Annotated in this window: 49 protein-coding genes, 1 tRNA gene, 3 pseudogenes and 1 riboswitch (2 of these 54 only partly in view); of the genes and pseudogenes, 35 read left to right on the forward strand and 18 right to left on the reverse strand. The window is 71.5% G+C overall.

The features are described from left to right. Nucleotides 1-638, reverse strand: partial view of a hypothetical protein gene (locus C2865_RS34845; RefSeq protein ID WP_157964022.1) — the start only. The gene continues 736 nt to the left of window position 1, outside the view; only the first 638 of its 1,374 coding nucleotides appear in the window; it begins with the start codon at nt 636-638; its stop codon lies off the left edge, out of view. A 223-nt stretch (nt 639-861) separates the two neighbouring features. On the opposite strand from C2865_RS34845, the gene C2865_RS34850 reads away from it, so the two are divergent. The 6 genes from C2865_RS34850 to C2865_RS41655 all read left to right on the forward strand — a co-directional run bounded on the left by C2865_RS34850 (nt 862) and on the right by C2865_RS41655 (nt 8,146). After that, complete coding sequence (locus tag C2865_RS34850) at nt 862-2,109, forward strand: glycosyltransferase family 2 protein (protein ID WP_106402914.1); 1,248 nt, start codon at nt 862-864, stop codon at nt 2,107-2,109. Between the two features lie 120 nt (nt 2,110-2,229). Beyond that, nucleotides 2,230-3,735, forward strand: coding sequence for a hypothetical protein (locus C2865_RS34855; protein WP_157964023.1), 1,506 nt, complete (start codon nt 2,230-2,232; stop codon nt 3,733-3,735). 25 nt (nt 3,736-3,760) lie between these two features. Beyond that, nucleotides 3,761-4,297, forward strand: a complete 537-nt coding sequence (locus tag C2865_RS34860) for a dihydrofolate reductase family protein (protein ID WP_106402916.1) — start codon at nt 3,761-3,763, stop codon at nt 4,295-4,297. A 288-nt stretch (nt 4,298-4,585) separates the two neighbouring features. Next, nucleotides 4,586-6,367: a methionine--tRNA ligase gene (metG, locus tag C2865_RS34865; protein ID WP_106402917.1), complete on the forward strand. Its 1,782-nt coding sequence runs from the start codon at nt 4,586-4,588 to the stop codon at nt 6,365-6,367. A 127-nt stretch (nt 6,368-6,494) separates the two neighbouring features. Then, entirely contained in the window at nt 6,495-7,286 is a 792-nt protein-coding gene (locus tag C2865_RS34870; protein ID WP_232835985.1) for a TatD family hydrolase, read from the forward strand. 101 nt (nt 7,287-7,387) lie between these two features. After that, complete coding sequence (locus C2865_RS41655; RefSeq protein ID WP_269802770.1) at nt 7,388-8,146, forward strand: transglycosylase family protein; 759 nt, start codon at nt 7,388-7,390, stop codon at nt 8,144-8,146. Nucleotides 8,147-8,258: 112 nt separating this feature from the next. On the opposite strand, the gene C2865_RS34880 is transcribed toward C2865_RS41655, so the two are convergent. After that, nucleotides 8,259-9,539, reverse strand: coding sequence for a hypothetical protein (locus tag C2865_RS34880; protein WP_106402918.1), 1,281 nt, complete (start codon nt 9,537-9,539; stop codon nt 8,259-8,261). Then, on the reverse strand, nt 9,536-10,024 hold the full coding sequence (locus C2865_RS34885; protein ID WP_198653819.1) for a SigE family RNA polymerase sigma factor: 489 nt from the start codon (nt 10,022-10,024) through the stop codon (nt 9,536-9,538). The genes C2865_RS34880 and C2865_RS34885 overlap by 4 nt, the downstream gene beginning before the upstream one ends. Nucleotides 10,025-10,248: 224 nt before the next feature. Here C2865_RS34885 and rsmA point away from each other — a divergent pair, with 224 nt between their 5' ends. The 5 genes and pseudogenes from rsmA to C2865_RS41935 form a co-directional block, all read left to right on the forward strand. After that, nucleotides 10,249-11,121, forward strand: coding sequence for a 16S rRNA (adenine(1518)-N(6)/adenine(1519)-N(6))-dimethyltransferase RsmA (rsmA, locus tag C2865_RS34890; protein ID WP_106402920.1), 873 nt, complete (start codon nt 10,249-10,251; stop codon nt 11,119-11,121). Between the two features lie 8 nt (nt 11,122-11,129). Next, a complete protein-coding gene (locus C2865_RS34895) occupies nt 11,130-12,029 on the forward strand; it encodes a 4-(cytidine 5'-diphospho)-2-C-methyl-D-erythritol kinase (protein ID WP_106402921.1) in 900 nt (299 codons plus the stop codon). Between the two features lie 150 nt (nt 12,030-12,179). Beyond that, nucleotides 12,180-12,773: pseudogene (locus tag C2865_RS41925) on the forward strand (ATP-binding cassette domain-containing protein); the annotation flags it as partial. A gap of 240 nt (nt 12,774-13,013) precedes the next feature. Then, a pseudogene (locus C2865_RS41930) lies at nt 13,014-13,325 on the forward strand (ATP-binding cassette domain-containing protein); the annotation flags it as partial. A gap of 342 nt (nt 13,326-13,667) precedes the next feature. Continuing rightward, nucleotides 13,668-13,862: pseudogene (locus tag C2865_RS41935) on the forward strand (ABC transporter C-terminal domain-containing protein); the annotation flags it as partial. Nucleotides 13,863-13,866: 4 nt separating this feature from the next. Here the strand turns inward: C2865_RS41935 and C2865_RS34905 are convergent. Beyond that, nucleotides 13,867-14,358 carry a MarR family winged helix-turn-helix transcriptional regulator gene (locus C2865_RS34905; RefSeq protein ID WP_106402923.1) on the reverse strand — a complete coding sequence of 164 codons (492 nt, stop codon included), beginning with the start codon at nt 14,356-14,358 and terminating at the stop codon, nt 13,867-13,869. Nucleotides 14,359-14,766: 408 nt separating this feature from the next. Here C2865_RS34905 and C2865_RS34910 point away from each other — a divergent pair, with 408 nt between their 5' ends. The 3 genes from C2865_RS34910 to C2865_RS34920 are packed head-to-tail and all read left to right on the forward strand — an operon-like array spanning nt 14,767 to nt 17,131. Further along, complete coding sequence (locus C2865_RS34910) at nt 14,767-15,711, forward strand: acyl-CoA desaturase (protein WP_106402924.1); 945 nt, start codon at nt 14,767-14,769, stop codon at nt 15,709-15,711. Nucleotides 15,712-15,722: 11 nt separating this feature from the next. Then, nucleotides 15,723-16,475: a TetR/AcrR family transcriptional regulator gene (locus C2865_RS34915; RefSeq protein ID WP_232835971.1), complete on the forward strand. Its 753-nt coding sequence runs from the start codon at nt 15,723-15,725 to the stop codon at nt 16,473-16,475. Nucleotides 16,476-16,498: 23 nt separating this feature from the next. Continuing rightward, a complete protein-coding gene (locus tag C2865_RS34920; RefSeq protein WP_232835972.1) occupies nt 16,499-17,131 on the forward strand; it encodes a TetR/AcrR family transcriptional regulator in 633 nt (210 codons plus the stop codon). Here C2865_RS34920 and thiC read toward each other — a convergent pair. Continuing rightward, complete coding sequence (thiC, locus tag C2865_RS34925; RefSeq protein ID WP_106402927.1) at nt 17,128-18,858, reverse strand: phosphomethylpyrimidine synthase ThiC; 1,731 nt, start codon at nt 18,856-18,858, stop codon at nt 17,128-17,130. The genes C2865_RS34920 and thiC overlap by 4 nt on opposite strands. After that, nucleotides 18,851-18,964, reverse strand: a riboswitch (TPP riboswitch). Its footprint overlaps the gene before it by 8 nt. A 124-nt stretch (nt 18,965-19,088) precedes the next feature. Here thiC and C2865_RS34930 point away from each other — a divergent pair. The 8 genes from C2865_RS34930 (at nt 19,089) to C2865_RS34965 (ending at nt 26,195) form a co-directional block, all read left to right on the forward strand. Next, nucleotides 19,089-19,160: transfer RNA gene (locus C2865_RS34930), tRNA-Gln, on the forward strand. 58 nt (nt 19,161-19,218) lie between these two features. Next, a complete protein-coding gene (glmU, locus tag C2865_RS34935) occupies nt 19,219-20,718 on the forward strand; it encodes a bifunctional UDP-N-acetylglucosamine diphosphorylase/glucosamine-1-phosphate N-acetyltransferase GlmU (RefSeq protein ID WP_106402928.1) in 1,500 nt (499 codons plus the stop codon). Continuing rightward, complete coding sequence (locus tag C2865_RS34940; protein ID WP_106402929.1) at nt 20,715-21,692, forward strand: ribose-phosphate diphosphokinase; 978 nt, start codon at nt 20,715-20,717, stop codon at nt 21,690-21,692. Before glmU ends, C2865_RS34940 begins: the two co-directional genes overlap by 4 nt. Nucleotides 21,693-21,917: 225 nt before the next feature. Next, on the forward strand, nt 21,918-22,517 hold the full coding sequence (locus C2865_RS34945; RefSeq protein ID WP_106402930.1) for a 50S ribosomal protein L25/general stress protein Ctc: 600 nt from the start codon (nt 21,918-21,920) through the stop codon (nt 22,515-22,517). A gap of 100 nt (nt 22,518-22,617) precedes the next feature. Continuing rightward, the gene (gene pth, locus C2865_RS34950) at nt 22,618-23,193 is read left to right on the forward strand and encodes an aminoacyl-tRNA hydrolase (RefSeq protein WP_106402931.1); all 576 of its coding nucleotides are present in this window, start codon (nt 22,618-22,620) and stop codon (nt 23,191-23,193) included. A gap of 43 nt (nt 23,194-23,236) precedes the next feature. Then, on the forward strand, nt 23,237-23,992 hold the full coding sequence (locus C2865_RS34955; RefSeq protein WP_106402932.1) for a 3'(2'),5'-bisphosphate nucleotidase CysQ: 756 nt from the start codon (nt 23,237-23,239) through the stop codon (nt 23,990-23,992). 8 nt (nt 23,993-24,000) lie between these two features. Further along, nucleotides 24,001-24,915 carry a sulfate adenylyltransferase subunit CysD gene (gene cysD / locus C2865_RS34960; protein ID WP_106402933.1) on the forward strand — a complete coding sequence of 305 codons (915 nt, stop codon included), beginning with the start codon at nt 24,001-24,003 and terminating at the stop codon, nt 24,913-24,915. Nucleotides 24,916-24,929: 14 nt separating this feature from the next. Further along, nucleotides 24,930-26,195 carry a sulfate adenylyltransferase subunit 1 gene (locus tag C2865_RS34965; RefSeq protein WP_106402934.1) on the forward strand — a complete coding sequence of 422 codons (1,266 nt, stop codon included), beginning with the start codon at nt 24,930-24,932 and terminating at the stop codon, nt 26,193-26,195. 84 nt (nt 26,196-26,279) lie between these two features. Here C2865_RS34965 and C2865_RS34970 read toward each other — a convergent pair whose 3' ends face one another. The 3 genes from C2865_RS34970 to C2865_RS34980 all read right to left on the reverse strand — a co-directional run bounded on the left by C2865_RS34970 (nt 26,280) and on the right by C2865_RS34980 (nt 29,544). Beyond that, nucleotides 26,280-27,227, reverse strand: a complete 948-nt coding sequence (locus C2865_RS34970) for a sulfite exporter TauE/SafE family protein (protein WP_106402935.1) — start codon at nt 27,225-27,227, stop codon at nt 26,280-26,282. A 66-nt stretch (nt 27,228-27,293) separates the two neighbouring features. Then, a complete protein-coding gene (gene cysC, locus C2865_RS34975) occupies nt 27,294-28,766 on the reverse strand; it encodes an adenylyl-sulfate kinase (protein ID WP_106402936.1) in 1,473 nt (490 codons plus the stop codon). Between the two features lie 70 nt (nt 28,767-28,836). After that, nucleotides 28,837-29,544 carry a class I SAM-dependent methyltransferase gene (locus tag C2865_RS34980; protein ID WP_106402937.1) on the reverse strand — a complete coding sequence of 236 codons (708 nt, stop codon included), beginning with the start codon at nt 29,542-29,544 and terminating at the stop codon, nt 28,837-28,839. A 181-nt stretch (nt 29,545-29,725) separates the two neighbouring features. Between C2865_RS34980 and mfd the strand changes: the two genes are divergently transcribed. The 4 genes from mfd to C2865_RS35000 all read left to right on the forward strand — a co-directional run bounded on the left by mfd (nt 29,726) and on the right by C2865_RS35000 (nt 37,322). Next, nucleotides 29,726-33,208, forward strand: a complete 3,483-nt coding sequence (mfd, locus tag C2865_RS34985) for a transcription-repair coupling factor (protein WP_106402938.1) — start codon at nt 29,726-29,728, stop codon at nt 33,206-33,208. Nucleotides 33,209-33,327: 119 nt separating this feature from the next. Next, on the forward strand, nt 33,328-33,930 hold the full coding sequence (locus C2865_RS34990) for a SurA N-terminal domain-containing protein (RefSeq protein WP_106402939.1): 603 nt from the start codon (nt 33,328-33,330) through the stop codon (nt 33,928-33,930). Continuing rightward, nucleotides 33,927-34,832, forward strand: coding sequence for a MazG family protein (locus C2865_RS34995; RefSeq protein WP_106402940.1), 906 nt, complete (start codon nt 33,927-33,929; stop codon nt 34,830-34,832). The genes C2865_RS34990 and C2865_RS34995 overlap by 4 nt, the downstream gene beginning before the upstream one ends. Nucleotides 34,833-34,925: 93 nt before the next feature. Beyond that, nucleotides 34,926-37,322 carry a transglycosylase domain-containing protein gene (locus C2865_RS35000; RefSeq protein WP_106402941.1) on the forward strand — a complete coding sequence of 799 codons (2,397 nt, stop codon included), beginning with the start codon at nt 34,926-34,928 and terminating at the stop codon, nt 37,320-37,322. A 9-nt stretch (nt 37,323-37,331) separates the two neighbouring features. On the opposite strand, the gene C2865_RS35005 is transcribed toward C2865_RS35000, so the two are convergent. The 4 genes from C2865_RS35005 to C2865_RS35020 form a co-directional block, all read right to left on the reverse strand. After that, entirely contained in the window at nt 37,332-37,760 is a 429-nt protein-coding gene (locus C2865_RS35005; protein ID WP_106402942.1) for an Rrf2 family transcriptional regulator, read from the reverse strand. Nucleotides 37,761-37,841: 81 nt separating this feature from the next. Then, nucleotides 37,842-38,717, reverse strand: a complete 876-nt coding sequence (locus C2865_RS35010; RefSeq protein ID WP_106402943.1) for an ABC transporter permease — start codon at nt 38,715-38,717, stop codon at nt 37,842-37,844. Continuing rightward, entirely contained in the window at nt 38,707-39,516 is an 810-nt protein-coding gene (locus C2865_RS35015; protein ID WP_106402944.1) for an ABC transporter ATP-binding protein, read from the reverse strand. The genes C2865_RS35010 and C2865_RS35015 overlap by 11 nt, the downstream gene beginning before the upstream one ends. Next, the gene (locus C2865_RS35020) at nt 39,513-40,568 is read right to left on the reverse strand and encodes an ABC transporter substrate-binding protein (protein WP_106402945.1); all 1,056 of its coding nucleotides are present in this window, start codon (nt 40,566-40,568) and stop codon (nt 39,513-39,515) included. Before C2865_RS35020 ends, C2865_RS35015 begins: the two co-directional genes overlap by 4 nt. Nucleotides 40,569-40,769: 201 nt before the next feature. Between C2865_RS35020 and eno the strand changes: the two genes are divergently transcribed. From eno to C2865_RS35055, 7 genes are all read left to right on the forward strand, one after another. Next, nucleotides 40,770-42,053: a phosphopyruvate hydratase gene (gene eno / locus C2865_RS35025; protein ID WP_106403066.1), complete on the forward strand. Its 1,284-nt coding sequence runs from the start codon at nt 40,770-40,772 to the stop codon at nt 42,051-42,053. Between the two features lie 88 nt (nt 42,054-42,141). Then, entirely contained in the window at nt 42,142-42,471 is a 330-nt protein-coding gene (locus tag C2865_RS35030; RefSeq protein WP_106402946.1) for an FtsB family cell division protein, read from the forward strand. A gap of 187 nt (nt 42,472-42,658) precedes the next feature. After that, on the forward strand, nt 42,659-43,165 hold the full coding sequence (locus C2865_RS35035) for a DUF501 domain-containing protein (protein ID WP_106402947.1): 507 nt from the start codon (nt 42,659-42,661) through the stop codon (nt 43,163-43,165). Between the two features lie 34 nt (nt 43,166-43,199). Continuing rightward, nucleotides 43,200-44,117, forward strand: coding sequence for a Ppx/GppA phosphatase family protein (locus C2865_RS35040; protein ID WP_106402948.1), 918 nt, complete (start codon nt 43,200-43,202; stop codon nt 44,115-44,117). Beyond that, the gene (locus C2865_RS35045) at nt 44,102-44,977 is read left to right on the forward strand and encodes a uracil-DNA glycosylase (RefSeq protein ID WP_106402949.1); all 876 of its coding nucleotides are present in this window, start codon (nt 44,102-44,104) and stop codon (nt 44,975-44,977) included. The genes C2865_RS35040 and C2865_RS35045 overlap by 16 nt, the downstream gene beginning before the upstream one ends. Nucleotides 44,978-45,290: 313 nt before the next feature. Beyond that, complete coding sequence (locus C2865_RS35050) at nt 45,291-46,385, forward strand: SAM-dependent methyltransferase (protein ID WP_106402950.1); 1,095 nt, start codon at nt 45,291-45,293, stop codon at nt 46,383-46,385. An 82-nt stretch (nt 46,386-46,467) separates the two neighbouring features. Next, nucleotides 46,468-47,250, forward strand: coding sequence for a Bax inhibitor-1/YccA family protein (locus tag C2865_RS35055; RefSeq protein ID WP_106403067.1), 783 nt, complete (start codon nt 46,468-46,470; stop codon nt 47,248-47,250). Nucleotides 47,251-47,435: 185 nt separating this feature from the next. On the opposite strand, the gene C2865_RS35060 is transcribed toward C2865_RS35055, so the two are convergent. The 3 genes from C2865_RS35060 to C2865_RS35070 form a co-directional block, all read right to left on the reverse strand. Then, nucleotides 47,436-48,653, reverse strand: coding sequence for an acetyl-CoA C-acetyltransferase (locus C2865_RS35060; RefSeq protein ID WP_106402951.1), 1,218 nt, complete (start codon nt 48,651-48,653; stop codon nt 47,436-47,438). Between the two features lie 122 nt (nt 48,654-48,775). Continuing rightward, nucleotides 48,776-50,110 (reverse strand): outer membrane protein assembly factor BamB family protein, encoded by a 1,335-nt coding sequence (locus C2865_RS35065; protein WP_106402952.1) that lies wholly within the window; start codon nt 50,108-50,110, stop codon nt 48,776-48,778. A gap of 35 nt (nt 50,111-50,145) precedes the next feature. Beyond that, nucleotides 50,146-51,144 carry an SGNH/GDSL hydrolase family protein gene (locus tag C2865_RS35070; RefSeq protein WP_106402953.1) on the reverse strand — a complete coding sequence of 333 codons (999 nt, stop codon included), beginning with the start codon at nt 51,142-51,144 and terminating at the stop codon, nt 50,146-50,148. 148 nt (nt 51,145-51,292) lie between these two features. Here C2865_RS35070 and C2865_RS35075 point away from each other — a divergent pair, with 148 nt between their 5' ends. Continuing rightward, on the forward strand, nt 51,293-52,663 hold the full coding sequence (locus C2865_RS35075; RefSeq protein ID WP_106402954.1) for a cystathionine beta-synthase: 1,371 nt from the start codon (nt 51,293-51,295) through the stop codon (nt 52,661-52,663). Nucleotides 52,664-52,732: 69 nt separating this feature from the next. Here the strand turns inward: C2865_RS35075 and C2865_RS35080 are convergent, their stop codons facing one another. After that, nucleotides 52,733-54,868: an MMPL family transporter gene (locus tag C2865_RS35080; RefSeq protein WP_106402955.1), complete on the reverse strand. Its 2,136-nt coding sequence runs from the start codon at nt 54,866-54,868 to the stop codon at nt 52,733-52,735. Nucleotides 54,869-55,027: 159 nt separating this feature from the next. On the opposite strand from C2865_RS35080, the gene C2865_RS35085 reads away from it, so the two are divergent. Beyond that, on the forward strand, nt 55,028-56,173 hold the full coding sequence (locus C2865_RS35085) for a cystathionine gamma-synthase (RefSeq protein ID WP_106402956.1): 1,146 nt from the start codon (nt 55,028-55,030) through the stop codon (nt 56,171-56,173). A gap of 46 nt (nt 56,174-56,219) precedes the next feature. On the opposite strand, the gene C2865_RS35090 is transcribed toward C2865_RS35085, so the two are convergent. Together C2865_RS35090 and C2865_RS35095 are read right to left on the reverse strand one after the other, a co-directional pair. After that, nucleotides 56,220-57,152, reverse strand: coding sequence for an ROK family protein (locus C2865_RS35090; RefSeq protein WP_106402957.1), 933 nt, complete (start codon nt 57,150-57,152; stop codon nt 56,220-56,222). After that, nucleotides 57,149-57,232, reverse strand: partial view of an FIST signal transduction protein gene (locus tag C2865_RS35095; protein WP_106402958.1) — the final stretch only. It continues 1,080 nt past the right edge of the window; 84 of the gene's 1,164 nt are visible here — the last part of the coding sequence; its start codon lies off the right edge, out of view — the gene reads right to left on this strand; its stop codon occupies nt 57,149-57,151. Before C2865_RS35095 ends, C2865_RS35090 begins: the two co-directional genes overlap by 4 nt.

Genomic DNA, 57,232 nt, shown 5'->3' on the forward strand with positions numbered 1-57,232 from the left:
CCCCAGAGGAACACGCCGTCCGTCGCGGTGATCCCGTAGCGGCCGTTCTCGGAGTGGAACCAGCCCGCGTAGGCGGCCAGCGGAAGCAGGCCCGCCACGGCGGCCATCGCCACGGCCCGCCACTTTCGCCGCAGGAGCAGCCAGGCCAGGACGAGCAGCAGCACCGGCAGCCCGATCGTCCTGGTCACCGTGGCCGCCGCCAGCAGGGCCCCGGCGGCCACGGGCAGGGCGGGATGCCGGCCGGGCCACAGCAACGCCGTCAGCGCGGCGACGACCAGGAAGAGGAAGAGCGTGTCGGAGAGGACCAGGCTCTCCAGCTGGATGATCCCCCCGTCCAGCAGGACGGGGGAGGCGGCGAGGGCGGCCCATCCCGGTGGCAGGCCGCGCCGGGTGAGCAGCAGGTAGACCAGGAGGCCGGTGGCCAGGCCCAGCAGGTGCTGGGCGGCCACGACCGCCCCGAAGTCGTGGAAGGGGCGCAGCAGCCACAGGAAGAACCCGTAGCCGGCGGGCCGGATCGGGTGGGGGAACGGGTCCAGGGCGATCTGGACGTAGTCGTAGCCGTCGTTGAACCAGAGGGCGGGCCGGTAGCCCGCCATGGCGACGACCCGCAGGACCGCGCCGGCTGTGAGAACCGCCACGAAGACGCGGTGCCGCCGCAGGACGGAAGGGGGCAGGCCGGCACCGGGCAGGGGGGCAGGGGCCTTGTCCCCGGCCCTCGGAGGGCTCCGTCGTATCCTGGTCACCTGATCCAGATCTCGTCCGCGGCCCGGTTGCGGCTTTGCAACGGCGCCGATGTGCGGTCAGAATGCCCGGCACCATACCTTCACCAGGCCCAGTCGAAATCCTAAGGAGCCCTTTCCCATGGAACTGTCCGTGGTGATGCCTTGTCTGAACGAGGCGGAGACCGTGGAGACCTGTGTCCGTAAGGCTGTGGGTTTCCTGGAGGAGTACGGGATCGACGGCGAGGTCATCGTCGCCGACAACGGCTCCACCGACGGGTCGCAGGCGCTGGCCGAGGCGGCCGGCGCCAGGGTCGTGCCGGTGGCGCTCAAAGGCTACGGCAACGCGCTGATGGGCGGCATCCGGGCGGCCAAGGGCACCTACGTGATCATGGGAGACGCCGACGACTCCTACGACTTCACCTCGCTCATGCCGTTCGTCGAGGAGCTGCGGACCGGCGCCGACCTGGTGATGGGCAACCGCTTCGCGGGCGGGATCGACCCCGGCGCGATGCCGCCGCTCCACCGCTACCTGGGCAACCCCGTCCTGTCGTTCGTGGGGCGGTTGTTCTTCGGCTCCAAGATCGGCGACTTCCACTGCGGGCTGCGCGGCTTCCGCCGCGACACCGCGCTGGCGCTGGGCCTGCAGTCCTCGGGCATGGAGTTCGCCTCCGAGCTGGTGGTCAAGATGACCCTGGCCGGGGCGCGGATCTCCGAGGTGCCGACCACCCTGAAGAAGGACGGCCGGTCCCGCCCGCCGCACCTCAACACCTGGCGGGACGGCTGGCGCCACCTGCGGTTCCTGCTGCTCTACAGCCCGCGCTGGCTGTTCCTCATCCCCGGCCTGGTCTTCATGACGGTGGGCCTGGTCTCCGGGGTGGCGCTGGCGATCAAGCCGATCGACATCCGGGGCGTGGTCTTCGACGTCGACACCCTGGTGGGCGCCTCGGCGGCGGTGGTGATCGGCTTCCAGGCGGTGGTGTTCTCCCTGCTCACCAAGGCCTACGGCGTGGCCGAGGGCTTCCTGCCGGCCGACCGCAGGGCCAACTGGCTGCTGAACTCCTGGAGCTTCGAGAAGGGCCTGGTCGTCGGCGGCGTGCTGGCGGTGGCGGGCCTGGCCGGGGTGGGGGTGTCGGTGGTGCACTGGCACGGCGCCCAGTTCGGCGAGCTCAACGCCCGCGAGACCCTGCGCATGGTCGTGCCGTCGGCCACCGCGCTGATGATGAGCTGCCAGATGATCCTGGGCACGGCGTTCCTGTCGATCCTGGGCATCCGCCGCTCCAGCCACCCGGGCACCGAGGACGGCGCGCACGAGACGCTCACCGTGGCCGACGCCGTGCGCAAGCCGGGCCGTCCCGCGCCCGAGCCGGTCGCGGCGGTGGAGGACTGAGCCGCCGGAATCGCCGCGTTGCGATAGCGCAACGACCGTGCCGTTCCGTTCGATGGTGAACGTCCGATAAGGGAGATTGGGCGCCCAAAGCTACTCTGAGGTGAACCGGGGGGTGAGATCGTGATGGAACGACTGAGGCGGCTGCCCGTGCCGCCGGTGCCGAGCCGCGCGGCCCTCCTCGCGTTCGCCGGGCGCCACCGGGTGCTCCTCGTCCTCCTGGCCCTGGCCGTCGTGCTGCGGATCGTCACGATCCTGGGCTACCGCTGGGCCATCTGGTTCCCCGACTCCTACCCGTACGTGGACGTGGCGCTGAACCCGCGGCCCGACCCCGTGCGGACCTTCGGCTACCCGCTGCTCCTGATCCTCCTGCGGCCCCTGCACAGCGTGGCCGCCGTGGTGACCGTCCAGCACCTGATGGGCCTGGCCGTCGCGTGCGTCCTGTACGCCCTGCTGCGCCGGCCCCACCTGTTCGCCAGGGGGCGTGCCCTGCCCGGCTGGGCCGCGGCGGCGGCCGTCGCCCCGGTGCTGTTCGACGGCAACCAGATCGAGCTGGAGCACCTGCTGCTGTCGGACACCTACTTCCTGCTGCTGGTGACCGTCGCGGCGGCCCTCGTCCTGTGGGACCCCCGGCCGTCCGTCCGGCAGGTGGCCGTCGCCGGGCTCCTGCTCAGCCTGGCCGCCATCACCCGGACCATCGGCATGCCGCTGCTGATCATCATGCTGGTCTTCGTGGTGATCCGGCGGGCCGGCTGGAAGGCGGTCGCCGGCGGGCTGGCCGCGGGAGTCATCCCGATCGCCGCCTACTGCGGCTGGTACGCCTCGGTGAACGGCCAGTTCGCGCTCAGCGGCACCGACGGCGTCTTCCTCTACAGCCGCACCATGACGTTCGCCGACTGCGACAGGTTCGGCGACAAGCTGCCCGTCGACGCCTACGCCCTGTGCGACAGCACCCCGCCCGACCAGCGTCCCGCCTCCCACTTCTACGTGTGGGAGGAGAGCCAGATCTTCCGCTACCCCGGCGGGATCTTCGCGCCCTACAAGAGCGACCTGGCCCGCACCTTCGCCAAGGAGGCGATCGCCGCGCAGCCCGGCGACTACTTCCAGGCGTTCCTCAGCGACTTCGGCCGGACGTTCCGCTGGGACCGCCCCGTCTACCCCGACCCCAAGACCTACAGCTACTACGTCTTCCCCGAGACCACGCAGGAGTACTGGCCCGGCAAGGCCGAGACGGTCGCCCCCTACGACGACCAGAGCACGGCCACCCGGGTCGTGGAGCCGTACGCGGGCTTCATGCGCGGCTACCAGAAGGCCGTCTACCTGCCGGGGACGCTCCTGGGCGTCCTGCTGCTGGCGGGCCTCGGCGGCGTCCTGGCCCGCTGGCGCAACTGGGGCGGGGTGGCGCTGCTGCCGTTCGGCTACGCCACGGCGCTGCTGGTGGTCCCGCCCGCCACCGTGCTGTTCGACTACCGGTACGTCCTGCCCGCCGTCCCGTTCGCGGCCGTCGCCGCGGCCGTGGCCCTGCGGGACCTGGACACCTGGCGCCGCTTCCGCAAGGCCCCGCCGGGCGCCGGATCCCAGACCCCCTCCCAGGAAGCCGAGGAGACGCGCGTCGCCGTCGTGTCATGACCGCCGTGCAGAGGAGGGCAGGGGTTTGAACAGGATCTTCTCGTTCCACATCGTCAGCGTCGACGGCTACTACCAGGGGCCCGAGGGCGAGTTCGACTGGCCGAACACCGACGAGGGGTTCGACGAGTTCGCGGTCGCGCAGCTGCGGGAGATCGACACGATCGTCTTCGGGCGCAGGACGTACGAGCACATGGCGGCCTACTGGCCCACCGCCGAGGCGCTGGAGAACGACCCGCTGGTCGCGGCGCTGATGAACTCCTACGCCAAGATCGTCGTCTCGCACACCCTGACCGCGCCCGGATGGCACAACACCGAGGTGATCACCGACCCGGCGCTGCTGCGGGCCCGGCGCGGCACCCTGGCGGTCTTCGGCAGCTCGGAGCTGACCACCTCGCTGCTGTCCGCCGGGCTGATCGACGAACTGCGCATCATGATCCACCCCGTGGTGCTGGGAGCGGGCAGGCCGCTCTTCCACACGGCGGCCCGCAGGCACCCCCTGGCCCTCACCCAGAGCCGCACCTTCGCCTCGGGGAACGTCCTGCTGACCTACCGCCCCACCTGACCCTCCCCGGCCCCCTTGCCGGGCAGGCGTCGCCCTGCGGGTCGTCCAGTGCGCGTGAGCGGGCGTTCAATCCCCGGGGGGCGCGTCGTCGGGCGGGCGTCGCCCTGCGGGACATCGAGTGCGAGTGAGCGCGCGCTCACTCGCGGGGCACGCCGTAGGCGGGCGCCGCCCTATGGGACGTTCAGTGCGCGTGAGCGGGCGTTGAGCCGCCGGGAGCGCGCCGTAGGCGGGTCGTCGCCCTGTGGATAACGGTTCGGCGGCCTCGGCGGTAAGCCGTAGGCTTGGGGTATGTCCCGTCACATCCTCACCGCCCCCGCCTGGCCGTACGCGAACGGCCCGCGCCACATCGGGCACGTCTCCGGTTTCGCCCTGCCGTGCGACATGTTCAGCAGGTACCAGCGCATGCTGGGCAACCAGGTGCTCATGGTCTCGGGGACGGACGAGCACGGGACGCCGATCCAGGTCCAGGCGGACAAGGAGGGCGTGACGGCCCGCGAGCTGGCCGACCGCTACAACCGCGTGATCGTCGAGGACCTGCACGGCCTGGGCATGTCCTACGACCTCTTCACCCGGACCTCCACCGAGAACCACTACGCCGTGGTCCAGGAGATCTTCAAGGGCCTGCACGACAACGGCTACATCTTCCCCACCACCACGATGGGCGCGATCTCACCGTCCACCGGCCGCACCCTGCCCGACCGCTACATCGAGGGCACCTGCCCGATCTGCGGCTACGACGGCGCCCGCGGCGACCAGTGCGACAACTGCGGCAACCAGCTCGACCCGATCGACCTGATCGACCCGGTCAGCCGGATCAACGGCGAGAAGCCGGAGTTCGTGGAGACCGAGCACTTCATGCTCGACCTGCCGGCCTTCACCGAGGTGCTGGGCCGCTGGCTGCGCGGCAAGGAGGGCGACTGGCGGCCCAACGTGCTGAAGTTCTCCCTCAACCTGCTGGACGACCTGCAGCCCCGGGCGATCTCCCGCGACCTGGACTGGGGCGTGCCGATCCCGCTGGACGGCTGGCGCGACCAGCCCAACAAGCGGCTGTACGTCTGGTTCGACGCGGTCGTCGGCTACTTCAGCGCCTCGGTCGAGTGGGCGCGCCGCTCCGGCGACCCCGAGCGCTGGCGCGAGTGGTGGCAGAATCCCGACGCCCTGGCGTACTACTTCATGGGCAAGGACAACATCGTCTTCCACTCCGAGATCTGGCCGGCGATGCTGCTGGGCTACAACGGAGAAGGCGCCAAGGGCGGCGAGCCGGGCTCCCTGGGCGCGCTGAAGCTGCCCGACGAGGTGGTCTCCAGCGAGTTCCTGACCATGGAGGGCAAGAAGTTCTCCTCCTCGCGCCAGGTCGTGATCTACGTCAAGGACTTCCTGGAGCGCTACGACGTCGACGCCCTGCGGTACTACATCGCGGTGGCGGGCCCGGAGAACCAGGACACCGACTTCACCTGGCAGCAGTTCGTCGACCGCAACAACGGCGAGCTGGTCGCCCAATGGGGCAACCTGGTCAACCGCAGCGTCTCCATGGCGGCCAAGGAGTACGGCGCCGTGCCCGAGGCCGTGGACCTCACCGAGGCCGACGAGGCGGTGCTGGCCCTGGCCCGCGACGCCTTCGCGAAGGTCGGCGCGGAGCTGGGCCGCTCCCGGTTCAAGAACGCCATCACCGCGGCGTTCGACGTGGTCCGCGAGGCCAACCGCTACCTCGCCGAGCAGGAGCCCTGGAAGATCAAGGACGACCCGGTCCGCAAGGGCACCGTCCTGCACGTGGCGCTGCAGGCGGTCTGGGACGCCAAGACCCTGCTCACCCCGTTCCTGCCGAACAGCTCCCAGAAGGTGTTCGAGATGCTCGGCGGCGAGGGCGTCTGGTCCGGCATGCCGCGCGTCGAGGAGGTCAGCGAGGGCGAGCGCGTCTACCCGGTGATCACCGGCGACTACGCCGCGGCCCTGGCCCGCTGGGAGCACAGCCCGCTCGCCGCCGGCACCCCGCTCCAGCGCCCCGTGCCCCTGTTCCCCAAGCTCGACCAGAGCGTCGTGGAGGAGGAGCTGGCCCGCCTTGGCGCCTGACACCTCGCGAACCGGCGACCCGGCCGGGCCCGCCGAGGCCACCGCTCCCGAGGGCGGGGCCGCCGCTGCTTCCGCCGGAGGCGGCGCGGCCGCGAAGAAGGGCAAGGCCGCCAAGGCGCCCAAGCCCGTGCCGCCGACTCCGGTGCTGCCGGTGGAGGTCTTCGACAGCCACTGCCATCTGGAGATGCTCGAGATGCCGGTGGCCGAGGCCGTCGAGAGGGCACGGGCGGTCGGGATCCGGCGGATCATGACGATCGGCTGCGACGTGCCCTCCTCGGAGTGGGCGGTCAAGGCCGCCTCGGAGCACCCGGACGTCTACGCGGGGGTGGCGATCCACCCCAACGACACCAAGGGCGTCACCGGCCGGACCCTGGCCCGGATCGCGGAGCTGGCCCGCGACCCCGGGGTCGTGGCCGTGGGGGAGACGGGCCTGGACTACTACCGCGACCACGCCTCGCGCGAGGAGCAGCAGGACTCCTTCCGCGCCCACATCGCCATCGCCAAGGAGACCGGCAAGGCCCTGGTGATCCACGACCGCGACGCGCACGACGACGTCCTGCGCCTCCTGGACGAGGAGGGCGCCCCGGAGAAGGTGGTCTTCCACTGCTTCTCGGGGGACGCCGCGATGGCCGGGATCTGCGCGGACAAGGGCTACGTGATGAGCTTCGCGGGCAACGTGACGTTCAAGAACGCCCAGCCGCTGCGCGACGCGCTGGCCGTCGCCCCGCTGGACCTCCTGCTGGTGGAGACCGACGCCCCGTTCATGGCGCCGGTCCCGCACCGGGGCAGGCCGAACGCCTCCCACCTGATCCCGCACACCGTCGAGCTCATGGCCGAGGTCAAGGGCGTGCCGGTGGCGGAGCTGTGCTCGGCGATCGCCGGAACGGGCGCACGTTTGTTCGGCTTTCCCCCGGGGTAGGCCCGGGAACGCCGGGAGAGCCGCATCTGACACGCGACAAACCAGCACGTTGTGCTGTTCGACGCTCACGCTCCGCGTCCGACCCCTAATGTTCTGTGATCGTGACTCGTAGTGGAAGGCATGCGGCGGGGCGCCCTCCGAGCAGGGCTCTGCCCCTGGTCGGCGCGGTGCTCCTGGTGGCCCTCGCGGCCGGCGGATGGTCCCTGTTCTCCCACCCCTCGGAGGCCGAGCAGCTCGCTCTGGCGGGCCAGCAGCACAGCGTGATGCTGCCCTCCCTGCGGACGGTGACCGCCGTCCCGGTGCTGCCCGAGCGCGCCGAGTCCGCCGCCCGCTCCGCCCACCCCGCCGCCCCCGGATCCGGCTTCGACCACCGCGCCCGGCACCCCGACTTCCCCGTGCCGGCGCCCCACCCCTCGCTCGGCGTCCCGAAGGCGCCCACCGTCGTGGTCCCCACGCCCAAGGCGCCGGCCCCCGACGCGGGGGTGCCCGAGCTGCTGCCCAAGACCACCGACGGCCTGCGGGCCCTGACCGACTCCGCCGAGGCCCTCGCCGCCAAGCTGAAGGGCCCCGGCGGCCAGGCCGCGACGCCCCGCCCCGCCGAGGCCGACCCGGCCGGCCTCAACTGGACGGCCATGGCCCGCTGCACCTCCGACGGCGACCCCAAGGCCGTCACTCCCGAAGGCGCCCACGGCCTCTACCACTTCACCGTGGAAGAGTGGCGCTCCGTGGGCGGCACGGGCCTGCCCAGCGAGGCCACTCCCCAGGAGCAGACCAAGCGCGCCCAGCTCCTCTACACCCGCGAGGACGGCCGCTGGCAGTCCCTCTGGCCCGAATGCGGCAGGCACCTCTTCCAGAAGTGACACCGGTGGGCGACAGAGAAGCCGCATCCTCCACGACCGCGAGGGCGGCCGCCCGGAGTCCCGCTGACCCCGGTACGGCCGCCTCCCGTTCCCGAGATGACGGTTGCTCCGCTCAGCCGATCGCCTTCAGATCCACGATCACGTATTCGTCCGCCAGCCGGGTGCTGTACATCCGTGAGCCTGAGCTCTTCATGGTGCTGTAGGAGACCTCGTCGTCCTTCTGCACCAGCTCGATCGATCCGGAACGCCGTGTCCTGAGATCGTTCAGAAGGAGCAGGGTCTTCTGGTCCGAGCGGGAGACGCTCGCGACGAACCTGTCGAGGGAGGCGGTCTGGTTCGGCGCCACGGCCGGGTGGCCGGAGACCCTGAACGTCTCGGTTCCGCTCCTGTCCTTGACCAGGGACCCGGCGAGGCACCAGGTGATCCCGCAGTCCCAGTTCTCCTCACCGGGGGAGAAGGCCGCGGTCTTCTTCTCCCCGGTCTCCAGGTTGCGCAGATCCCGTCCGTTGATCCGGCCCCGGTCCTGCCGGGAGTCGGAGGCCAGGCCGCCCACCCAGGGCCACTGCACCAGCATCTCCTCCTCGGTGCCCGGAACCGGCTCGGCGGGGCCCCCCGCGACCGGCGCGGTGTAGACCCCGCCCCCGGAACGCGACCAGTAGAGCTTTCCGCCGGAGACGGTGAGGTCGCCGATCTGGCCGCCGGGGATCTGCCCGGCGGTCATGGCCCCGCCCTCGAAGGGGGCGGCGGCGGGGGTCCGTTCGACCGTCACGACGGCGGTGCCGCCCTTCACGGGGACGGACCAGATCGTGCTGGTCAGGTCGGTGGAAGTGGTGTGCCAGAAGATCCTTCCCTCGCCGACGGTGAATCCGGACGCGAAGATCTGGGTGTTCTTCGGCGTCACCACATCGGTGATCCTGGTGGCCTCGCCCGTCGGCAGGTCGTAGGCGTACAGGACCGAGGGCTTCTCGAAGCCTCCCCAGGAGTTGACCAGGACCGTCCGCTCGTCGATCAGCGTCTGGGGCATGATCTCGGTACCGTCCCGCAGCCTGGCCGGGATCCGGTGCACGGCCTCGGGCCACAGCTTCTCGACCGGAGTGGCCCTGAAAGGGCTCTCGGCCTTCTGGCCGGGCCGGGACAGCGGCTGGGCGCCCGGGCTCGGCGACTCCAGCAGGACTGCCGACCCGCCGTCGTGCGACCACATGCCGAACGCGGTCCCGGACAGGACGAGCGCCATCGCGGCGGCCGCTCCGGTCGTCCGGACCCGGCGCCGCCTGCGGTACCGGGTCTCCACCCGCTCGAACAGGTCGGAGGCGGGCGCGGGGGCCTTCGCCGCGTGCCGTTCGAGGGCCCGGTTGAGGGCGCCTTCCAGGTTCTCCACGGGCCGTTCGGTCATCGGGCGTCTCCTTCCACGACGGCCGGACTCCAGGTCCGGCGCAGTTTCTCCAGGGCGCGGGAGGCCTGGCTGCGGACCGTCCCCCGCGAGATGCCGAGCTGGGCGGCGATCTCCTCGTCGCTGAGCACCTCGTAGTAGCGCAGCACCAGGACCGCGCGCTGCCGTCGCGGCAACGTCTCCAGCGCCCGCCAGAGCAGGTCGTCGGACGGCGGCGGATCGGTGTAGGAGCCCTCGGGGACCAGGTCCGTGAGGGTCTCCCGGCGGGTGCGCCGCCAGAGCGAGATGTGCTGGCGGGCCATGGTGGTCCGCACGTAGCCCTCGGGATCGCGCTTGTTGATCACTCGCGGCCAGGCTCCCCGGAGCTTGATCAGGGCGTCCTGGACGAGATCGGCGGCGTCGTGCGGGTTGCCGCTGAGCACGTATCCGTAACGCAGCAGCGCCTGCGCCCGGGAGGCCACGAATTCCTCATAGGTGGTGTCGTCCACCGTCGAACCCCCGCCTGGCGGCGTGCCGCCGGCGGCTGAACGCGCGCTGATGCGTGCTGAACGGTCCACCGCCGAACTCCCGCCTGGCGGCGTGCCGCCGGTGGCCGGTCGCGCGCTGACGCGTGCTGAATGATCCACGGGTGTCCTCCTTCACGACCGGGACGCCGCGGACGCCCCAACTGTTGCAGGGGAGAAGCACCCGATCCCTCTGGGAGAATCGAGGGGTGGGGGACGACGAGACCGCAGAGCGGGAGACGGCGCTGCTGGGCGCCGCCGACATCCGGGAGATCGCGGCGGCCCTGGGGGTCCGGCCCACCAAGCAGCTCGGGCAGAACTTCGTGGTGGACGCCAACACGGTGCGCCGGATCGTCCGGACGGCGGAGCTGACGCCCGAGGACGTGGTGATCGAGGTGGGGCCGGGGCTGGGGTCGCTGACGCTGGCACTGCTGCCGGAGGCGGCGCGGGTCGTGGCGGTCGAGCTGGACCCGGTGCTGGCGCAGGCGCTGCCCGCGACGGTCCAGGGCCGCGCGCCGGGGCTGGCCTCGCGGCTGGAGGTGGTCCACGGCGACGCCATGCGGATCGGGGAGGTCCCGGGTCCGGCGCCGACGGCGCTGGTGGCCAACCTGCCCTACAACGTGGCGGTCCCGGTGGTGCTGCACCTGCTGGAGCTGCTGCCGTCGCTGCGCAAGGGGCTGGTGATGGTGCAGGCCGAGGTGGGCGACCGCCTGTCGGCCGGGCCCGGCAGCAAGATCTACGGGGTGCCGTCGGTGAAGATGGCCTGGTACGCCCAGGCGCGCCGGGCCGGGAGCGTGGGGCGCGCGGTGTTCTGGCCGGCGCCGAACGTCGACTCGGCGCTGGTGGCCTTCACCCGCCGGGAGCCTCCGACCACTTCGGCCTCCCGCGAGGAGGTCTTCGCGGTGGTGGACGCGGCGTTCGCGCAGCGGCGCAAGACGCTGCGGGCGGCGCTGGCGGGCTGGGCGGGCTCCGCGGCGCTGGCCGAGCGGGTGCTGCGCGCGGCGGACGTCGATCCCACCGCGCGTGGTGAGATGCTCGACGTCAATGCATTTGCCCGTATAGCCGAACATCGTCTGATCTGAGGTCCAGCATGTCCGTGACCGTCAAGGTCCCCGCCAAGGTCAACCTCCAGCTCGGCGTGGGGCCGCTGCGCGACGACGGCTACCACGACCTGGTGAACGTCTTCCACGCGGTCTCGCTGTTCGACGAGGTGACCGCGGCGCACGGGCCGCTCGCGGTGACCGTCGCCGGCGCCTCGATCGAGGGCGTGCCCGCGGGGCCGGACAACCTCGCCGCCCGCGCGGCCCGGCGGCTCGCCGACCACCTGGGCCGGGAGGCCGACGTCCGCCTCCACATCGACAAGGCCATCCCCGTGGCGGGCGGCATGGCGGGGGGCAGCGCGGACGCCGCCGCGGCCCTGCTGGCCTGCGCCCGGCTCTGGGAGGCCGACGTCCCCTTCGAGACGCTCCTGGACCTGGCCGCCGACGTCGGCAGCGACGTGCCGTTCGCGCTGTTCGGCGGCACCGCCCTCGGGCTGGGCCGGGGCGAGCGGCTGACGGCGCTGCCGTGCGAGGGGGAGTTCCACTGGGTCTTCGCGCTGGCCGACGGCGGGCTGTCCACCCCGGCGGTCTTCGCCGAGTGCGACCGGCTGCGCGCCGCCTTCGAGCAGGAGGCCGGCTGGCCGCACGAGTCGCCCGAGCTGCTGGCCGCCCTCACGGCCGGCGACGCCAAGGCGCTGGGCGCAGCCCTGGGCAACGACCTGCAGCCCGCCGCCCTCAGCCTCCGCCCGTCCCTGGGGCGTACCCTGGCGGCAGGACGGGAGTTCGGCGCGCTCGGCGGGCTGGTCTCCGGTTCCGGCCCGACCTGCGCCTTCCTGGCCGCCGACGCCGGGCACGCCGCGGAGCTCGCCGCCGCCCTGGACGAGGCGGACGTGGCCCGCGCGCTGGTCACCGCGACGGGCCCGGTCCCCGGCGCCCACGTCCTGTCCTGACCCCGTTCCCGGGCCGCGGGCCGGTCCGCTCCGCCGCGCGGCGGCATTAGCCTGGTGGTTGTCGTGAATCTGATCAATCTTGAGAACGTCGTCAAGGCCTACGGGCCCCAGCCGCTGCTCGACGGCGTGTCCCTGGGCGTGGAGTCGGGGATGCGCATCGGCGTCGTCGGCCGCAACGGGGGCGGCAAGTCCACCCTGATGGCCGTCATGGCCCGCCGTCTGGAGCCCGACTCCGGCCGGGTCACCCACACCGGCGGCCTGCGCCTGGCCTACCTCCTGCAGCGCGACGAGTTCGCCCCGGACGCCACCGTCCGCTCGGTGGTGCTGGGCGAGCGCGCCGAGCACGAGTGGGCCGGCGACACCCGCGTCCGCGACATCCTGGCCGGGCTGCTGACCGGGCTGGGGCTCGACGACCCGGTGGCCGGCATGTCCGGCGGCGAGCGCCGCCGGGTGGCGCTCGCCGCGCTGCTGGTGCCCGAGTCCGATGTGATCATGCTGGACGAGCCCACCAACCACCTCGACATCGAGGCGATCACCTGGCTGGCCGGCCATCTGAAGGCCCGCAAGGAGTCCCTCGCGGTGGTCACCCACGACCGCTGGTTCCTCGACGAGGTCACCGAGCGCACCTGGGAGGTGGTGGACGGCCGGGTCGAGCGCTACGAGGGCGGCTACTCGGCGTACGTGCTGGCCAAGGCCGAGCGGATGCGGATCGCCGACTCCGCCGAGGCCAAGCGCCAGAACCTCATGCGCAAGGAGCTGGCCTGGCTGCGCCGCGGCCCGCAGGCCCGCACGTCCAAGCCGAAGTTCCGGGTGGACGCCGCGCAGGCGCTGATCGCCGACGTGCCGCCGCTGCGCGACAAGGTGGAGCTGACCCGGTTCGCCACGGCCCGCCTCGGCAAGACGGTGTACGACGTCGAGGACGTCTCCCTGAGCCTGGGCGACAACCCCGTCTTCCAGCACGTGACGTGGCGGCTGGGTCCCGGCGACCGCGTCGGCCTGGTCGGCGTCAACGGCAGCGGCAAGACCACGCTCCTGCGGATGCTGGCGGGCTCCGTCCGGCCCGACGGCGGCAGGATCGTGCGCGGCAAGACGGTCTCGCTGGCCCACCTGTCCCAGGAGATCGCCGAGCTGGACCCCCACCGCCGCGTCCTGGAGTCGGTCGAGGAGATCGCCCGCCGGATCACCGTGGGCAAGCGCGACTGGACGGCCTCCCAGCTGCTGGAGCGCCTGGGCTTTCGCACCGACGCCCAGTGGAAGCCGGTCGGCGACCTGTCCGGCGGCGAGCGGCGGCGCCTGCAGCTGCTGCGCCTGCTCATGGGCGAGCCGAACGTCATGCTGCTGGACGAGCCGACCAACGACCTGGACATCGAGACCCTCACCGAGCTGGAGGACATCCTCGACGGCTGGCCCGGCACGCTGGTGGTGGTCAGCCACGACCGGTACTTCCTGGAGCGCGTCACCGACGTCGTCTACGCCCTGCTGGGCGACGGCACGATCCGGATGCTCACCGGCGGCGTGGAGGAGTACCTGCAGCGGGTGGAGGCGGGCACGGTCTCGGCGGTCCGCAGCGCCCCCGCCCCCGCCGCGCAGGCGTCCTCCACGGCCGCGGCCCCCGCGTCGCGGACCAAGCTGGACTGGAAGGTCCAAAAGGAGCTGGACCGCCTGGAGCGCAGGCTGGACAAGCTGGGGCAGCGCGAGGAGCAGCTGCACGCCCAGATGGCCGGGGCCGCCACGGACCACGCCCGCCTGATGGAGCTGGACGGCGAGCTGAAGGCGGTGCTGGCCGAGAAGGACGAGGTCGAGATGGAGTGGCTGGAGCTCGCCGAGGGCTGAGCCCTCAGTCCCGGTCGAACGGGATCAGCATGGTGCGCAGGAGGTCGGCCAGGTGCCTGCGGTCGACCTCGCCGAGGGTGGCCAGCAGGTCCCGCTCCCGTTCGATCAGGTCGGTGAAGGCGGCGTCGACCCGCTGCCTGCCGGTCTCGGTGAGCATGACCTGCACGCCGCGCTTGTCCTGCGGGTCGGGGTGGCGTTCGACCAGCCCGGCGGCGGCCAGCCGGTCGATGCGGTTGGTCATGGTGCCGGAGGTCACCAGGGTGGCCCTGAGCAGCTGCCCCGGGTTGAGCTGGTAGGGCGTTCCGGCGCGGCGCAGCGCGGTGAGGACGTCGAACTCCCAGGACTCCAGGTCATGGGCCAGGAAGACCGCGCGCCTGGCGCGGTCCAGATGGCGCGCGAGCCGGGAGACCCTGCTCAGCACCTGCAGCGGCGTGACGTCGAGGTCCGGGCGCTCCACGCGCCAGGCCGCGACGAGCCGGTCGACCTCGTCCTCCATATGCGGCACCTTACCTTTCTCGACATCAAGACACATGCCCGCCAAGGAGATGGACGATGTGCCGCGCTTCATCTTGACGTCGAGACACCTGTGTTGCCATCATGTATCTCGATGTCAAGAGACAGTTGAACGAGGTGCCGCCCGCAGTGGGAGGAAAGCGGCTATACGTTCCCCTGCGGTGCTGCCGACTCCCGTAGCGGGCGGCATCTACCAGCCGGGCGGCTCACCCGCCGCCCCCTCAGGCTCTCCATCACAGAGCCGATCCGGCCGGCGGCCGTACGGAAAATCTCCGACGGCCCGCCGGTCCTCTCATGTGCGGTGATAGCAGGATTTTGCCAAGGTGCCCCTTCAGGGTTACGAATCCGTAGGTTACGGTGGCGTAAGTAAGTGACTCCCATCTGAGAGACGATGCCCGTGACCACGTCCTCCACCGCCACGGCACCACAGCAGCCGATGGGCGACTTCTCCGACAGCCGCAACGGCCGCAAGCACAAGATCCTGGTCGCGGTCTTCACCGGGGTGCCCTTCCTGGCCCTGGCCGCGACGGTGCCGATGGCCTGGGGAAAGATGCTGGGCTGGACGGACGTCGTGCTCTTCGCGGTGTTCTACGTCCTCTCGGCCGGGGGCATCACCGTCGGCTACCACCGCTACTTCACCCACGGCTCCTTCAAGGCGGCCCGCCCCCTGCGGATCTTCCTGGCGATCGCCGGCGGCTTCGCCCTGGAGGGTCCGGTCATGAACTGGGTCGCCGACCACCGCCGCCACCACAAGTTCTCCGACAAGGAGGGCGACCCGCACTCGCCGTGGAAGTACGGCGACGACGCCAAGGCGCTGTTCAAGGGCCTGGTCTGGTCGCACTACGGCTGGCTGTACGCCGACAAGGCCACCAACGTCGACAAGTACTGCAAGGACCTGAAGTCCGACAAGGACATGGTGCTCATCCACCGCTTCTTCGGGGCCATCGTCGCCGCCACCTTCCTGCTCCCCGCGGTCATCGGCGGTCTGGTCACCTGGTCCTGGGCCGGCTTCTTCACCGCCTTCTTCTGGGCGGGCCTGGTGCGCGTCACCCTGGTCCAGCACGTCACCTGGTCGATCAACTCGATCTGCCACACCTTCGGCGACACCCCCTTCGCCTCGCGCGACCGCTCCCGCAACGTCTGGTGGCTGGCCATCCCGTCGCTGGGCGAGTCCTGGCACAACCTGCACCACGCCGACCCCACCGCCGCCCGCCACGGCGTGCTCAAGGGCCAGATCGACATCAGCGCCCGGATCATCTGGATCTTCGAGAGGCTGGGCTGGGCGCGGGACGTGCGCTGGCCCTCCGCGGAGCGCCTGGAGGCCAGACGCGCTTAGGGTCTAGGGCCATGAGCGACTCCCGAAGACAGCGGATGACCGGCAGCGAGCGGCGCGAGCAACTGCTGGGCGTCGGCCGCTCCCTCTTCGCCGAACGCGGGCTCGACGGCACCTCCGTGGAGGAGATCGCGGCCAAGGCGAAGGTCTCCAAGCCGGTGGTCTACGAGCACTTCGGCGGCAAGGAGGGGCTGTACGCGGTCGTCGTCGACCGGGAGATGGACCGCCTCCTGGCGGCGGTCACCGAGGCGCTGACCACCGAGGCCGGCTACCGCCGCAAGCTGGAGCTGGGCGCGCTGGCCCTGCTGGAGTACATCGAGGAGAGCACCGACGGCTTTCGCATCCTGGTCCGCGACTCCCACGCGGGCGCGGGGCGGGGCAGCTACGCCAGCCTCCTGTCGGAGATCGCGGCCCAGGTCGAGCACCTGCTGGGCAGGGAACTCGACCAGCAGGGCTACGACGAGGACTTCGCGGCGATGTACGCGCAGATGCTCGTCGGCATGATCGCCATGACCGGCCAGTGGTGGCTGGAGATCAGCAGGCCCCGCCGGGAGGAGGTCGCCGCCCACGTGGTCAACCTCGCCTGGAACGGCCTGGCCCTGCTGGAGGAGCGGCCCACCCTCGACCCGCGCCGCAGGGCCAAGGAGCGCGAGCGCAGGGAACGCCGCCAGGAGAAGGCCCAGGCCAAGGCCGAGAAGGCCCGCGAGCGCGCCCTGCGCAGGCAGCCGCCGCCGGTGTCCGGAGCGATCGCCCCGCTGGAGGCGTGACGGCTCTGGGGCATCATGGTCGGATGGCAGAGCGTCGCAGGCGGATGACGGGCAAGGAGCGGCGGGAGCAGCTCATCGAGATCGGCCGCGCCCTTTTCGCGGAGCGGGGCTTCGACGGCACGGCGGTGGAGGAGATCGCGGCCAAGGCCGGGGTGTCCAAGCCGGTGGTCTACGAGCACTTCGGCGGCAAGGAGGGGCTGTACGCGGTCGTCGTCGACCGGGAGATGACCCGCCTGGTGGACCTGGTCACCCAGGGCATGGCCGAGGGCCGGCACTACCGGGGCAAGCTGGAGGGCGCGGCCCTGGCCCTGCTGGAGTACATCGAGGAGAGCACCGACGGCTTTCGCATCCTGGTCCGCGACTCCCACGCCGCCTCGGGGACGGGCACGTTCGCCAGCCTGATCAGCGACATCGCCACCCACGTCGAGCACATCCTCGTCGAGGAGTTCGACCGGCACGGCTACGACGGGAAACTCGCCCCCATGTACGCGCAGATGCTCGTCGGGATGGTCGCGATGACCGGCCAGTGGTGGCTGGAGGTGCGCAAGCCCCGCCGGGAGGAGGTGGCCGCCCACCTGGTGAACCTGGCCTGGAACGGCCTGTCCCACCTGGAGCCCGGCCCGAAGCTGCGCCCCTCCTCCCGACGGCGCCGCTAGAGCGCCTGGGAGTCCTGCCCGGCCATCGGGAGGTAGACGCGCCCGCCGGCCTCGGTGAACTCGCGGGACTTGGCGCGCATCCCCTCGGCCAGCGCCTCGTCCGCGCTCAGCCCCTGCTCTTCGGCGTACCTGCGCACGTCCTGGGTGATCCTCATCGAGCAGAAGTGCGGGCCGCACATGGAGCAGAAGTGCGCGGTCTTGGCGGGGGCGGCGGGCAGCGTCTCGTCGTGGAACGCCCGCGCGGTGTCGGGGTCCAGGGAGAGCTCGAACTGGTCCTCCCAGCGGAACTCGAACCGGGCGTCGGACAGCGCGTCGTCCCGGGCCTGCGCGCCCGGGTGGCCCTTGGCCAGGTCGGCGGCGTGCGCGGCGATCTTGTAGGTGATCACCCCGGTCTTGACGTCGTCCCGGTTCGGCAGGCCCAGGTGCTCCTTGGGCGTGACGTAGCAGAGCATCGCGGTGCCGAACCAGCCGATCATCGCCGCGCCGATCGCCGAGGTGATGTGGTCGTAGCCGGGCGCGATGTCGGTGGTCAGCGGCCCGAGCGTGTAGAACGGCGCCTCGTCGCACAGCTCCAGCTGCAGGTCCATGTTCTCCTTGATCTTGTGCATCGGGACGTGGCCGGGACCTTCGACCATGACCTGGTTGTCGTACTCCGCGGCGATCTTCGTCAGCTCGCCCAGGGTGCGCAGCTCGGCGAACTGGGCCTCGTCGTTGGCGTCGGAGATCGAGCCGGGGCGCAGCCCGTCGCCCAGCGACCAGGTGATGTCGTAGGCGGCGAAGATCTCGCACAGCTCGCGGAAGTTCTCGTACAGGAAGTTCTCGCGGTGGTGGGCCAGGCACCAGGCGGCCATGATCGACCCGCCGCGCGAGACGATGCCGGTCCTGCGCCCGGCGGTCAGCGGCACGTACGCCAGCCGCACCCCGGCGTGCACGGTCATGTAGTCGACGCCCTGCTCGGCCTGCTCGATCACGGTGTCGCGGAAGACCTCGAAGCTCAGCTCCGCCGGGTTCCCGCCGACCTTCTCCAGCGCCTGGTAGAGCGGAACGGTGCCGACCGGGACGGGGGAGTTGCGCAGGATCCACTCGCGGGTGGTGTGGATGTCCCGGCCGGTCGACAGGTCCATGATCGTGTCGGCGCCCCAGCGGGTGGCCCAGGTCATCTTCGCCACCTCCTCCTCGATGGAGGAGGCCACCGCGGAGTTGCCGATGTTGGCGTTGACCTTCACCAGGAAGTTCCGCCCGATGACCATCGGTTCGAGCTCGGGGTGGTTGACGTTGGCGGGCAGGACGGCGCGCCCGGCGGCGATCTCGTCGCGGACGGCCTGCGGGGCGACGCCCTCGCGCAGCGCCGCGAACTCCATCTCGGCGGTGATCTCGCCGCGCCTGGCGTACGCGCGCTGGGTCACCGCGCCGCCGGAGGCCCGGCGCGGCCTGCGGCCGGAGAAGGGGGCGCGGGCCACGGCCCTGCGCCCGTCGTCCTCGGGGCGGACGGGCCGCCCGTCGTAGTCGCGGGTGTCGTCCCGGGCGGCCACCCAGGGCTCGCGCAGGGCGGGCAGCCCGCGGCGGACGTCGGCCTCGTAGGAGGGGTCGGTGTAGGGCCCGGAGGTGTCGTAGAGCACCAGCGACGAGCCGTCGGTGAGATGAATCTCTTTCATGGGGACCCGGAGATCGTCGCGGGACCCCTGGAAGTAGGTCTTTCGGGCAGCGGAGGACATGCCTTCGGCCATGATGACTTCTCCCTACGCCGGCATTACCCGGTCAGGTTCGAGCGGTCGGCGACCCTTCTCGTCGCCCTCTCAGCCCGGTGACGGCCGGGCTCCCGCGTGCTGTCGGCACGACGGTAACCCGCGGCCCCCCTCTTGCGGCAACCGCTCCCCCTGGGGTAGGGGACGGGCGGGGCGACGGGATAAGCACGCGCCTGTAGGCGTTCCGCACGGTATCGTGGCCCCCGAAACGATCCGGCGTGGTGTAATCGGCAGCACAAGGGTTTTTGGTGCCCTTTGTTCAGGTTCGAGTCCTGGCGCCGGAGCTTCGATCTGTGCAGGTCCGGTGCGGACGCCTCTTCGCCTGGGCGGTATTCTCTCTACATGTCGGGTGGGTTACGCCCTGACGAAAATTTCCCGTCCTTGACGCCCAGGAGCCACTCAGTGAGCCCGGCCGCAGTCATCGTCCTCGCCGCAGGTGAGGGCACCCGGATGAAATCCCGTACCTCCAAGGTCCTCCACACGCTGGCCGGCCGCTCGATGCTCGGCCATGTGCTGGCCGCGGCGGGGGCGCTCGATCCGCAGCGGATCCTCGTGGTGGTCGGACACCGGCGAGAACAGGTCATCGAACACCTCCGGCAGGTCGCGCCTGCGGCGGTGCCGGTGGTCCAGGAGGAGCAGGGGGGCACCGGACACGCCGTCCGGACGGTCTACGAGCAGGCGGGCGCGCTGGAGGGCACCGTCGTGGTGACCAACGGCGACCACCCCCTGCTGACCGGTGAGACCCTGCGGGCACTGGTCGCCGCCCACGAGTCCGAGGGCAACGCCGTCACGGTCCTCAGCACCGACGTCCCCGACCCGACCGGCTACGGGCGCGTCCTGCGCGACGCGGACGGCGCGGTGGCCGGGATCGTCGAGCACAAGGACGCCACCGCCGAGCAGCGGCTCATCACGGAGATGAACGTCGGCATGTACGCCTTCGACGGCGTGCTGCTGGGCGACGCGCTCAAGCGGCTCACCACCGACAACGCCGGGGGTGAGGAATATCTCACCGACGTCCTGGGCATCGCCCGCTCCGACGGCCACCGCGTCGGGGCGTACAAGGTCGCCGACTGGGTGGAGACCCAGGGCGTGAACGACCGGGTGCAGCTCGCCGCCGCGCGCAGGCAGCTCAACGACCGGATCCTGGAGCGCCTGATGCGCGAGGGCGTCACGGTCGTGGACCCGCAGACCACCTGGGTGGACGTCCAGGCCGTCGTGGAGCAGGACGTCACGCTCCACCCCAACGTCCAGCTGCACGGCGCCACCGCGGTCGGCGCGGGGGCCTCGATCGGCCCCAACGTCACGCTGCGGGACGCCTCGGTCGGCGAGGACGCGGTCGTCCGCGACGCCGTGGTCGAGGGCGCCGAGGTGGGGCCGGAGGCGAGTGTGGGACCGTACGCCTACCTGCGGCCCGGCACCCGGCTGGCGCGCAGGACCAAGGCGGGCTCCTACGTGGAGATCAAGAATTCCGAGGTCGGCGAGGGCAGCAAGGTCCCGCACCTGACGTACGTCGGGGACGCCACCATCGGTGAGGGATCGAACATCGGCGCGGGTTGCGTGTTCGTGAACTACGACGGGGTCGCCAAGCACCGCACGACGGTCGGCGACCACGTCAGAGTCGGCAGCGACAACATGCTCGTCGCGCCGGTCGTCATCGGGGACGGCGCCTACACGGCCGCCGGCTCCGTGATCATCAAGGATGTGCCGTCCGGGGCCATGGCCGTGGCCCGCGGGCAGCAGCGCAACGTTGAGGGCTGGGTCGAGCGCAAGCGCGCCGGTACTGCCGCCGCGGAAGCGGCGAAACGGGCGCGTGAGAACAACACCCAGAAGGGGGACAAGTGAGCGAGATCAAGACCCAGGTGGAGAAGAAGCTGATGCTCTTCTCAGGCCGGGCCTACCCGGAACTGGCCAAGGAGGTGGCCGCCAACCTCGACTGCGCGCTGGTGCCGACCGCCGCCTACGACTTCGCGAACGGCGAGACCTTCGTGCGCTTCCTGGAATCGGTCCGGGGCAGCGACGCCTTCGTCATCCAGAGCCACACCGCGCCCATCAACCAGTGGATCATGGAACAGCTGATCATGGTGGACGCGCTCAAGCGGGCCAGCGCCGCGCGCATCACCGTGGTCGCGCCCTTCTTCGGCTACGCCCGCCAGGACAAGAAGCACCGCGGCCGCGAGCCGATCTCCGCCCGCCTGATGGCCGACCTGTTCAAGACCGCCGGCGCCGACCGGATGATCACCGTCGACCTGCACACCTCGCAGATCCAGGGCTTCTTCGACGGACCGGTGGACCACCTGTTCGCGCTGGAGCTGCTGGCCGGCCACGTCGCCAAGACGCTGGACACCTCCCAGGTGACCGTCGTGGCGCCCGACGCGGGCCGGGTGCGCGTCGCCGAGCGCTGGACCGACCGGCTGGGCTGCCCGCTGGCGATCATCCACAAGCGCCGTGACCCGATGGTGGCCAACGAGGTCAAGGTCTTCGAGGTCGTCGGCCAGGTCGAGGGCCGCACCTGCGTCATCGTGGACGACATGATCGACACCGGCGGCACCATCGTGAAGGCCGCCGAGGCCCTGTTCGAGCAGGGCGCCGCCCGGGTCGTGGTCACCGCCACCCACGGCGTGCTGTCCGGCCCGGCCGTCGACCGGCTGAAGAACTCCCGCATCTCCGAGGTCGTGCTGTGCAACACGCTGCCGATCCCGCCGGAGAAGCAGTTCGACAAGCTGACGGTGCTGTCGATCGCACCGCTGCTGGCCAGCGCCATCAACGAGGTGTTCCACGGGGGCTCGGTCACCTCGCTGTTCGACGGCGAGGCCTGAACCCGCCGCTTCCGGGCCCGGGAGATTCCACCCCCGGGTCCGGAAGTGCCGTGCCCGAGCGCATTTCAGCTCCGGGTATCGGCTAGACTTTATGGACCGTGTGCGCCTCCTGCTGCGCGGCACGTCTGACAGATCAGACGGCCTGTGCCGGAGATGCGCCCGAACGACGCCCTACGAGAGGGCCGAGGTCTTTCAGCTCAACGCCAGCAACGAGGAGTTTCCGCCGTGTCCGAGGTACGCATCGCCGCCGAGCCGCGCTCCGAGTTCGGTAAGGGTGCCGCTCGGCGCACCCGCCGGGCCGGGAAAGTGCCGGCCGTCCTCTACGGGCACGGCACCGACCCGCAGCACATCACCCTGCCGGGCCACGAGCTCATGCTCGCCCTCAAGACCCCCAACGTCCTGCTGCGCGTCTCCGGCCTGTCCGGCGGCGAGGAGCTGGCTCTGCCCAAGGACGTGCAGCGCGACCCGCTGAAGGGCTTCCTCGAGCACGTCGACCTGCTGCTGGTCAAGCGCGGCGAGAAGGTCGTCATCGACGTCCCGGTCGTCACCACCGGCGACGTCCCCTCCGGCGGCCAGCTGGCCCAGGAGCTGACCACCGTGTCGCTCGAGGCCGAGGCCACCCACATCCCCACCGAGATCACCGTCGACCTGGGCACGCTGGAGGAGGGCTCCTCCGTCCTGGTCAAGGACCTCACGCTGCCGCGCGGCGTGACCGTCGCCGGCGACCCCGAGGCGCTGGTGCTGCAGATCACCGGTGTCTCCGTCGTCGCCGAGGAGGCCGGAGAGGCCGCCGAGGGCGAGGCCGCGGAGGCCTCCGCGGAGTGACGTCCGCGGAGTAGAGAGCACGTCATGCTGGGCCCGGACGCCGTGAGTGTCCGGGCCCTTGCCTTATCCGGAAGAACCCTCCGCTGAGCGGGAGAAGGCGATGAGCGAAGACCTGTGGCTGGTGGTGGGTCTGGGCAACCCCGGCCCGTCCTACGCCGGCCACCGGCACAACGCGGGTTTCATGGTGCTCGACCTGCTGGCCGAGCGCATGGGCGGCGCGTTCAAGTCCCACCGCAGCCGCAACGACGTGGTCGAGGGCAGGCTGGAGGGGCACCGGGCGGTGCTGGCCAAGCCGCGCTGCTACATGAACGAGTCCGGCGGCCCGGTGAAGGCGCTGCGCGACTTCTACAAGGTGCCCGTCGAGCGGATTGTCGTCGTGCACGACGAGCTGGACATCCCCTTCGGGACGATCCGCCTGAAAAAAGGCGGCGGTGACAACGGTCACAACGGACTCAGATCCATCACGAAATCCCTGGCCGACAAGGATTACCTGCGGTTGCGCTTCGGCGTGGGGCGCCCGCCGGGCAGGATGGACCCGGCGGCCTTCGTGCTGAAGGACTTCTCCCCCGCCGAGCGCCGGGAGCTCCCCCTCTTCGTGGACCGGTCCGCGGACGCCGTCGAGGCGCTGCTGAAAACCGGGCTTTCTGCGACACAGAACACATTCCACGCGTTGTAATGCCCCATACTGTCTCAGACACAAACGATAGGGAACCAGGTAGATGCCCTCGGAAGACGATCACTCTCTGGCCGCCCGACTCGCCGCCGAGGCGGGAGAGGTACTGCTGAGGCTGCGCGCCGAGCGCGGTTTCGCCGACGGACGCGCCCTGAAGGACGCGGGCGACCAGGCCTCGCACGAGTACCTCATGGCGGCGCTCGCGCAGTACCGGCCCGATGACGCGGTGCTCAGCGAGGAGGGCAAGGACGACAAGGTCCGCCTGCGCAGCGACCGGGTCTGGATCGTCGACCCCCTCGACGGCACCCGCGAGTTCAGCGAGGAGGGCCGCAGCGACTGGGCGGTCCACGTCGCGTTGTGGGAGAAGGACCGGCTGACGGCCGGCGCGGTGGCGCTGCCCGCCCAGGGCGTCACGCTCTCGACCGGCGAGCCCCCCGCGCCCGCCGAGCGGTCCTCGGACGCCATCCGGATCGTGGTGAGCCGCACCCGGCCCCCGCAGATCGTGCACGACCTGACCGCGAAGCTGGAGGCCGCCGGGCACCGGGTGGAGCTCGTGCCCATGGGCTCGGCCGGCGCGAAGATCGCCGCGGTGCTCACCGGCGACGTCGACGTGTACGTCCACGCCGGCGGCCAGTACGAATGGGACTCCGCGGCCCCCGCGGCGGTGGCGCTGGCGGCGGGCGCGCACGCCTCCCGGATCGACGGCTCGCCGCTGGTGTACAACGAAGAAGACCCCTACCTCCCGGATATCCTGGTCAGCCACCCCTCGCTGGCACAGGTGATCCTGAACGGGCTGAACTGAGGAACCCCATGCAACGCGCCGACTACTTGATGTCCCAGCTGGACGTGCTCGAAGCCGAGGCCATCCACATCATCCGGGAGGTGGCGGCCGAGTTCGAACGGCCGGTGCTGCTCTTCTCCGGCGGCAAGGACAGCATCGTGATGCTGCGCCTGGCCGAGAAGGCCTTCGCTCCCGCGCCCATCCCGTTCCCGGTGATGCACGTCGACACCGGCCACAACTTCGACGAGGTCATCGAATACCGCGACCGCAAGGTGGCCGAGCTCGGCCTGCGCCTGGTGGTGGCCTCCGTGCAGGACGCCATCGACAAGGGCCAGGTGGTGGAGCAGAAGGGCCGCCGCGCCTCGCGCAACAAGCTGCAGACGGTTCCGCTGCTGAACGCGATCGAGGAGCACGGCTTCACCGCCGCCTTCGGCGGCGCGCGCCGCGACGAGGAGAAGGCCCGCGCCAAGGAGCGCGTCGTGTCCTTCCGCGACGAGTTCGGCCAGTGGGACCCCAAGAACCAGCGGCCCGAGCTGTGGAACCTCTACAACACCAAGATCCACCCCGGTGAGCACGTCCGGGTGTTCCCGCTCTCCAACTGGACCGAGCTGGACATCTGGGACTACGTCCGCCGGGAGGGGATCGAGCTGCCCTCGATCTACTTCGCGCACACCCGCCAGGTGTTCGAGCGGGACGGCATGCTGCTGGCCGACCTGCCCCCGGCCAACCGCGGCGAGGACGAGCCCGTCTTCGAGGCGATGGTGCGCTACCGGACCGTCGGCGACACCTCCTGCACCGGCGCGGTGAAGTCCGCAGCGGTGTCGCTGGACGACGTGATCGAGGAGATCGCGGCGACCCGGATCACCGAGCGCGGCCAGACCCGCGCCGACGACCGGGCCTCCGAGGCAGCCATGGAAGACCGCAAGAAGGAGGGCTACTTCTGATGGCCGCCCCGCGTATGGACATCCTGCGTTTCGCCACCGCCGGCTCGGTCGACGACGGCAAGTCGACCCTCATCGGACGGCTGCTGTACGACTCGAAGTCCATCTTCGAGGACCAGCTGGAGTCGGTGGAGCGCACCTCCGTCGACCGCGGCGAGGAGTACACCAACCTCGCTCTGCTCACCGACGGCCTGCGCGCCGAGCGCGAGCAGGGCATCACCATCGACGTGGCGTACCGTTACTTCGCGACGCCGCGCCGCAAGTTCATCATCGCCGACACCCCCGGGCACATCCAGTACACCCGGAACATGGTGACCGGCGCCTCGACCGCCGACCTGGCGATCATCCTGGTCGACGCCCGCAAGGGCATCCAGGAGCAGTCGCGCCGGCACGCGTTCCTCACCACGCTGCTGCAGGTGCCGCACCTGGTCGTCGCGGTCAACAAGATGGACCTGGTCGACTACTCCGAGACGGTCTTCAACGAGATCGTCGACGAGTTCACCTCGTTCGCCACCAAGCTGTCGATCGGCGACCTGACCTTCATCCCGGTGTCGGCGCTGCACGGCGACAACGTGGTGGAGCGCTCGATGAACATGCCGTGGTACGACGGCAGCAGCCTGCTGCACCACCTCGAGAACGTGCACATCGCCTCCGACCGCAACCTCATCGACGTGCGGTTCCCGGTGCAGTGCGTCATCCGCCCGCACAAGTCGACGGACCCGGCCCTGCACGACTACCGCGGGTACGCCGGCCAGGTCGCGGGCGGCGTGCTCAAGCCCGGCGACGAGGTCATGCACCTGCCGTCCGGCCTGACCAGCACCATCACCCACATCGAGAGCCCGAGCGGGCCGGTGGACGAGGCCTACCCCCCGATGTCGGTCACCATCCGCCTGGCGGACGAGATCGACATCTCCCGGGGCGACATGATCTGCCGGCCGAACAACCAGCCGCAGGCCGCCCAGGACCTCGACGCGATGATCTGCTGGATGGACGACGTCAAGGCGCTGACGCCGCGCACGAAGCTGACGCTCAAGCACACCACGCGCACCGTCAAGGCGATGGTGAAGGACCTCCAGTACCGGCTGGACGTCAACACCCTGCACCGCGACGACACGGCCGACAACCTGCGGCTCAACGAGATCGGCCGGGTGACCCTGCGGGTGACCCAGCCGCTGTTCGTCGACGACTACGGCCGCAACCGGCTCACCGGCGGCTTCATCCTCATCGACGAGGCCACCAACGCCACGGTCGCGGCGGGCATGATCTCCAACCCGCTGCGCTGATCCGGCACCGCGACGACGAACGGGCCTCCCCTCGGGGAGGCCCGTTCTGCTGTGCCCTGTTACGGGGGCGCGGGTGACGGCGGGTCAGGCGCCGGTGTCGGCGGTCTCGGTGTCCCTGGCGCGGTTGCGCAGCAGCACCCAGCTGAGCACGGCGACGACGATGAGGGCCAGCAGCGTCCAGGCCAGGATGACGGTCGGGACGCCGAACAGCTTCAGGGCCGAGGCCAGCAGCACCACGGCCAGCGCGCGCCGGATGAGCTGCCCGGGGGCGCGGGAGGAGATCCGGGCGCCGATGTAGACGCCGGGGATGGAGCCGACCAGCAGGGCCGCGGTCACCGACAGCTGGAAGTCGCCGAAGAGGATGTGTCCGAGCGCCGCGGCGATGACCAGCGGCACGGCCTGGAAGAGGTCGGTGCCCACCAGCTGGTTGGCCTTGAGCATCGGGTAGAGCGCCAGCAGCGCCACGATGATGAGCGAGCCGGAGCCCACCGAGGTGATGCCGACGATCACGCCGCCGACGACGCCGGTGAGGACGGTCGGCAGGGGCTTGACCTTGAGCTCGGGCGGCGCCTGGGAGGCGGGGGAGCCGGGCTCGGCGGTGACCCGCTCGTCCTTCGACCGGTCCTGTGCCTTGTCGCGGATGGCCTGGTACATCCGGAAGATGAGCCCGGCCGCGGCGATGAGCAGCGCCACGCCCATGGCCTTCTCCAGGAAGTGCTGGGTGGACTGGCCGTCGGGCAGCACGCGCGTGACGATCAGCACCCCGCAGAAGGCGGAGGGGATCGAGCCGACGCACAGCCAGCCGACCAGTTTCAGGTTCACCGTCCCGCGCCTGAGATGCACGAAGCTGCCGATCGGCTTCATCACCGCCGAGGCCACCAGGTCACTGGAGATGGCGGTGATCGCGGGAACGCCGAAGAACGTCATGAGCATCGGGGTCATCAGCGCCCCGCCGCCCATACCGGTCAGCCCGACGACGATGGCCACCAGAAAGGACCCGAAGGCCATCCATACGTCAAAGTCAAAGTGCATCGGTATATCCCACAGAAATAATAGGAAATATTCCGTAACACTCTACCGGGCCGCCGTCACGCGCGTTTACCTGACCCAACCACCGGCCGTCAGGAGCTTGAGCACCGCCTCGACCGCCTCTCCGGTGGACAGGCCGGTGGTGTCGAGCACCAGATCGGCGTCCTCGGGAGCCTCGTACGGGTCGGAGATGCCGGTGAACTCCGGGATCAGCCCGGCGCGCGCCTTGGCGTACAGGCCCTTGCGGTCCCGGCGCTCGCACTCCTCCAGCGGCGTGGCCACGTGCACGAGGACGAAGTCGCCGACCGCCTCGACCATCCGGCGCACCTCGGCGCGGGTGGCGGCGTACGGCGCGATCGGCGCGCAGATCGCCAGCCCGCCGTGCCGGGTGATCTCGGCGGCCACGTAGCCGATCCGGCGGATGTTGAGGTCGCGGTCGGACTTGGAGAACGTCAGGCCGGAGGAGAGCATCTGGCGCACCACGTCGCCGTCCAGCAGCGAGACCGTGCGCCCGCCGTTCTCCACCAGGGCGTCGGCCAGGCCGCGGGCCACGGTGGACTTGCCCGACCCCGAAAGGCCGGTGAAGAAGACGGTGACGCCCCGCTCGTGCCGCGGCGGGCGGGCCCGGCGCAGCTCGACGGCGACCGCGGGCGGGGTGAACCACTCGGGGATCGGCGCGCCCTGGTCGAGCAGCTCGCCGAGCTCCTCGGGCGACAGCTCGGCCCGTACGTGGTCCTCCTCGATCCGGGCGACCGGCCGCCAGACCTCCACGTCCAGGTCGTAGGCCCACGGCTCGGGGGCCACGACCGCCAGCGGCGCCTCGCCCGACAGGGGGACGGAGGTGAGCAGGTGGGTGGCGCCGTAGGCGGCGGCCACGTGGGCGCGCAGCTCCGGCTCGCGCCCGCCGGGGCGCGGGGCGAGGTTCACCGGCACGACGCGCGAACCCTCCGGCAGGTCCTTGGCCACCGCCAGCAGGGCGCGGACGAGCTCCTGCTCGTGCGCGCCCGAGAGCAGGGCCAGCACCAGCGCCGGGGCGCCGAGCCGCTCGGCCTCCTGGCGCAGCTGCCCCAGCTGCTTGCGGTGCAGCGGCTCGCGGGTGGCCACGGCCAGCAGCCGCCCGTCCCGGCCCGGCGTGATCTCCAGCTCGGCGGGAGTGCGCCGCAGCCGGTGGAAGGCGCCGTAGGCGGGACGGCGCAGCGGGGTCAGGGGGCCGGCCAGCCGCACGCGCCCCTCGGGCAGGCTCGCGTCCCGCCAGGCCTCGGTGACCCGCAGGACCGCCAGCGGCACGCCTTCGGGGTCCTGCAGGATCAGCCGCGGCTCCCCGGCGAGCTCGTCGGGGGCGGACAGCAGCACCGGCGACGGCCACGGCGTGCCGTCGGCGAGTCTGCCGCCCGCCACCACGGCGGCGGTGTCCAGTGAGCCGAGGAAACCGCTCAGCGGGCGGAAGGCGCCCGCCAGCAGCAGTTCCAGGTCGGCGAGTTCCGTCGGGTCGGGGGTCCACGACTTCAGGCCGTGGAGTTCTTCGGGCAGTCCAGCGCTCACCGGGCCACGGTACCGCCCGCCGCGCGCTCCCGGGATGTCCCCGCGGCCACAACGGCCTCGGCCGGTCCCCTCAGAGGATGCGGGCGAAGCGGTTCTCGGGTTTGCGGATGACCAGGACGAGTTCGCTGTGGTCGGCGGTGAGGCGGCCGCCGCTCAGGGTGGACAGCAGCCGGGCGAGGGCGGCGACGCCGCCGCCGCAGCCGGACTCGGTGTGGGCCTCGGCGATCACCAGGCCGCGCTGCAGGCACCAGTTGCGCATGCCCTCCAGGGAGGTGATCGGCTCGAAGACGTTCGGCTGGGTGTCGCGGACGTCCTCGCCCAGCAGCCCGCGCAGCCGGCGCGGGAGCGTGCGGCGGATCAGCCCGTAGGCGGTGTCGCGGTCGGTGAAGCGCACCAGCAGCAGCCCACCGGGCTTGAGGGCGGCGATCATCCGGTCCAGCACGAGTTCGGCGTGGGTGATGCGCTCGATCAGCGAGTCGGCGTGCACCACGTCGTAGGAGCGCGGGGGGAGCGGGGCGTTGCGCAGGTCGCCCAGGTGGAAGGTGTCCAGATCGGAGCGGTCCGCGGTGCGCGCCCGCAGGGCCGGGGTGTCGAGGTCGATTCCCGTGACGTGCCGGTCGAGGCCGGCGGGAAGCGGCAGGCCTGACCCCCGGCCGCACCCGGCCTCGAGGATGTGGACCCTGCGCAGTCCCTTGTCCTGTACGTGCAGCGTGACCCGCTCGGCGAAGAGGTCGTCCTCCACGACGACCGCGCGGTCCCTTACAGAAAGCTCGGTCATGGTTTCGCAGCGTAGTGAAAGACGGCGCGTCCGTCCGGTATTTGCTCTTTCTTGAAGGGATCCTTGACCCGGCCTCAGGGTGCGGGTACGCGTAGGCTGGGAGGCGATCCCGGACGCCTGGCGTTCCGGGGGTTTCGGGCTGCGCGGACGCGCGCCGCCACCGTCTGTCACAAGGTCGATGATGTCTCTCTCGCCACTGCTCGATGTCGTGCTCGCCGATCCGGAGCTGCGCCGCGCCCTGGACGGCGGCGAGCACACCCTCGTCGGCCCGCCCGCGCTGCGGCCCGTGCTGGCCGCGGTGCTCTCGCGCACCGCGATCGACGGGGCGGCCGTCCTGGCCGTCACGGCCACCGGCCGCGAGGCCGAGGACCTCGCCTCGGCGCTGACCAGCCTGCTGGAACCCCACGGCGTGGCGCACTTCCCCGCCTGGGAGACGCTGCCGCACGAACGCCTGTCCCCGCGCAGCGACACCGTGGGGCAGCGGCTGGCGGTCCTGCGCCGGCTGCAGCACCCCGAGCCGGGCGACCCGGCCGGCGGGCAGCTCAAGGTGGTCGTCACCCCGGTGCGCGCGGTGCTCCAGCCGATCGTGGCCGGACTGGGCGACCTGGAGCCGGTGCGGCTGCGCCAGGGCGACGAGGCGGAGCTGGACGAGGTCGTCGCGCGCCTGGTGGACGCCGGGTACGACCGTGTCGACCTGGTGGAGAAGCGCGGCGAGATCGCGGTGCGCGGCGGCATCCTCGACGTGTTCCCCGCCGGGGAGCAGCACCCGCTGCGGGTGGAGTTCTGGGGCGACCAGGTCGAGGAGATCCGCTACTTCAAGGCGGCCGACCAGCGCTCCCTGGAGATCGCCCAGGACGGGCTGTGGGCGCCGCCGTGCCGCGAGCTGCTGCTCACCCCCGAGGTGAGGGAGAAGGCGCGCGCGCTGGCCGCCGAGCACCCGGCGCTGGCCGAGGTGCTCGACCGGCTGGCCGAGGGCGAGGCGGTCGAGGGCATGGAGGCCTTCTCGCCGGTCCTGGCCGAGCGCATGGAACTGCTCATCGACCTGCTGCCCAAGGGCAGCCGGGTGCTGGTCTGCGACCCCGAGCGCATCCGCAGCCGGGCGGTGGACCTGGTCAGCACCAGCCAGGAGTTCCTGGAGGCGTCCTGGGTGAACGCCGCCGCGGGCGGCGAGGCGCCGATCGACCTCGGCGAGGCCGCCTACCGCACGCTGGAGGAGGTGCGCGAGCGGGCCGGGGAACTGGACCTGCCGTGGTGGCTCACCAGCCCGCTGGCGGCGGGGGACGAGGAGACCGTCATCCTGGACGTCCAGCCCGCGGAGGCCTACCGGGGCGACCGGGAGAAGGTCGTCGCCGACGTGCGCCGCTGGCACGGCGAGGGCTGGAAGGTGGTGCTCACCAGCGAGGGCCACGGCCCGGCCGAACGGTTCACCGAGGTGCTGCGCGACGCCGGGATCCCCGCCTCGCGGCAGGAGGCCGACGGCTCCGTCCTGGTCACCACCGGCATGCTGGAGCACGGCTTCCTGTGGTCGGGCGGCGGGACGGTGAGGCTGGCGGTCCTCACCGAGACCGACCTGTCGGGCCAGAAGTCCTCCACCAAGGACATGCGGCGGATGCCGTCGCGGCGGCGCGGCGGCATCGACCCGCTGCAGCTGTCGGCGGGCGACTACGTGGTGCACGAGCAGCACGGCGTCGGCCGGTACGTGGAGATGGTCTCGCGCACGGTCCAGGGCGCGACCCGCGAGTACCTCATCCTCGAGTACGCCAGGGGCGACCGCCTGTTCGTGCCCACCGACCAGCTGGAGGAGCTCACCCGCTACGTCGGCGGCGAGGCGCCGTCGCTGCACCGGCTGGGCGGCGCGGACTGGCAGAAGGCCAAGACCCGGGCCCGCAAGGCGGTCAAGCAGATCGCCGGGGAGCTGATCCGGCTGTACTCGGCGCGCATGGCCAGTCCCGGCCACGCGTTCGGGCCCGACACCGTCTGGCAGCGGGAGCTGGAGGACGCGTTCCCCTACACCGAGACGCCCGACCAGCTCGCCGCGATCGAGGAGGTCAAGCAGGACATGGAGAAGCCGGTCCCGATGGACCGGCTGATCTGCGGCGACGTCGGCTACGGCAAGACCGAGATCGCGGTGCGCGCGGCGTTCAAGGCCATCCAGGACGGCAAGCAGGTCGCGGTGCTGGTGCCGACCACGCTGCTGGTGCAGCAGCACCTGTCGACCTTCACCGAGCGGTTCGCCACCTTCCCCGTGGTGGTCCGGCCGATCTCGCGGTTCCAGACCGACAAGGAGGTCGCCCAGACCCTCCAGGAGCTGGCCGAGGGCAAGGTCGACCTGGTGGTGGGCACGCACCGGCTGCTCAGCCCGTCCACCCGGTTCAAGAACCTGGGCCTGTGCATCATCGACGAGGAGCAGCGCTTCGGCGTCGAGCACAAGGAGGAGCTGAAGCGGCTGCGCACCCAGGTGGACGTGCTGGCGATGTCGGCGACGCCGATCCCGCGCACCCTGGAGATGGGCCTGACCGGCATCCGGGAGATGTCGACGATCCTCACCCCGCCGGAGGAGCGCCACCCCGTCCTGACGTTCGTCGGCCCCTACGACGAGAAGCAGATCGCCGCCGCGATCCGCCGCGAGCTGCTGCGCGAGGGCCAGGTCTTCTTCGTGCACAACCGGGTGAAGTCCATCAACAAGGTGGCCGCCACCCTCAAGGAGCTGGTCCCCGAGGCGCGGGTCGCGACCGCGCACGGCCAGATGAACGAGCAGCAGCTCGAGAAGGTGATGGTCGACTTCTGGGAGAAGAACTACGACGTCCTGGTCGCCACCACGATCGTGGAGTCGGGTCTGGACATCCCCAACGCCAACACCCTCATCGTGGACCGCGCCGACACCTACGGCCTCTCCCAGCTGCACCAGCTGCGCGGCCGCGTCGGCCGGGGCAGGGAGCGCGCGTACGCCTACTTCCTGTACCCGCCGGAGAACCCGCTGTCGGAGACCGCGCACGAGCGGCTGGCGACGATCGCCCAGCACACCGAGATCGGCGCGGGCATGTTCGTGGCGATGAAGGACCTGGAGATCCGCGGCGCCGGCAACATCCTGGGCGCCGAGCAGTCGGGCCATGTCGCGGGCGTCGGGTTCGACCTGTACGTCCGGATGGTCGGTGAGGCGGTGCGCGAGCTCAAGGAGGAGCCGACGTCGTCGCTGCCCGAGACCAAGGTCGAGCTGCCGGTCGACGCGCACATCCCGCACGAGTACGTGCCGGGCGAGCGGCTGCGCCTGGAGGCCTACCGGCGCATCGCCGGCATCACCTCCGACGAGGAGATCCCCGAGGTCGCCGCGGAGATCAAGGACCGGTTCGGGGCGCTGCCCGTCCCGGTGCTCAACCTCCTGGAGGTCGCCCGCTTCCGGGCGAAGGCCCGCCGGGCCGGCCTCACCGAGGTGGTGCTGCAGGGCAACTTCGTCCGCTTCGCCAAGGCCGGCGGCGAGGACCGCATCCTGCCCGAGTCCCGCCAGGTCCGCATGCAGCGCCTCTACCCCAAGAGCCTGATGAAGCCCGGCCAGATCCTGGTCCCCACCCCCAAGACCGCCCCCCTCGGCGGCCGCCCTCTGCGCGACGGCGACATGCTCCGCTGGGCGACGGACCTCGTGGAGGCCCTGTTCCTCGAGGGCTAGCCGACCGCGGCGAAGCCAGGACCGGACCCCCGGTCCCGGATGCCCGGGGGTCGCCTCCCGGACATCCGGGACCGGCCGGGGACGCCTCGGGGATGGACAGGATCAGTAAGGTGTGACGGGTGAGACGACAGATCCTCGTCGCGGTGGTGCTCGCGCTCGGCGCGACGGCCTGCGGAGACCAGACGCGCATGGGCGCGGCCGCCACCTTCGGCGACGCGCCGCGCATCAGCGAGGCGGAGCTGAGCACCGCCGTCACCGAGTGGCGGGACTCCTACCGGGAGAACCCGCTGCCGGCCCAGCAGCTCACGCTGGCCGACCCGGAGTCGACGCCGCGCAGCGTGCTCAGCCGGCTGATCGCCATCCGGGTCAGCGAGCAGGCGGCGGAGGACCGCGGCATCGAGGTCTCCTCCGCGCAGGTGGACGACTTCGTCAGCCAGGTCACCCGGGACGGGGGCGATGAGCTCTTCGGCGTCTTCACGATGTCCTACGGCATCCCGCCGAGCCACGGGCGCGAGTTCGCGCGGATGATCGTCATCAACAACAAGCTCGCCACCGGCGCGCCCTCGGACGCCGCGGCCAACGAGCAGGTGCACCAGGCGCTGACGCAGACGGCGCAGGCCATGGGCATCCAGGTCAACCCGCGCTACGGCTCGGGTTACGACGACGGCCTCCTGCAGCCTCCGGTGACCCGCCTGTCGACCCGGGAGAGCGGGACGGCATGAGCCTGGTCCTGCTGAGCACCACCCACCGGGTGGCGCCGGGGCTGCTCACCTGGCGGGCATGGCGCGCGCTCCAGGACTGCCGGGTGCTCACCTCGACCGCCGACCATCCGCAGCTGCCGTACCTGCGGGAGGCGGGCGTGGCGGTGGAGACGGTGGAGCCGGACGCCCGCGCGGTGGTCGGCGCCGCCCGGAGCCGGGACGTGGTCTGGCTGGCCGCCCCGGACGGCGACGCGGACCTCACCGCCCGGATCGGCGAGCTCGTCGTCGAGGACCCGCTGGACGTCGAGATCGTGCACGGCTCCTACGACCTTCCCGGGGCACGGCTGCTGGACGTCGTGGCGGTGATGGAGCGCCTGCGCCGCGAGTGCCCGTGGGACCGCGAGCAGACCCACCAGTCGCTCATCCCGTACCTGGTGGAGGAGACCTACGAGACCGCCGACGCGGTCGAGTCGGGCGATTTCGCGGCACTTCGGGAGGAGCTGGGCGACGTGCTCATGCAGGTCGCCTTCCACTCGGTGGTCGCCGCCGAGCGCGGCGCGGACGGCTTCACCATCGACGACGTGGCCGCGGGCATCGTCGACAAGCTCATCCGCCGCCACCCCCACGTGTTCGCCGAGGTCGACGTCTCCGGCGCGGCCGAGGTCGAGGTGAACTGGGACGCCATCAAGAAGGCGGAGAAGGGCGACCGCCCCCTCCTGGCGGGCGTCCCCTCCTCCCAGCCGGCCCTCCTGGAGGCCGCGCAGCTCGTCCGCAGGGCCCGCAAGGGCGGTGTCCCGGAGGAGCTGTTCGCCGACTACGCGGCCCGCACGTCCCCGGCGGAGGCGGCCGAGCGCGAACTCCGTGCTTGGTCCTCCCGATTCCGGGCAAAAGTGGAGGAATGGGAGAGCCAGTACCGAGGATGACCCCTGGACGGGGCCCGACACGGGACCTCACCAGACGGACATCACCGGGTACTGGACTATTTCGTCTTCGGAACAGGCCTTAGGGTGTGCCGCATGGAAGCGGACCAGGGTATCGGCAGGGCCGTCGCGGTGCGGCGGCTGGCGGGATACGGCATGCTGGCCGGGCTGCTGGCCGGACTGCTGGCGCTGCCGCTGGCCTGCACGGCCGGGGTCGGGGCGCGGGACTCCGCGGACTGGCTGCTCAGCGAGCCGGTGGACCTGGACGACCTGCAGGCCCCGCAGCGCTCCCAGATCCTGGCCGCGGACGGCTCGCTCATCGCCACGTTCTACCGGCAGAACCGCGTGGACGTGCCGCTGGAGAAGATCGCGCCGGTCGCGCGCCAGGCGGTGCTGGCCATCGAGGACGCCCGGTTCTACGAGCACGGCGCGCTCGACAGCAAGGGCACGCTGCGCGCCCTCATGACGAACATCAACAACTCCGGCGAGTCCACGCAGGGCGGCTCGGGCATCACCCAGCAGTACGTGAAGAACCTGCTGTACATGAACGCCGAGACCGAGGCGGAGCGGCTGGAGGCGGTGGCGACCACCCCGGCCCGCAAGCTCCGCGAGCTGCGGTACGCCATCGCCGTCGAGCGCCGGCACTCCAAGGACGAGATCCTGGAGAAGTACCTGAACATCGCCTACTTCGGCGACGGCGCGTACGGGATGGAGGCCGCGGCCCGCCGCTACTTCTCCGTCCCGGCCGACAAGCTGAGCCTCAACCAGGCCGCAACGCTGGCGGGCATCCTCAAGAACGGCAACGCCTACAACGCGCGGCTGAACGGCGAGGGCGCGCGCAACCGGCGCGACATCGTCCTGGACCGGATGGCCGAACTCGGCTGGATCACCTGGGAGAAGGCCGGGCAGGAGAAGAAGAAGCCGCTCGTCCTGGACCTCACCGAGACCAAGAACGGCTGCACCGAGAGCAAGGCCGCGTTCTTCTGCGACTACGTGCAGCGCGAGATCCTCGCCAACCCGATCTTCGGCGAGTCCGAGGAGGAGCGCGAGCGGCTGCTGTGGGTGGGCGGCCTGAAGATCCGCACCACGCTGGACTGGAAGACGCAGAACGCCGCGCACAAGGCGCTCCTGCGGCACGTCCCGGCGCGCAACAAGGAGAAGAAGGCCGCCGCCCAGGTCCTGATCGAACCGGGCACCGGCGAGATCAAGGGCATGGACGTGGGCCGGGAGCTCGGTCCGAACGAGGAGCCGGGCAAGACCTGGATCAACTTCGCGGCCGACGCCAGCCACGGCACCAGCGTGGGCATGGCGGCGGGCTCGACCTTCAAGGCGTTCACGCTGGCCGCGGCGTTCGACGAGGGCATGCCGATCGGCGAGCGCATCACCGCGCCCGTCGCGTACGCGCCCACCGGGTTCCGCGACTGCAAGGGCAAGAACGTCAGCGACACCACCCAGCTGCGCAACTCCTCCGACGGCGAGGGCGGGCGCAGCTTCAGCCTGCTGACGGGCACCTGGCACTCGGTCAACACCTTCTTCCTCAAGCTGGAGAAGGAGGTGGGCCTGTGCGACACGGTCAAGATGGCCAAGAAGCTGGGCATCCGCCGCGCCGACGGCAAGCCGCTGCAGGAGTACGCCTCCTTCACGCTGGGCTTCAACGACGTCTCCCCGCTGCGGGTCGCCGCCGCCTACGCCGCGTTCGGGGCGCGCGGGAAGTACTGCGAGCCGATCGCCATCAAGCAGATCACCCGCACCGACGGCAAGAAGATCAAGGTGCCGTCCGCGAACTGCGAGCAGGTCATCGACAAGGGCGTCGCGGACGCGGTGAACCACGTGATGAGCGGGGTCCTGACCAAGGGCACGGCGCGCGGCCTGGGCCTGGGCCGTCCCGCGGCGGGCAAGACCGGCACGGTGGACAACTACTCGGCCGCCTGGTTCGCCGGGTACACCCCGCAGCTGGCCTCGGCCGTCTGGGTGGGCGACCCGCGCGGCGGCTACAGCAACCCGATGACGAACGTGTGCCTGCCGACGCACTGCGGCGGCCCGGTCTACGGGGCGAGCATCCCGGGGCCGATCTGGCGCGACACCATGGTCGAGTCGTTGCGGGGCGTCAAGGCCGGCGGGTTCCACCGGCCGCCGTCGCACTTCTTCCGCAAGGGCTCGGGCGAGGACAGCGTGCGCATGCCGGACCTGCGCGGCCTCAAGCCGGAGGCGGCGATCAGCAGGCTCAGGGCGATGAACATGGACCACCGGATCGCCTCGGCCGAGATGCACTCCCGCTACCCCGAGGGGACCGTCGCCGAGACGAGCCCGGGGCCCGGCGCGAGCATCGACCCCGGCGACTCGGGCGTCACGGTCGTCCTCACGATCTCCAAGGGCCCCGAGGAGCACGGGGACGACCCGCGGCCGCCGTTCGACGACGGCGGCGACGACCCCTTCCAGTTCGATCCCCCGTTCCCGAGGAACCCGTTCTCCGAGCCCTTCTTCACCCGCTGACGCGCGTCCTCAGGTCAGCAGGGCCCGGACGCGCTCGGGCAGGCGGCCGTCCCGCAGGTCGGCCAGGGTGACGGAGTCGATCACCGCGAGCTGCGCGGTGTCGGCGGCCCGCCACACCTGGCGCAGCGCGCCGACGAGCGCGGAGGGCTCGCCTTCGGGCGGTTCGGCGCGCTCCCCGGCGCGGGTGCCGCTGACCAGCCGCAGCACCTCGCCGACGGTGAGGTCCTCGGCCGCCCGCGCCAGCCGGTAGCCCGGCCGGGGGAGCCGCTGGTTGTAGACGAGGTCGGCGCGGCGCAGGTCGCCGAGGATCGACTGCAGGAAGGTCAGCGGCAGGCCGTGGGTGCCGGCCAGCGTGTGGGCGGTGAGGGCGGAGGGCTCGGCGGCGGCCAGGGCCAGCAGGGCGCGCAGGGCGTACTCGGCGCGGGCGGTGACGTGCACGTTCTCCCCGGTTGTTGCGACTCTTCACCTGTGGGACGGCGGGAGGAGCGGTCGCGGGGGTCCGCCGCGCGACCGCTCCGCTCAGTCGCCGGCCCGCTGCAGCCCCCAGCGGGAGCGGATCGCCCGGTCCACCACGCCGAAGAGCTGGTCGACCAGGATGCCGATGATCAGGATGATCACCATCACCGCGATCATCTCCGCGGTGTCGCTGACCTCCCGGGAGAAGTGCAGCAGGGTGCCGATCGACTGCTTGCCGATGATGACCAGCAGCTCGCCCGCCATCAGGCTGCGCCAGGCGAACGCCCAGCCCTGCTTGAGCCCGGCCACGAACGACGGCAGCGAGGCCGGGATGATCAGGTGGCGGTAGCGGGCGAACCCGGTCAGGCCCATGGTCTGGCCCACCCGCAGCAGGATCGGCGGCGTGTAGTCCACGCCCGCGATCAGGCCGTTGGCGATCGAGGGGGCGGCGCCCAGCACCACGACGAACAGGATCGCGCTCTCGCTCAGCTTGAACAGCAGGATGGCCAGCGGGAACCAGGCGATCGACGGCATCGTCTGCAGGCCGGTGATGAGCGAGCCGAAGGCCCGGCGCAGCACCCAGGACTGGGAGACCAGCGCGCCGATGGTCCCGCCGATGAGCACCGCGAGGGCGAACCCGACGAGGGCGCGCTGCATGGTCAGGGCGACGGCGTCCCAGAACGCGCCGGTGGTGACGACCTCGAAGAAGACGGGGACGACCTCGCCGGGCCCCGGCAGCACCCACGGCTCGCGCCAGCCGCTGAGGACGACCAGCTGCCAGGCCGCCAGCGAGATCAGGACCGCGGTCATGATCGGCCACAACGCCGACCAGACGCGCACCAGCGGGTTCTTCCTCCGGCCCGCGGTCAGCTCCAGCGCGTCCAGGCCGGCGATCTGCCGCTGCAGCCCGCCGGTCTTCTCCGGCCGCTCAAGAACCATGACGGCTCACCTCCTCCTTGAGCCGGTCGGTGATGGTCGCCGCCAGCGTGGCCACGTCGGGGGAGTCGATGCGGCGGGGCCGCGGGAACTCCACCGGGAACTCCCGGATCACCCGTCCGGGGCGGCTGGACAGCAGGACGACCCGGTCGCCGAGCCGCACGGCCTCCCGGACGTTGTGGGTGACGAACAGGACGGACAGGTTCCGCTCCCGCCAGATGCGCTCGAGCTCGTCGTGGAGCAGGTCGCGGGTCATCGCGTCCAGGGCGCCGAACGGCTCGTCCATGAGCAGGAGGGTCGGCCGGTCGTCGCCCTGCGCCTCGGTGAGCGCCAGGGCGCGGGCCAGCGCCACGCGCTGGCGCATGCCGCCGGACAGCTGGTGCGGGCGCTTCTTCTCGAACCCGGACAGGTGCACCGAGGCCAGCAGCGCGGACGCGCGCGCCCTGCGCTCGCCGCGCGGCACGCCCCGCTGGCGCAGCGCCAGCTCGAGGTTGCCCGTGACGGTCAGCCACGGGAAGAGGGCGGGCTCCTGGAACATCAGCGCCACCCGGGCGTCGCCCTTGTCGATGGTGCCGGCGCTGACCCCGTCCAGGTCGGCGACGAGGTTGAGCAGGGTGGACTTGCCGCATCCCGACGCGCCGAGCAGGCACACGAACTCGCCGGGGCGGACGTCGAGGGAGACGTCGTCCAGGGCGAGCAGCGCCGACGCGCCGGATCCGAACGCTTTGGAGACGCCCGCGAGCCGGACCGCGGTGGCGGTTCGGCTCGCGGGGTCCTGGAGGGGCTCCAGGGATCTGGTCATGGGGTCGCGACCTCCGGCTTTCCGGCTGCTTTGAGGATCTCGTTGAGGTGGGACAGGTCGTAGATGCCCTTGAGGTCGACCGGCTCGAGCAGGCCGACGGCCTCGGCGTTCTCGGCGCCGGTGACCAGGGAGGCGGGGATCGGGTCGCTGAGGAACTCGATCTCCTTGAACGCCGAGTCGAGGACCTCCTTGGACAGCGGCTTGCCGCTCAGCTTCTCCAGCTGGCCGTTGGCCGCGGTCTTGGCCTCTTCGAGGTTGCCGTTGATGTAGTCGTTGGCGGCGACGGTGCCCTCGACGAGCTTCTTCACGATGTCCGGGTGCTCCTCGGCGAACTCCTGCCGGACGATGAGGTGGGTGATGACGAACTTGCCGTCGGGCCACAACTCCTTCTCGTTCAGCAGCTTCTCGCCGCCGGACTCGAGGATCAGCCGGGAGGCGAAGGGCTCGGGCACCCAGGCCCCGTCGATCGCGCCCTGCTTGAAGGTGTCGATGGTCTGGGAGTTCTCCTGCGGCACCACGGAGACGTCGCCCGAGCCGTCCTTGTTGGCGGTCAGGCCCTTGGTCTTGAGGTAGGAGCGCAGCGCGACGTCCTGGGTGTTGCCCAGCTGCGGGGTGGCGATCTTCTTGCCCCTGAGGTCGTCCAGGCTCTTGATCTTGTCGGGGTCGACCACCAGGGACACGCCGCCGGAGGCCGCGCCGCTCACGATCTTGATGGCCTGGCCCTTGGACTGCGCCCAGGCGTTGATGGCCGGGTTGGGGCCGATGAAGGTGGCGTCGACGCCCTTGGCGAAGAGCGCCTCGATCGCGGCGGGGCCGGCGTTGAAGGACTTGGGCGCGATCTCGACGTTCGAGCCGAGCTTCTCGGCGAAGATGCCCTTCTCCAGGCCGACCAGGGCGGTGGCGTGCGTGATGTTCGGGAAGAACCCGAGGTTGACGGTGGTCGTGCCGCCTTCGCCGCCGCTGGAGGAGTCGTCGCCGCAGGCGGCGAGCACCGGTGCCCCGATCACCAGTGCCGCCAGCGCCGCCACGGCTTTTCTCCTGCTGAGCTTCATCGTTCTCCGCTCCCGGTGGATATTTTCGACTGATTCGGTGTGAAAAGTAGAGCAAGGATGGAATACCAAGTCAACCGGATCGGTAGGGATAGTAGGGCACGATCGGGTAACGGGCCTGGACGGCGAGCCGTCCGAAGTGCCGGGACGGCGCTTCGGTAGGCTCGGGATGTAACCCCCGTGATGCTGAACAAGGAGCGCACAGTGTCTGCGATCGAGGCCGTACACGCCCGGGAGATCCTCGACTCTCGCGGTAACCCCACCGTCGAGGTCGAGGTCCTGCTCGAAGACGGCTCTCAGGCCCAGGCGGCCGTGCCCAGCGGTGCCTCCACCGGGCAGTTCGAGGCGGTCGAGCTGCGCGACGGCGACCAGCGTTACGGCGGCAAGGGCGTGCAGAAGGCGGTCGAGGCCGTCAACGGCACCATCGCCAAGGAGCTCGTCGGCTACGACGCCGACGACCAGCGCATCATCGACCAGGTCATGATCGACCTGGACGGCACCCCCAACAAGGCGAACCTGGGCGCCAACGCCGTCCTCGGCGTCAGCCTCGCGGTGGCCAAGGCCGCGGCCGAGGCCGCCGACCTGCCGCTGTTCCGCTACATCGGCGGTCCGAACGCGCACGTGCTGCCCGTGCCGATGATGAACATCCTCAACGGCGGCGCGCACGCCGACACGAACGTCGACATCCAGGAGTTCATGATCGCGCCGCTGGGCGCGCCGACCTTCTCCGAGGCGCTGCGCCAGGGCGTGGAGGTCTACCACTCCCTCAAGTCCGTGCTCAAGGGCAAGGGCCTGAGCACCGGCCTGGGCGACGAGGGCGGCTTCGCCCCCGACCTGCCCTCCAACCGCGAGGCGCTCGACCTCATCCTGGTCGCGATCGAGAAGGCCGGCTACACCCCGGGCCGCGACATCGCCCTGGCGCTGGACGTGGCCGCCACCGAGTTCCACGGCGAGGGCGCCTACACCTTCGAGGGCGTGGCCAAGAGCGCCGAGGAGATGGCCGCCTACTACGCCTCCCTCGTCGCCGACTACCCGCTGGTCTCCATCGAGGACCCGCTGGACGAGAACGACTGGGACGGCTGGAAGGCCCTCACCGACGCCATCGGCGGCAAGGTGCAGCTGGTGGGCGACGACCTCTTCGTCACCAACCCCGAGCGCCTGGCCCGCGGCGTCAAGACCGCCACCGCCAACGCGCTGCTGGTGAAGGTCAACCAGATCGGCTCCCTCACCGAGACCCTCGACGCCGTCGCGCTGGCCCACAACAACGGCTTCAAGTGCATGATGAGCCACCGCTCCGGCGAGACCGAGGACACCACCATCGCCGACCTGGCCGTCGCCACCAACTGCGGCCAGATCAAGACCGGCGCCCCGGCCCGCAGCGACCGCGTCGCCAAGTACAACCAGCTCCTGCGCATCGAGGAGCTGCTGGACGACGCCGCCCGCTACGCCGGCGCCGCGGCCTTCCCCCGGTTCGCCTGGGAGGGCTGACATCTCCGGTCAGCGCGGACCCGCCCCCCGTGAGAACGCGGGGGGCAGGTTCCACCTGACTTCACGCGCGGCGATCCTCGCCGTCGTCATGTGCGCCATCGCGCTGAGCCTGGCCTACCCGGTGCGCGAGTACGTGGCGCAGCGCAGCGAGATCTCCCGGCTGCAGAAGCGGGAGGCCGCGGTGCGCAAGGACGTGCGGGAGCTCACCGAGAAGAAGGCCAGCCTGGGCGACCCCGACTACGTCAAGCGCGAGGCCCGGCGCAGGCTGCACTTCTGCGATCCCGGCGAGCAGTGCTACGTGGTCCTGGACGGCCAGGGCGGCACGTCCGAGCAGGAGGAGGAGACCGGTCCCACCCGCGTCCCGCCGTGGTACGAGACCCTGTGGCGGTCCGTGGAGGCCGCCGACCGGCAGGGCTGAGGGACCGGACGGCCGCGGCGGAGCGAGGATCGGCCGGGTCCCTTTAGGGGGGGGCCGGGAGGGCCGGGAGGGCCGTCCTCCGGGCCGGCGCGGCCCCATGGCCCGAGGTCCGTCCCCCGGACGGCCGCGGCGCAATAGACTCGTTGGCGTCTTTGCCGGTGACCGACCACAGGGAGTGCCCGCGCCGATGGACGAGCGTGACGTAGAGGCCGTCCAGGCCCAGCTGGGACGGCCGATCCGGGGTGCCGCCGAGGTGGCCCACCGCTGTCCGTGCGGGCTGCCCGACGTGATCGAGACCGCCCCGTACCTGCCGGACGGCTCGCCCTTCCCCACGCTGTACTACCTCACCTGCCCGCGCGCGGCCTCGGCCATCGGGCGGCTGGAGGAGCGCGGCCGGATGCGGGAGATGCAGGCGGCGCTGGCCGAGGACCCGGAACTGGCCGAGCGGTACCGCGCCGCGCACCGCGACTACCGGGAGCGCCGCGACCGGGCCGCGGCGAAGGAGGGCATGCCCTCGCTGCCCGAGGGCATGCAGACCGCCGGCGGCATGCCCGACCGGGTCAAATGCCTGCACGCGCTGGTCGCCCACGAGCTGGCCGCGCCCGGCAGCAACCCCTTCGGCCGCGAGGCGCTGGATGAACTGCCTGAATGGTGGCGTTCGGGATGCTGCGTCGATGCGATGATGGCCGACTAGGCACGGCTGTGTTCAGCTGCCTCTGGGAGGGGACATGACGCGGGTAGCCGCGATCGACTGCGGGACCAACTCGGTCCGGCTGCTCATCGCCGACATCGGCGAGGAGCTGCGGGACGTCGAGCGCGAGATGCGCATCGTCCGCCTCGGACAGGGGGTGGACGAGACGGGCGAGCTGGCCCCCGAGGCGCTGGAGCGCACCTTCAAGGAGATGCGCGCCTACGCCGAGCTCATCGAGCGGCACGGCGCCGAGCGGGTGCGGGTCGTGGCCACCAGCGCCACCCGCGACGCCCGCAACCGCGCCGACTTCGTGGCGGGCGTCGACGAGATCTTCGGGGTGAAGCCCGAGGTCGTCACCGGCGAGGAGGAGGCGCAGCTGTCCTTCACCGGGGCGACCAAGGACCTGGTCGCGCTGCGCCCGCTCCGCCCGTACCTGGTCGTCGACATCGGCGGCGGCTCCACCGAGTTCGTGGTGGGCGGCTCCGGCGTCGAGGCGGCCCGCTCGATGGACATCGGCTGCGTGCGGATGACCGAGCGGCACTTCAAGGGCGCCAACCCGCCCTCCCCGGAACTGATCTCCAACGCGGTCGCCGACATCGACGCCGCGCTGCGCGAGGTCCGCCGGAGCGTCCCGGTCGCCGACGCCCGCACCCTGGTCGGCCTGGCCGGATCGGTCACCACGGTCGCCGCGATGAGCATGGGCCTGGAGACCTACGACTCCGAGCGCATCCACCTGTCGCGCATCACCGCCGCCCAGGTCCACGAGACCACCCGCAGGCTGCTGCACATGACGCACGAGGAGCGGGCCGCCCTGGGGTTCATGCACCCCGGACGGGTGGACGTGATCGGCGCGGGCGCGCTGATCCTCGACCGGATCATGCGCGAGTACGGGTTCGGCGCGGTGGTCGTCAGCGAACACGACATCCTCGACGGCATCGCGTGGAGCCTGGCCTGAACCGCGCCGCTCCGGGGGACGGTGCCCGGGCCCCCGCGGCGGGGCCCGGCCGGCCGGCGCCGCGCGCCGACCGCCCGAACCGCCCGTTCGTCCCGCCCGGCACCGGCTGGCCCGGCGATCCCGCGGCGCCGGACACCCCGGTCGCGCACGACGCCGCCGAGGTGGCCGGGCTGGCGGCGCAGGCGCCCGGCCTGGCCGAGCTGTGCGCGCGGCAGTCGGTCTGCCGGGCGTGCGACAGGCTGGTGGAGTGGCGGGAGCGGGTCGCGGTGGAGCGGCGCCGCGCCTTCCGGGACGAGGAGTACTGGGGGCGTCCGATCGCCGGCTGGGGCGCCCCGGACCCGGAGATCCTCATCGTCGGGCTCGCCCCGGCCGCGCACGGCGGCAACCGCACCGGCCGCATCTTCACCGGAGACCGCTCGGGGGACTGGCTGTTCGCGTCCCTGTACCGGGTGGGGCTGGCCGTCCAGCCCGAGAGCGTGCACGCCGGGGACGGCCAGCGGCTGCTGCACACCCGGATGGTCGCCACCGTCCGCTGCGCGCCGCCCGACAACAAGCCGCTGCCGTCCGAACGCGACGCGTGCCGCCCCTGGCTGTCCAGGGAACTGGCCCTCACCCGGCCGAAGGTCGTCGTCGCGCTCGGCGGTTTCGCCTGGCAGGCGTTGTGGCCCGTGCTGGCCGAGGCGGGGCTGCCGGTGCCGCGGCCACGGCCGAGGTTCGGCCACGGCGCCGAGGCGACGGTGGGGGAGCTGCTGCTGCTCGGCTGCTATCACCCGTCCCAGCAGAACACCTTCACCGGCCGGGTGAGCGAGACGATGCTCGACGAGGTCTTCACCCGGGCGAAGGAAGCCGCGAAACTCTGAGCGGGCGCGGGTCCGGGGAGAGGGACAGGGCCGGGCTCAGCGGACTCGCCGCTGAACGCCCCCGTCAGGCCCTGACCCGTCCCCTGCCTCCGGCCCCCGCCGGAGGTCGTGACCCCGCTGGTCCCTCGTGTCACGAGGGCGGTTACGGAATATGGGATGACGCAAACCAGCGGAAGGTTCGGAATCCGGGGAGAAAAATCTCGGCCCCGAGCGGCCCCGGACTCCGTGGCGTGTGCCACACGCCGCGCGGAGCGGACGGGATAAGGGCGGACGTGCCTAAGATCGTCAAAGCGTCGCGACAAGGGAGAACAGCATGGTGGACGGGGCCGCGGCACGGCTGGAGCCGCTGCTGACCCGGATGCTGGGCGATCCGCTGCCGGTCCAGGTGCGCGCCTGGGACGGCAGCCGAATCGGTTCGTCCGCAACCCCGGTCTTCGTGATCCGCGACCGGCGGGCGTTGCGGCGGTTGTTGTGGAAGCCCGGCGAGATCGGCCTCGTCCGCGCCTACGTCACCGGCGAACTGGACATCGAGGGCGATGTCTGCACCGCGCTCGGCGCGTTGCAGCAGGTGCTGCGCCAGGGCGACGAGGCGATCCGGCTGAGCGGCGACGACAAGCGGGAGATCGTCCGGACGGCGGTGATGCTGGGCGCGGTCGGGCCCGAACCCAAGGCCCCGCCCGAGGAGGGCGGCCGCGGCCTGCTGGAGGAGACCCCCGAGGAGCTCTACGCCCGGATGGCCGACGGCGTGGGGATGATGGGCACGGGGTACTGGGCCGGCACGACGGATCCTGCGGAGGCGCAACGCGCCGACGAGGAGCGCCTCGCCGCCCGGCTCGCGGTGAAGCCGGGCGACTCGGTGCTGGAGCTCAACGCCGGCTGGGCCTCCTTCGCCGGCCGGCTCGCCCGGGAGCAGGGGGCGCAGGTGACCGCGGTGACCTCCTTCGGCACCACCCCGGCCGAAGGCGTGCGGGTCGTCCCGGACGTGCCCGCCGCGGGGGAGTACGACGCGGTCGTGGCCCTCGCCGGGATGCTGCCCCTGCACGGTGTGATCGACAGGGTCGCCGGGCTGCTCCGGCCGGGCGGGCGGCTGCTGGTCCGCCAGCCCGTGCACCGCCAGGACGCGGTCCAGCGCCCGTTCACCAGCGACTACGTCCTGGGCTCCGACGAGGAGCTGCCCACGCTCGGCTCGTTCATCGAGGCGCTGGACGCGGTGGGCCTGGAGGTGCGCCAGGTCGCGGCGCTGCGCGAGGACTACGCCCGCACCCTGCGGTCCTGGGCGGCGGCCCTGCAGCGCGGCCCCCTGGAGGACGGCCTCACCCGCACCTGGCTGCTGCACCTGGCGACCACCGCGCTGGCCGCCGAGGCCGGCCGGATCGGCCTGTACGAGCTCGACGCGGTGTTGAGATGAGTAACACAACTTGCGTACCGGAACGATTTACCGGTAAGGACCGTCTTAACGATGTGACGGTTCTCAGTTGCCGGAGGAAATGATGGAGAGCAGGAACCCCGCGTTCCGCAAGATGGGCGAGCAGGCGGGGCGCGAGTACACGCCTTCCCCGCAGCAGCTCCAGGACATGTACAACCAGCCGGCATACGCGCCGCCCGTGCCGGGCGTGCGGACCATGACGGTCGACGACGTCGTCGTCAAGAGCTTCCTCAGCCTCGGCACCCTGGCCCTCACCGGCGCCGCCGCCTGGGTCCTGAACCTGGGCATGGGCGTCGCGCTGGTCTCCGCCCTGATCGGGCTGGGCATCGGCCTGTACCTGAGCTTCTCGGGCAAGGCCAGCGCCGCGCTGACCCTGACCTACGCCGCCTTCTACGGCGTCGCGGTCGGCACGATCAGCCACATGTTCAACGACTTCTACAACGGCATCGTCTTCCAGGCGGTGATCGGCACGGCTCTGGCGTTCGGCGCCATGCTGGCCGTCTACTCGCTGCGGATCATCCGGGTGACGCCGAAGTTCACGAAGTTCGTCCTGGCGGCGGGCCTGGCCATGATCGGCCTCATGCTGGTCAACCTGGTCGCCGGCATGTTCAACGACACCGGCATCGGCATCCGCGAGAACGGCGCCCTGGGCATCGTCTTCAGCGTCGTGGCCATCCTGGTGGGCTGCTTCTTCCTGATGCTCGACTTCGACATGGTCGAGAAGGGCGTCCAGGCCGGCCTCCCGGAGAAGTACTCCTGGGCCTGCGCCTTCGCCCTCACCAGCACCCTGGTCTGGATCTACCTGGAGGTCCTGCGCCTCCTGGCGATCCTCAATAGCAGTGACTGAGTGAGCGAGCGGTAAGAACCGACGAGAGAGGCCCCCGGGGAATCCCGGGGGCCTCTCTCGCTGAGGCGATGAAAGCACTGCGGAGAGCGCGAACGCGCCTCTCCGCAGTACCACGGCACCCACCATCCCGGTATGACGGGCTGGTGTCAGCTTGCTGCCACAGCGACGGCCTGAGGCTAATACTGTCAGCTAAGCCTCTCCAAGATCATCGCCATGCCCTGGCCGCCGCCGACGCACATGGTCTCCAGGCCGAACTGCTTGTCGTGGAACTTCAGGCTGTTGATGAGGGTGCTGGTGATGCGGGCGCCCGTCATGCCGAAGGGGTGGCCGACGGCGATGGCGCCGCCGTTGACGTTCAGCTTGTCGATGTCGATGCCGAGGTCGTCCGCCGAGGGCAGGACCTGGGCGGCGAAGGCCTCGTTGATCTCCACCAGGTCGAGGTCGTCGACGGTCAGGCCGGCCAGGGCGAGGGCCTTGCGGCTGGCCTCGACCGGGCCCAGGCCCATGATCTCGGGGGAGAGGCCGGACACGCCGGTGCTGACGATGCGGGCCAGCGGGGTGATGCCCAGCTCGGCGGCCTTGGTGTCGCTCATGACGACCACGGCGGCGGCGCCGTCGTTCAGCGGGCAGCAGTTGCCCGCGGTGACCGTGCCGTCGGGGCGGAAGACCGGCTTGAGCTGGGAGACGGCCTCGTAGGTGGTGCCGGCGCGGGGGCCGTCGTCCTTGCTGGCCACGGTGCCGTCGGGCAGCGTGACCGGGGTGATGTCGGTGGCCCAGAAGCCGTTGGCGATGGCCTTCTCGGCGAGGTTCTGGGAGCGGACGCCGAACTCGTCCTGGCGCTGGCGGGAGACGCCCTTGAGCCGGGCGACGTTCTCGGCGGTCTGGCCCATCGCGATGTAGACGTCGGGCAGGACGCCCTCCTCGCGCGGGTCGGTCCAGTCCCTGCCGCCCTGGGCGAGGACGTCGGTGCGCTCCTTGCCGGGCAGGAACTTGTCGTTCTTGGTGTTCGGCAGGCTGTCGGAGTTGCCCAGGGCGAAGCCGGAGACGTGCTCCACGCCCGCGGAGACGATGACGTCGGCCTCGCCGGCCTTGATGGCGTGGAAGGCCATCCGGGTGGTCTGCAGCGAGGAGGAGCAGTAGCGGGTGACGGTGGCGCCGGGGACGGTGTCCAGGCCGAGCAGCACCGACACCACGCGGGCCATGTTGTAGCCCTGGTTGCCGCCGGGCAGGCCGCAGCCCAGCAGCAGGTCGTCGATGGTGTTCGGGTCGAGCTGGGGGACCTTGGCCAGGGCCGCGGAGACCATGCTGGCGGCCAGGTCGTCGGCGCGCAGGTCCTTGAGGGAGCCCTTGAAGGCGCGGCCGATGGGGGAGCGGGCGGTGGCGACGATCACTGCCTCGGGCATGGGATTCCTCATTCTCTCGGGCCGGGACTGCGGGCCGTTAAGTTACCAGTGAGTACTCTAATCCTGTTCTAGGACCAGATTCTAGAAATCCCTTTGATCGGTGCCCGGTGCCGGGGTCTTCTTTAGCCGTACATACCCGGAGTGGTGCCCGTGGTGTCGTGCGTGGAGTGCAGGGCGCCCTGCTCGTCCCGCCAGACGCGGTGGCCGCCGGAGGAGCCGGTGTACCAGGAGGGGGGCGGGCCGGGATCGGCCGCCTTGGCGCCGGTGGCCAGGTCGTAGGCGCACAGGGAGGCGACGGGGAAGAAGCCGGGGGCGCCGCCGGCCAGGCGCAGGGGCTCGGGCTCGGTGGTGCAGAAGGACCAGGTCCGCAGGGTCTCGGTCGGGACGGCGGCGGCCCGGTACAGGTCGAACGCGCTGCCCTTGCGGCCGGGGAGCCAGAAGCCGAGCACCGACAGGTCGGAGGAGAAGGACAGCCACCACGCCGAGCCGCGGGGCACCGCCGACGCCGGGATCGCGGCCAGCTTGCGGCCGGTGCGGGTGTCGATGCGGGCGAAGCCCTCGAAGGCGCCGGAGGCGCCCACCTCGCGGGTGACCAGGCCGACCGCGGGGTTCGGGCTCGGGTAGACCCGCAGCTGGCGCGGATGCGACCACACCTGCGAGCCGTCGGACAGCCGCAGCGCGAAGAAGCCGTAGGCCGACAGGGACCTGCCCCGCCGGGCCGGCGCGATGTGGCCGAGCAGCAGGTCGCCCGCGGTGCCGAACGACCAGCCGCCCGACAGGTCCACCCCCTCGCCCACGGCCTTCTCGACCGGGAACTCCCACAGCGGGCGCCCCGAGTCCGCGGAGTGCGCGGCCAGGACCGGCCGCTCGGCCATGCGGAAGACGACGACGCGGTCGCGGTCGGCGTGCTGGACCTCGGCCAGCCCGCGCAGCCGCCACAGGGCCCGGCCGGTGGCGCCCTCCAGCACCACGAACCGCGGGTCGCGCTGGGCGGTCGACTCCGCCAGGCACACGTTCACGCCGCAGGCCACCGGACCGAACGTGGAGTGCACGCCCCGCGCCCACCGGTGCTCGCCGGTGCGGGCGTCGCGGGCGACGACCATGGCCTTCCACGGGCCGCCGGACCTCGGCTCCAGCGCCACCACCACCGGTCCGGTGACGGCAGGGGGCTGCACCCCCATGCCGGGCAGCCGGCCGACCATCGTGGCCGGCTTCGTCCACAACCGCCGGCCGGTGGCCAGGTCGTCGACGACCGTCTCCAGCGTGCCGTCGTGGCGCAGGCCGGTGACGGCCACGACGCCCGAGCCCAGGACGGCCCTGCTGACCGCGTTGACCCCGCTGTCGGTCCAGCCCGCCGAGGCGTGGGCCACGTCGCGGCCCGTGCTGCCGGAGCAGCCCGCAGCCGTGAGTAGCGAGACGGAGGCGCAAAGTAGTCGCTTGAGGGCGGCCGAGGGCATGGGCGGGACTCCAGGAAGGGGAAGGCGCCTCGGGCTCAGATCGCGCCGGGTGCCACCTCCGGCAGGGCCGAGCCGTCAGACGCGGGACGGGCGGGAGCCGTGCCGCCCGTGCGGCGCAGCAGCGTGGCCCAGCGGGACATGCCGTCGCCGCCCCGCGCCGCCACCTCGGTGCCGGGCTTCTCCGCGGCCGAGGCGGCCGCGAGGTAGATGGGCAGGACTCCCTCGCCGAACGGGGCCTCGGGCTCGAGTCCCAGTGCGGCTGAGACCGAAGGTAGCAGGGCGGCCGCTGCCGCACCGTAACCTCGCGCAGACGGATGGTAACGATCCGCGGAGAAGAACTCGCCCGGCTCGATGGCGAAGTCGCGGCCCAGCAGGTCGCCCAGGGACACCGTGCGGCCCCCCGCCCGCACCGCCACCACGGTCTGCGCGGCGGCGAGCTGGCGGCTGGTGCGCCGGGCGATCCAGCGCAGCGGCTGCATGAGGGGTTCGACCGAGCCGAGGTCGGGGCAGGTGCCCACGACGACCTCGCACCCGCTCTCGCGCAGCCGGCGCACCGCGTTCTCCAGGTGCCGGACGGACTCGGCCGCGGGGATCCGGGCGGTCACGTCGTTGGCGCCGACCATGATCGCCGCCACCTGCGGCGCGGCCTCCAGCGCCCGGTCGACCTGCTCGGCCAGCGCCTCGGAGCGGGACCCGGAGACCGCCACGTTGGTCAGCCGCACCGGGCGCCCGGCGCTGGCGGCCAGCCCCGCGGCGATCAGGCAGGCGGCGGTCTCCTCGGGCTCGTCCACGCCGATCCCGGCGGCGGTGGAGTCGCCCAGCATGGCGAAGGAGATCGGCTCGCCGGGCAGCCACCGCCCGTGGAGACCGTCGGTGACCGGCGGCGGCAGGCTGGCCGAACCCTGGATGATCCGCCGGGCGAGCCTGGCCTCGGCCACCAGGAGGGCGAAGGTCAGCCCGCCCAGGACGGTCAGGCCGCCCCCGCCGAAGGCCGCCGCCGTCACGATCCGGCGCGTGGTCAGAGCTCTCAGCATGGGCTCGCTCACCCCCGGCAGGCTGGGCTAGTGTCAAACGGAATCTATCCGAGCGGCCGAGTGCTCGTTGCCGGAAACACCGGCCGAAACGGATAGGAAACATCTCGAGTATTCCCGTTCTCTCCAGCGCGCAAGACAAGGACGTCCCGTGCAGGTTCACGACTCGCTCATCCCCCTGATGGGGAACACTCCACTCGTGCGGTTGCGCAGGGTGACCGCCGGTGTGCCCGGCCAGGTGATCGCCAAGGTGGAGTACTTCAATCCCGGCGGCTCGGTGAAGGACCGCATCGCGGTCCGGATGGTCGACGCGGCGGAGGCCTCCGGGGCGCTGCGGCCCGGCGGGACCATCGTCGAGCCGACCTCCGGCAACACCGGCGTCGGCCTGGCCATCGTCGCACAGGAACGGGGCTACCGGTGCGTCTTCACCGTCCCGGACAAGGTCGCCGCGGACAAGGTCAACGTCATGCGCGCCTACGGCGCCGAGGTGGTCGTCTGCCCGACCGCGGTCGCCCCCGACCACCCGGACTCCTACTACTCGGTCTCCGACCGGCTGGTCCGCGAGATCTCCGGCGCCTGGAAGCCCGACCAGTACTCCAACCCGGAGAACCCCCGCTCCCACTACCTGAGCACCGGACCGGAGATCTGGGAGCAGACCGAGGGGCGGATCACCCACTTCGTGGCCGGAGTGGGCACCGGCGGCACCATCAGCGGCGCCGGACGCTACCTCAAGGAGGTCTCCGGCGGCCGGGTGAAGGTCGTCGGGGCCGACCCGGAGGGCTCGGTCTACTCCGGCGGCACCGGCAGGCCGTACCTGGTGGAGGGCGTGGGCGAGGACATCTGGCCCGCCACCTACGACCAGGAGATCTGCGACGAGATCATCGCGGTCTCCGACAAGGACTCCTTCACCATGACGCGGCGGCTGGCCCGCGAGGAGGGCCTGCTGGTCGGCGGCTCCTGCGGCATGGCGGTGGTCGCGGCGCTGCGGGTGGCCGAACGGGCCGGGCCCGACGCGGTCGTGGTGGTGCTGCTGCCCGACGGCGGACGCGGCTACCTGTCGAAGATCTTCAACGACGAGTGGATGCAGAACTACGGCTTCCTGTCGGCGGCCGGCGACGAGGCCAAGGTCGGCGACATCCTGTCCGGCAAGGACGGGCGGCTGCCGGAGTTCGTGCACGCCCACCCGCAGGAACGCGTCGGCTCGGTGATCGAGTTGATGCGCGAGTTCGACGTCTCCCAGGTGCCGGTCCTCAAGGAGGAGCCGCCCGTCATGGCGGCCGAGGTCGTCGGCTCGATCGGCGAACGCGAGCTGCTCGGCCTGCTGGTGGCGGGCAAGGCGCACGTGGACGACCCGCTCTCGCAGCACATGTCGGCGCCGCTGCCCACGCTCGGCTCGGGCGACCCGGTCTCCCGTGCGGTGGAGGTGCTGGAGAAGCACGGCGCGGCGGTCGTCCTGGTGGACGGCAAGCCCGCCGGGATGCTCAGCCGCCAGGACCTCCTGGGGTTCCTGGCCTCCTCCTGAGGCCTGTGACGGGTGAAGGGGCGGCCTCCTCGCGGAGACCGCCCCTTCGGGTGTTTCACGGAGCGCCGGCTACTGCTTGGCGAGCTCCGGCTGGGGCTCGGAGTCGGCCTTCGTCCGGTCGCCGTGTCCGGGCCACCAGGCGAGGCGGCCGAGCATCGCGGTGATGGCCGGGACCAGGAACATCGACATGACGAACGCGGCGAGCATGATGCCGACGGCCACGCCGAAGCCCATCTGCTGCATCATCGCGACCGGTGCCAGCATCATGACGGCGAAGGTGCCCGCCAGGATGATTCCGGCCGCCATGACCGTCGGGCCGCCGTGCTCGACGGCCAGGGCCGCCGCCTTGCGCGGCTCGTGGCCCTCGCGCGCCTCCTCGCGGAGCCGCGCGGTCATGAGGATGTTGTAGTCGGTGCCGATCGCCAGCACGAACAGGTACATGATGATCGGCAGCTGGAAGGTTACGCCCGGCTTGTCCATCAGGCCCTGGAAGACGTACACCGTGGCGCCGATGGTGGCCGCGAAGCCCAGCAGCACCGCGGGCACCAGGTAGAGCGGTGCCACGAGGCTGCGCAGCTGCAACGCCAGGATCAGCGCGATGAGCAGTGCCGCCACCGGCAGGATGACCGAAAGATCGCGGTTGTTCACCTCATTGATGTCGGCGAAGAGCGCTGTCGTGCCGCCGACGTACGCGCGGGTGCCGTCGGGCGCCATGTCGTGCACGGCGGGCCGCAGGTCGTCCTTGACCAGGGTGATCGCGTCGTTGGCGAGCGGGTTCTCCTTGAGTACCAGGTCGATCCGGGCGATCGTCTTGGTCTTCTCGCCCGGGACGGGCGGCTGGACGGCGCCCACGCCGGGCGCGGACTTGGCCGCCTCGGCGAAGGAGGCGAGCTGCTCCTGGGTGAGGTCGGCGCCGCTCTCGCTCTTGAGGTAGACCTGGACGGGGGTGCTCAGGCCGACCGGGAAGCCCTTCTCCAGGTCCTTGACCGCCTCGGCGGACTCGGTGTCCTGCGGGAATCCGGCCTGGAAGTCGTAGTCGGCCTTGAACATCAGCACGCCCGAGGCCAGCGCGGCCAGGATCCCGCCGGACACCAGCGCCACCACCAGGGGCTTGGCGCCGACGAACGCGCCGACCTTGCGGGCGGTGCTCGCCTTCGGCTCCTTCTGCCATGACTTGGAGGGCCAGAAGACCTTGGTGCCGAGCAGGACGATGATCGCCGGGATCAGGGTCAGCGAGGTGATCGCCATGACGATCACCGCGATGGCCAGGGACGGGCCCCAGGCGCTGAACACCCCGAAGGCGGCCAGCAGCAGCACCAGGAACGCCGCCGCGACGGCGGCCGCGGCCGAGGAGATGACCTCGCCCACCCGCTCCACCGCCAGGATCATCGCGGTCCGCTTGTCGTCCCCGGCGCGCAGCCGCTCCCGGAACCGGAACATGAGGAACAGGTAGTAGTCGGCGCCGATGCCGAACAACACGATCAGGATGATCGTCTGCAGCTGGTCGTCGCCGGAGAAGTCCATGATCTTGGAGGCGACGCCGATCAGCCCCATCGCCACCTCCATGACCACCGAGATCACGATGATCGGGATGATCGCGGCCAGCGGGGCGCGGAAGATCAGCAGGATCAGGCCGATGATCAGCACGAAGGTCGCGATGCCGACGATGGCGAAGGCCCGGTTGAAGGACTCCTCGTTGTCGACCCAGCTGGCGATGTCGCCGCCGATCTTGGCCTGCAGGCCGCTGCCCTCGAGCTGGCCGGGCAGCGCCTTGCGCAGGTCCCGGACGGCGTCGAGCTGCTTCTGCTGGTCCTCCAGGCTCTCGCCGGTCATCGGCACGTTGATGACCTGGACCTGCTTGTTGGGCGAGACCGCCTGGGGCCCGGTGACGATCGCGGAGACCATCTCGGGCTTGGGCAGGGCCTGGGCCACCTGGGTGACCTTGGCCACGTCCTGCTCGCCGAGCGGCTTGCCGTCGGCGCGGGTGACCACGATCATCGCGGAGACCGTCTCGGTCTGCGGGAAGGCCTGCGCGGAGATCTCGGCGGCCTGCAGCGACTCGTACTTGGAAGGGAGGAAGTTGCTCTGGTCGGACTCGGTCTCCAGTTTGGGCGAGAGGGCGATGACGAGCACCGCCACTACAAGCCACGCCGCGATGGTCCACCAGGGATGCTTGACGACGGCGTTGCCGAGCCGTCCGAACATTGCGGAGCCTCTCTGCTGTGGGGGGTTTATGCAGTCTTTACAGAATCTAGAGGTGGGCTTGGTGCTCTGTGATCCACCCCCATGCCGAGAAACCGCCTGATACCTGCGGGGGAGGCCGACCTCCCTCAGGATGAGAAAGCGGGCGCCTACCCTGGGGGGATGAACGACCGGAGCTTCGAGACACTGGCGATCCACGCGGGGCAGGAACCCGATCCGGTGACGGGGGCGGTGGTGCCGCCGATCTACCAGGTGTCCACCTACCAGCAGGACGCGATCGGCAGGCTGCGCGGCGGGTACGAGTACAGCCGCAGCGCCAACCCGTCCCGCACGGCCCTGGAGGAGTGCCTGGCGGCGCTGGAGGGCGGGAGGCGGGGGCTGGCCTTCGCGTCGGGGCTGGCGGCGGAGGACGCGGTGCTGCGGGCGCTGTGCGGGCCCGGCTCGCACGTGGTGATCCCGAACGACGCCTACGGGGGCACGTACCGGTTGTTCGCCAAGGTGTACGAGCGCTGGGGCGTGACGTTCTCGCCCGTGCCGCTGGCGGACCCGGCGGCCGTGCGGGCGGCGGTCCGGCCCGAGACGTCCCTGGTGTGGCTGGAGACGCCCACCAACCCGCTGCTGGGCATCGCCGACATCCAGGCCATGGCGGGGATCGCCCACGAGGCCGGGGCGCTGCTGGTGGTCGACAACACCTTCGCCAGCCCCTACCTGCAGCAGCCGCTGGCGCTGGGCGCCGACGTGGTGCTGCACTCCACCACCAAGTACATCGGCGGGCACTCCGACGTGGTCGGCGGGGCCGTGGTCACCGCCTCGGACGAGGTGGGCGAGCGCCTGGCCTACCACCAGAACGCGATGGGGGCGGTCGCCGGGCCGTTCGACTCCTGGCTGACCCTGCGCGGGATCAAGACCCTGGCCGTCCGGATGGACCGGCACGGCGCCAACGCCGCCCGGGTCGTGGACCTGCTCACCCGGCACCCGAAGGTCACCGGCGTGCTCTACCCGGGCCTGCCCGACCACCCGGGCCACGAGACCGCCGCCAAGCAGATGCGCGGCTTCGGCGGCATGGTCTCCTTCCGCATGGCCTCGGAGGAGGCGGCGGTGCGCGTCTGCGAGGCCACGGAGCTGTTCATCCTGGGCGAGTCCCTGGGCGGCGTGGAGTCCCTGATCGAGCATCCGGCGCGGATGACCCACGCCTCGGCCGCCGGGTCCCCGCTGGAGGTCCCGGCGGACCTGGTGCGCCTGTCGGTCGGCATCGAGGAGGCGGGGGACCTGCTCGCCGACCTGGAGCAGGCCCTGGAGAAGGCGTGACGGGGAGGGAACCGGGGGCCTGGGGCCGCCCCCGGAGGGACAGGGGTCAGTCGGCGTTCCAGTAGCTGCCGCCCTCGAAGATGAGGGCGGCGGCGCCGACCAGGCCGGCCGTTTGGCCGAGGGCGGCGGGCACGACGCGTACGTTGCGGGCGAACTCCATGCGCGCGTGGGCGCGGAAGGTCTCCTCCAGGGGGGCGAACAGCAGCGGTCCGGCCTGGGCGAGGCCGCCGCCGATGGCGACGACGTCCAGGTCGCACAGGTGGGTGGCCGAGGCGATGCCGATGCCCAGGGCGCGGCCCGCGCGGCGCATGGCGGCGACGGCGATGGGGTGGCCGCGGCCGGCGTCGGCGGCCAGGTCCTTGGCGGTGGCCACCATCTGCTCCGAGCGCCAGCCCTCGGCCTGCGCCCAGGCGGCCAGGGCCGGGCCGCGGGCGATGGCCTCCAGGCAGCCGCGCCCGCCGCAGGTGCAGGGCAGGCCGCCGGGGTCGACGACGATGTGGCCGATGTGCCCGGCGTTGCCGCTGGCCCCGTCGATGAGGCGGCCGCCCAGGATCAGGCCGCCGCCCACACCGGTCGAGACGACCATGCCCAGCACGTTGCCGGCGCCCTTGCCCGCGCCGCGCCAGTGCTCGCCGACCGCGACGGCCACGGCGTCGTTGTGCACCCGGACGGGAAGGCCCGGGTGGCGTTCGCGCAGCCGGTCGCGCAGGGGGAAGCGGCGCCAGCCGGGGATGTTGAGCGGGGAGACCTCGCCCGAGGGCCACTGCATGGGCCCGCCGCAGCCCACGCCGACGCCGATCAGCTCGCCGTCGGTGTGCAGCTTGTCGAGCAGGGCCTCCAGGGTCCGCCAGAGGCCCTCGGCGTCCACCCGGGGCGTCTCGGTCCGCTCGTAGGACTCGATCCTCCCGTTCGGTTCGACGATGCCCACGGCCATCTTGGTGCCACCGATGTCTACGGCTAGAACGCGCTCTTCTTTCATATGGCGCTGTCCTTCCTGTGGTCGGATTCTGCGAAGGCGAGAATGGAGGCGGTGAAACCGTGAATATGGTTGCGGCCGGC

This window comes from Actinocorallia populi (assembly GCF_002995495.1).
Taxonomy (GTDB): Bacteria; Actinomycetota; Actinomycetes; order Streptosporangiales; family Streptosporangiaceae; genus Actinocorallia; species Actinocorallia populi.

Coding starts and splice junctions, on each gene's coding strand:
- C2865_RS34850 (WP_106402914.1), top strand. CDS start 862: ATGGAACTGTCCGTGGTGATGCCTTGTCTGAACGAGGCGGAGACCGTG.
- metG (WP_106402917.1), top strand. CDS start 4,586: ATGTCCCGTCACATCCTCACCGCCCCCGCCTGGCCGTACGCGAACGGC.
- C2865_RS34880 (WP_106402918.1), bottom strand. CDS start 9,539: ATGACCGAACGGCCCGTGGAGAACCTGGAAGGCGCCCTCAACCGGGCC.
- C2865_RS34895 (WP_106402921.1), top strand. CDS start 11,130: ATGTCCGTGACCGTCAAGGTCCCCGCCAAGGTCAACCTCCAGCTCGGC.
- C2865_RS34905 (WP_106402923.1), bottom strand. CDS start 14,358: ATGGAGGACGAGGTCGACCGGCTCGTCGCGGCCTGGCGCGTGGAGCGC.
- C2865_RS34910 (WP_106402924.1), top strand. CDS start 14,767: ATGCCCGTGACCACGTCCTCCACCGCCACGGCACCACAGCAGCCGATG.
- C2865_RS34915 (WP_232835971.1), top strand. CDS start 15,723: ATGAGCGACTCCCGAAGACAGCGGATGACCGGCAGCGAGCGGCGCGAG.
- C2865_RS34920 (WP_232835972.1), top strand. CDS start 16,499: ATGGCAGAGCGTCGCAGGCGGATGACGGGCAAGGAGCGGCGGGAGCAG.
- thiC (WP_106402927.1), bottom strand. CDS start 18,858: ATGGCCGAAGGCATGTCCTCCGCTGCCCGAAAGACCTACTTCCAGGGG.
- glmU (WP_106402928.1), top strand. CDS start 19,219: ATGTCGGGTGGGTTACGCCCTGACGAAAATTTCCCGTCCTTGACGCCC.
- pth (WP_106402931.1), top strand. CDS start 22,618: ATGAGCGAAGACCTGTGGCTGGTGGTGGGTCTGGGCAACCCCGGCCCG.
- C2865_RS34955 (WP_106402932.1), top strand. CDS start 23,237: ATGCCCTCGGAAGACGATCACTCTCTGGCCGCCCGACTCGCCGCCGAG.
- cysD (WP_106402933.1), top strand. CDS start 24,001: ATGCAACGCGCCGACTACTTGATGTCCCAGCTGGACGTGCTCGAAGCC.
- C2865_RS34965 (WP_106402934.1), top strand. CDS start 24,930: ATGGACATCCTGCGTTTCGCCACCGCCGGCTCGGTCGACGACGGCAAG.
- C2865_RS34970 (WP_106402935.1), bottom strand. CDS start 27,227: ATGCACTTTGACTTTGACGTATGGATGGCCTTCGGGTCCTTTCTGGTG.
- C2865_RS34980 (WP_106402937.1), bottom strand. CDS start 29,544: ATGACCGAGCTTTCTGTAAGGGACCGCGCGGTCGTCGTGGAGGACGAC.
- mfd (WP_106402938.1), top strand. CDS start 29,726: ATGTCTCTCTCGCCACTGCTCGATGTCGTGCTCGCCGATCCGGAGCTG.
- C2865_RS34995 (WP_106402940.1), top strand. CDS start 33,927: ATGAGCCTGGTCCTGCTGAGCACCACCCACCGGGTGGCGCCGGGGCTG.
- C2865_RS35000 (WP_106402941.1), top strand. CDS start 34,926: ATGGAAGCGGACCAGGGTATCGGCAGGGCCGTCGCGGTGCGGCGGCTG.
- C2865_RS35010 (WP_106402943.1), bottom strand. CDS start 38,717: ATGGTTCTTGAGCGGCCGGAGAAGACCGGCGGGCTGCAGCGGCAGATC.
- C2865_RS35015 (WP_106402944.1), bottom strand. CDS start 39,516: ATGACCAGATCCCTGGAGCCCCTCCAGGACCCCGCGAGCCGAACCGCC.
- C2865_RS35020 (WP_106402945.1), bottom strand. CDS start 40,568: ATGAAGCTCAGCAGGAGAAAAGCCGTGGCGGCGCTGGCGGCACTGGTG.
- C2865_RS35030 (WP_106402946.1), top strand. CDS start 42,142: ATGTGCGCCATCGCGCTGAGCCTGGCCTACCCGGTGCGCGAGTACGTG.
- C2865_RS35035 (WP_106402947.1), top strand. CDS start 42,659: ATGGACGAGCGTGACGTAGAGGCCGTCCAGGCCCAGCTGGGACGGCCG.
- C2865_RS35040 (WP_106402948.1), top strand. CDS start 43,200: ATGACGCGGGTAGCCGCGATCGACTGCGGGACCAACTCGGTCCGGCTG.
- C2865_RS35050 (WP_106402950.1), top strand. CDS start 45,291: ATGGTGGACGGGGCCGCGGCACGGCTGGAGCCGCTGCTGACCCGGATG.
- C2865_RS35055 (WP_106403067.1), top strand. CDS start 46,468: ATGGAGAGCAGGAACCCCGCGTTCCGCAAGATGGGCGAGCAGGCGGGG.
- C2865_RS35060 (WP_106402951.1), bottom strand. CDS start 48,653: ATGCCCGAGGCAGTGATCGTCGCCACCGCCCGCTCCCCCATCGGCCGC.
- C2865_RS35065 (WP_106402952.1), bottom strand. CDS start 50,110: ATGCCCTCGGCCGCCCTCAAGCGACTACTTTGCGCCTCCGTCTCGCTA.
- C2865_RS35070 (WP_106402953.1), bottom strand. CDS start 51,144: ATGCTGAGAGCTCTGACCACGCGCCGGATCGTGACGGCGGCGGCCTTC.
- C2865_RS35080 (WP_106402955.1), bottom strand. CDS start 54,868: ATGTTCGGACGGCTCGGCAACGCCGTCGTCAAGCATCCCTGGTGGACC.
- C2865_RS35085 (WP_106402956.1), top strand. CDS start 55,028: ATGAACGACCGGAGCTTCGAGACACTGGCGATCCACGCGGGGCAGGAA.
- C2865_RS35090 (WP_106402957.1), bottom strand. CDS start 57,152: ATGAAAGAAGAGCGCGTTCTAGCCGTAGACATCGGTGGCACCAAGATG.